The 56,376-nt window shown below is 60.8% G+C and carries 58 protein-coding genes and 2 pseudogenes (2 of these 60 cut by a window edge); 3 read left to right on the forward strand and 57 right to left on the reverse strand.

Going from position 1 to position 56,376, the window contains the following annotated elements; translation table 11 throughout:
• The 34 genes and pseudogenes from CGA22_RS08480 to CGA22_RS08640 all read right to left on the reverse strand — a co-directional run.
• Positions 1-160: the 5' end (the start) of a YmfQ family protein gene (locus CGA22_RS08480; protein WP_041023598.1), read on the reverse strand. The gene continues 440 nt to the left of window position 1, outside the view; only the first 160 of its 600 coding nucleotides appear in the window; it begins with the start codon at positions 158-160; the stop codon falls past the left edge of the window.
• The gene (locus CGA22_RS08485; protein ID WP_041023599.1) at positions 148-1,188 is read right to left on the reverse strand and encodes a baseplate J/gp47 family protein; all 1,041 of its coding nucleotides are present in this window, start codon (positions 1,186-1,188) and stop codon (positions 148-150) included. The genes CGA22_RS08480 and CGA22_RS08485 overlap by 13 nt, the downstream gene beginning before the upstream one ends.
• Entirely contained in the window at positions 1,178-1,576 is a 399-nt protein-coding gene (locus CGA22_RS08490; protein WP_041023600.1) for a phage GP46 family protein, read from the reverse strand. Before CGA22_RS08490 ends, CGA22_RS08485 begins: the two co-directional genes overlap by 11 nt.
• Positions 1,576-2,085, reverse strand: a complete 510-nt coding sequence (locus CGA22_RS08495) for a phage baseplate assembly protein V (protein WP_041023601.1) — start codon at positions 2,083-2,085, stop codon at positions 1,576-1,578. The genes CGA22_RS08490 and CGA22_RS08495 overlap by 1 nt, the downstream gene beginning before the upstream one ends.
• A gap of 247 nt (positions 2,086-2,332) precedes the next feature.
• Positions 2,333-3,373 carry a phage baseplate assembly protein gene (locus CGA22_RS08500; protein ID WP_041020043.1) on the reverse strand — a complete coding sequence of 347 codons (1,041 nt, stop codon included), beginning with the start codon at positions 3,371-3,373 and terminating at the stop codon, positions 2,333-2,335.
• A gap of 3 nt (positions 3,374-3,376) precedes the next feature.
• Entirely contained in the window at positions 3,377-4,615 is a 1,239-nt protein-coding gene (locus CGA22_RS08505; protein ID WP_041020044.1) for a DNA circularization protein, read from the reverse strand.
• Positions 4,602-6,137, reverse strand: a complete 1,536-nt coding sequence (locus CGA22_RS08510) for a tail protein (protein WP_041020045.1) — start codon at positions 6,135-6,137, stop codon at positions 4,602-4,604. The genes CGA22_RS08505 and CGA22_RS08510 overlap by 14 nt, the downstream gene beginning before the upstream one ends.
• 130 nt (positions 6,138-6,267) lie before the next feature.
• Positions 6,268-6,564 carry a phage tail assembly protein gene (locus tag CGA22_RS08515; RefSeq protein ID WP_041020046.1) on the reverse strand — a complete coding sequence of 99 codons (297 nt, stop codon included), beginning with the start codon at positions 6,562-6,564 and terminating at the stop codon, positions 6,268-6,270.
• Positions 6,561-6,908 carry a phage tail tube protein gene (locus CGA22_RS08520; RefSeq protein WP_024780162.1) on the reverse strand — a complete coding sequence of 116 codons (348 nt, stop codon included), beginning with the start codon at positions 6,906-6,908 and terminating at the stop codon, positions 6,561-6,563. Before CGA22_RS08520 ends, CGA22_RS08515 begins: the two co-directional genes overlap by 4 nt.
• A gap of 66 nt (positions 6,909-6,974) precedes the next feature.
• On the reverse strand, positions 6,975-8,471 hold the full coding sequence (locus CGA22_RS08525; RefSeq protein WP_188258544.1) for a phage tail sheath subtilisin-like domain-containing protein: 1,497 nt from the start codon (positions 8,469-8,471) through the stop codon (positions 6,975-6,977).
• Positions 8,471-8,653, reverse strand: a complete 183-nt coding sequence (locus tag CGA22_RS08530; RefSeq protein ID WP_007907211.1) for a DUF2635 domain-containing protein — start codon at positions 8,651-8,653, stop codon at positions 8,471-8,473. Before CGA22_RS08530 ends, CGA22_RS08525 begins: the two co-directional genes overlap by 1 nt.
• Complete coding sequence (locus CGA22_RS08535) at positions 8,650-9,234, reverse strand: hypothetical protein (protein ID WP_041023380.1); 585 nt, start codon at positions 9,232-9,234, stop codon at positions 8,650-8,652. The genes CGA22_RS08530 and CGA22_RS08535 overlap by 4 nt, the downstream gene beginning before the upstream one ends.
• Positions 9,235-9,559: 325 nt before the next feature.
• Complete coding sequence (locus CGA22_RS08540; protein ID WP_041022884.1) at positions 9,560-10,576, reverse strand: contractile injection system protein, VgrG/Pvc8 family; 1,017 nt, start codon at positions 10,574-10,576, stop codon at positions 9,560-9,562.
• 9 nt (positions 10,577-10,585) lie between these two features.
• Positions 10,586-10,798 carry a tail protein X gene (locus CGA22_RS08545; protein ID WP_041022885.1) on the reverse strand — a complete coding sequence of 71 codons (213 nt, stop codon included), beginning with the start codon at positions 10,796-10,798 and terminating at the stop codon, positions 10,586-10,588.
• Positions 10,791-11,174 carry a phage tail protein gene (locus CGA22_RS08550; protein ID WP_024779062.1) on the reverse strand — a complete coding sequence of 128 codons (384 nt, stop codon included), beginning with the start codon at positions 11,172-11,174 and terminating at the stop codon, positions 10,791-10,793. Before CGA22_RS08550 ends, CGA22_RS08545 begins: the two co-directional genes overlap by 8 nt.
• Positions 11,174-13,303 carry a phage tail tape measure protein gene (locus CGA22_RS08555; RefSeq protein WP_041022886.1) on the reverse strand — a complete coding sequence of 710 codons (2,130 nt, stop codon included), beginning with the start codon at positions 13,301-13,303 and terminating at the stop codon, positions 11,174-11,176. Before CGA22_RS08555 ends, CGA22_RS08550 begins: the two co-directional genes overlap by 1 nt.
• Positions 13,304-13,309: 6 nt before the next feature.
• Positions 13,310-13,435, reverse strand: a complete 126-nt coding sequence (locus CGA22_RS27235; protein WP_038436473.1) for a hypothetical protein — start codon at positions 13,433-13,435, stop codon at positions 13,310-13,312.
• Positions 13,432-14,016 (reverse strand): phage tail assembly protein, encoded by a 585-nt coding sequence (locus CGA22_RS08560; protein ID WP_041022887.1) that lies wholly within the window; start codon positions 14,014-14,016, stop codon positions 13,432-13,434. The genes CGA22_RS27235 and CGA22_RS08560 overlap by 4 nt, the downstream gene beginning before the upstream one ends.
• A 141-nt stretch (positions 14,017-14,157) precedes the next feature.
• Positions 14,158-14,664, reverse strand: coding sequence for a phage major tail tube protein (locus CGA22_RS08565; protein ID WP_024779059.1), 507 nt, complete (start codon positions 14,662-14,664; stop codon positions 14,158-14,160).
• The gene (locus CGA22_RS08570) at positions 14,664-15,830 is read right to left on the reverse strand and encodes a tail protein (protein WP_024779058.1); all 1,167 of its coding nucleotides are present in this window, start codon (positions 15,828-15,830) and stop codon (positions 14,664-14,666) included. Before CGA22_RS08570 ends, CGA22_RS08565 begins: the two co-directional genes overlap by 1 nt.
• Positions 15,831-15,832: 2 nt before the next feature.
• Complete coding sequence (locus tag CGA22_RS08575; protein ID WP_041022888.1) at positions 15,833-16,042, reverse strand: hypothetical protein; 210 nt, start codon at positions 16,040-16,042, stop codon at positions 15,833-15,835.
• A gap of 84 nt (positions 16,043-16,126) precedes the next feature.
• Complete coding sequence (locus CGA22_RS08580; protein WP_041022889.1) at positions 16,127-16,819, reverse strand: tail fiber assembly protein; 693 nt, start codon at positions 16,817-16,819, stop codon at positions 16,127-16,129.
• A 33-nt stretch (positions 16,820-16,852) separates the two neighbouring features.
• A pseudogene (locus tag CGA22_RS08585) lies at positions 16,853-18,310 on the reverse strand (phage tail protein); the annotation flags it as partial.
• Positions 18,311-18,946, reverse strand: coding sequence for a phage tail protein I (locus CGA22_RS08590; protein ID WP_041022891.1), 636 nt, complete (start codon positions 18,944-18,946; stop codon positions 18,311-18,313). It abuts the pseudogene before it with no gap.
• Positions 18,943-19,938: a baseplate J/gp47 family protein gene (locus CGA22_RS08595; RefSeq protein WP_041022892.1), complete on the reverse strand. Its 996-nt coding sequence runs from the start codon at positions 19,936-19,938 to the stop codon at positions 18,943-18,945. Before CGA22_RS08595 ends, CGA22_RS08590 begins: the two co-directional genes overlap by 4 nt.
• A complete protein-coding gene (locus CGA22_RS08600; protein WP_024779051.1) occupies positions 19,935-20,267 on the reverse strand; it encodes a phage baseplate protein in 333 nt (110 codons plus the stop codon). The genes CGA22_RS08595 and CGA22_RS08600 overlap by 4 nt, the downstream gene beginning before the upstream one ends.
• A gap of 10 nt (positions 20,268-20,277) precedes the next feature.
• The gene (locus tag CGA22_RS08605) at positions 20,278-20,889 is read right to left on the reverse strand and encodes a phage baseplate assembly protein V (protein WP_041022893.1); all 612 of its coding nucleotides are present in this window, start codon (positions 20,887-20,889) and stop codon (positions 20,278-20,280) included.
• Between the two features lie 3 nt (positions 20,890-20,892).
• On the reverse strand, positions 20,893-21,405 hold the full coding sequence (locus CGA22_RS08610; protein WP_188258545.1) for a hypothetical protein: 513 nt from the start codon (positions 21,403-21,405) through the stop codon (positions 20,893-20,895).
• A gap of 37 nt (positions 21,406-21,442) precedes the next feature.
• A complete protein-coding gene (locus CGA22_RS08615; protein ID WP_041022894.1) occupies positions 21,443-21,793 on the reverse strand; it encodes a phage holin family protein in 351 nt (116 codons plus the stop codon).
• Positions 21,794-21,982: 189 nt separating this feature from the next.
• A complete protein-coding gene (locus CGA22_RS08620) occupies positions 21,983-22,411 on the reverse strand; it encodes a hypothetical protein (protein WP_041022895.1) in 429 nt (142 codons plus the stop codon).
• 148 nt (positions 22,412-22,559) lie between these two features.
• Entirely contained in the window at positions 22,560-23,201 is a 642-nt protein-coding gene (locus tag CGA22_RS08625) for a hypothetical protein (RefSeq protein ID WP_084213772.1), read from the reverse strand.
• A gap of 9 nt (positions 23,202-23,210) precedes the next feature.
• Positions 23,211-23,402 carry a Com family DNA-binding transcriptional regulator gene (locus tag CGA22_RS27405; RefSeq protein ID WP_084213773.1) on the reverse strand — a complete coding sequence of 64 codons (192 nt, stop codon included), beginning with the start codon at positions 23,400-23,402 and terminating at the stop codon, positions 23,211-23,213.
• A gap of 468 nt (positions 23,403-23,870) precedes the next feature.
• The gene (locus tag CGA22_RS08635; protein ID WP_041022910.1) at positions 23,871-24,605 is read right to left on the reverse strand and encodes a helix-turn-helix transcriptional regulator; all 735 of its coding nucleotides are present in this window, start codon (positions 24,603-24,605) and stop codon (positions 23,871-23,873) included.
• Between the two features lie 284 nt (positions 24,606-24,889).
• Complete coding sequence (locus CGA22_RS08640) at positions 24,890-26,218, reverse strand: O-antigen ligase family protein (RefSeq protein WP_041022896.1); 1,329 nt, start codon at positions 26,216-26,218, stop codon at positions 24,890-24,892.
• 649 nt (positions 26,219-26,867) lie between these two features.
• On the opposite strand from CGA22_RS08640, the gene mutS reads away from it, so the two are divergent.
• Together mutS and fdxA are read left to right on the forward strand one after the other, a co-directional pair.
• Positions 26,868-29,408: a DNA mismatch repair protein MutS gene (gene mutS, locus CGA22_RS08645; protein WP_052435143.1), complete on the forward strand. Its 2,541-nt coding sequence runs from the start codon at positions 26,868-26,870 to the stop codon at positions 29,406-29,408.
• 133 nt (positions 29,409-29,541) lie between these two features.
• Positions 29,542-29,865, forward strand: coding sequence for a ferredoxin FdxA (fdxA, locus tag CGA22_RS08650; protein ID WP_024779043.1), 324 nt, complete (start codon positions 29,542-29,544; stop codon positions 29,863-29,865).
• Positions 29,866-30,404: 539 nt separating this feature from the next.
• Here fdxA and rpoS read toward each other — a convergent pair.
• From rpoS to CGA22_RS08690, 8 genes are all read right to left on the reverse strand, one after another.
• Positions 30,405-31,412: an RNA polymerase sigma factor RpoS gene (gene rpoS, locus CGA22_RS08655; RefSeq protein WP_041022899.1), complete on the reverse strand. Its 1,008-nt coding sequence runs from the start codon at positions 31,410-31,412 to the stop codon at positions 30,405-30,407.
• A gap of 106 nt (positions 31,413-31,518) precedes the next feature.
• Positions 31,519-32,364 carry a peptidoglycan DD-metalloendopeptidase family protein gene (locus CGA22_RS08660; RefSeq protein WP_041022900.1) on the reverse strand — a complete coding sequence of 282 codons (846 nt, stop codon included), beginning with the start codon at positions 32,362-32,364 and terminating at the stop codon, positions 31,519-31,521.
• Positions 32,365-32,575: 211 nt separating this feature from the next.
• A complete protein-coding gene (locus CGA22_RS08665) occupies positions 32,576-33,211 on the reverse strand; it encodes a protein-L-isoaspartate(D-aspartate) O-methyltransferase (RefSeq protein WP_175361775.1) in 636 nt (211 codons plus the stop codon).
• A 38-nt stretch (positions 33,212-33,249) separates the two neighbouring features.
• Entirely contained in the window at positions 33,250-33,999 is a 750-nt protein-coding gene (gene surE / locus CGA22_RS08670; RefSeq protein WP_041022902.1) for a 5'/3'-nucleotidase SurE, read from the reverse strand.
• Positions 33,987-35,045 (reverse strand): tRNA pseudouridine(13) synthase TruD, encoded by a 1,059-nt coding sequence (gene truD / locus CGA22_RS08675; RefSeq protein WP_041022903.1) that lies wholly within the window; start codon positions 35,043-35,045, stop codon positions 33,987-33,989. The genes surE and truD overlap by 13 nt, the downstream gene beginning before the upstream one ends.
• Positions 35,042-35,515, reverse strand: a complete 474-nt coding sequence (ispF, locus tag CGA22_RS08680; RefSeq protein WP_024779036.1) for a 2-C-methyl-D-erythritol 2,4-cyclodiphosphate synthase — start codon at positions 35,513-35,515, stop codon at positions 35,042-35,044. The genes truD and ispF overlap by 4 nt, the downstream gene beginning before the upstream one ends.
• A 43-nt stretch (positions 35,516-35,558) precedes the next feature.
• Positions 35,559-36,404, reverse strand: coding sequence for an S-formylglutathione hydrolase (gene fghA / locus CGA22_RS08685; protein ID WP_041022904.1), 846 nt, complete (start codon positions 36,402-36,404; stop codon positions 35,559-35,561).
• 74 nt (positions 36,405-36,478) lie between these two features.
• Positions 36,479-37,591 (reverse strand): S-(hydroxymethyl)glutathione dehydrogenase/class III alcohol dehydrogenase, encoded by a 1,113-nt coding sequence (locus CGA22_RS08690; protein ID WP_041022905.1) that lies wholly within the window; start codon positions 37,589-37,591, stop codon positions 36,479-36,481.
• A 107-nt stretch (positions 37,592-37,698) separates the two neighbouring features.
• Here CGA22_RS08690 and CGA22_RS08695 point away from each other — a divergent pair, with 107 nt between their 5' ends.
• The gene (locus CGA22_RS08695; RefSeq protein ID WP_041022906.1) at positions 37,699-38,595 is read left to right on the forward strand and encodes a LysR substrate-binding domain-containing protein; all 897 of its coding nucleotides are present in this window, start codon (positions 37,699-37,701) and stop codon (positions 38,593-38,595) included.
• 133 nt (positions 38,596-38,728) lie between these two features.
• On the opposite strand, the gene ispD is transcribed toward CGA22_RS08695, so the two are convergent.
• The 15 genes and pseudogenes from ispD to bamA form a co-directional block, all read right to left on the reverse strand.
• Positions 38,729-39,436 (reverse strand): 2-C-methyl-D-erythritol 4-phosphate cytidylyltransferase, encoded by a 708-nt coding sequence (gene ispD, locus CGA22_RS08700; protein ID WP_041022907.1) that lies wholly within the window; start codon positions 39,434-39,436, stop codon positions 38,729-38,731.
• The gene (ftsB, locus tag CGA22_RS08705) at positions 39,433-39,711 is read right to left on the reverse strand and encodes a cell division protein FtsB (RefSeq protein WP_024779031.1); all 279 of its coding nucleotides are present in this window, start codon (positions 39,709-39,711) and stop codon (positions 39,433-39,435) included. Before ftsB ends, ispD begins: the two co-directional genes overlap by 4 nt.
• Positions 39,712-39,882: 171 nt before the next feature.
• Complete coding sequence (eno, locus tag CGA22_RS08710) at positions 39,883-41,172, reverse strand: phosphopyruvate hydratase (RefSeq protein WP_024779030.1); 1,290 nt, start codon at positions 41,170-41,172, stop codon at positions 39,883-39,885.
• A 161-nt stretch (positions 41,173-41,333) separates the two neighbouring features.
• Positions 41,334-42,179, reverse strand: a complete 846-nt coding sequence (kdsA, locus tag CGA22_RS08715) for a 3-deoxy-8-phosphooctulonate synthase (protein WP_041022908.1) — start codon at positions 42,177-42,179, stop codon at positions 41,334-41,336.
• A 4-nt stretch (positions 42,180-42,183) separates the two neighbouring features.
• Entirely contained in the window at positions 42,184-43,815 is a 1,632-nt protein-coding gene (locus CGA22_RS08720) for a CTP synthase (protein WP_024779028.1), read from the reverse strand.
• Between the two features lie 274 nt (positions 43,816-44,089).
• The gene (gene tilS / locus CGA22_RS08725) at positions 44,090-45,415 is read right to left on the reverse strand and encodes a tRNA lysidine(34) synthetase TilS (protein ID WP_041022909.1); all 1,326 of its coding nucleotides are present in this window, start codon (positions 45,413-45,415) and stop codon (positions 44,090-44,092) included.
• A 131-nt stretch (positions 45,416-45,546) separates the two neighbouring features.
• A complete protein-coding gene (locus CGA22_RS08730) occupies positions 45,547-46,494 on the reverse strand; it encodes an acetyl-CoA carboxylase carboxyltransferase subunit alpha (protein WP_024779026.1) in 948 nt (315 codons plus the stop codon).
• Positions 46,495-46,645: 151 nt separating this feature from the next.
• Positions 46,646-50,167, reverse strand: a complete 3,522-nt coding sequence (gene dnaE / locus CGA22_RS08735) for a DNA polymerase III subunit alpha (RefSeq protein ID WP_041021806.1) — start codon at positions 50,165-50,167, stop codon at positions 46,646-46,648.
• A 248-nt stretch (positions 50,168-50,415) separates the two neighbouring features.
• Positions 50,416-51,018: pseudogene (gene rnhB, locus CGA22_RS08740) on the reverse strand (ribonuclease HII); the annotation flags it as partial.
• A complete protein-coding gene (lpxB, locus tag CGA22_RS08745; protein WP_041021807.1) occupies positions 51,015-52,145 on the reverse strand; it encodes a lipid-A-disaccharide synthase in 1,131 nt (376 codons plus the stop codon). The gene lpxB and the pseudogene rnhB, both read right to left, overlap by 4 nt.
• 2 nt (positions 52,146-52,147) lie before the next feature.
• The gene (gene lpxA / locus CGA22_RS08750) at positions 52,148-52,924 is read right to left on the reverse strand and encodes an acyl-ACP--UDP-N-acetylglucosamine O-acyltransferase (RefSeq protein WP_041021808.1); all 777 of its coding nucleotides are present in this window, start codon (positions 52,922-52,924) and stop codon (positions 52,148-52,150) included.
• Complete coding sequence (gene fabZ / locus CGA22_RS08755) at positions 52,921-53,361, reverse strand: 3-hydroxyacyl-ACP dehydratase FabZ (RefSeq protein WP_024779021.1); 441 nt, start codon at positions 53,359-53,361, stop codon at positions 52,921-52,923. Before fabZ ends, lpxA begins: the two co-directional genes overlap by 4 nt.
• Positions 53,362-53,467: 106 nt before the next feature.
• Positions 53,468-54,523: a UDP-3-O-(3-hydroxymyristoyl)glucosamine N-acyltransferase gene (gene lpxD / locus CGA22_RS08760; RefSeq protein ID WP_041021809.1), complete on the reverse strand. Its 1,056-nt coding sequence runs from the start codon at positions 54,521-54,523 to the stop codon at positions 53,468-53,470.
• 3 nt (positions 54,524-54,526) lie between these two features.
• Positions 54,527-55,030: an OmpH family outer membrane protein gene (locus CGA22_RS08765; protein WP_024779019.1), complete on the reverse strand. Its 504-nt coding sequence runs from the start codon at positions 55,028-55,030 to the stop codon at positions 54,527-54,529.
• 45 nt (positions 55,031-55,075) lie between these two features.
• Positions 55,076-56,376, reverse strand: the 3' portion of a protein-coding gene (bamA, locus tag CGA22_RS08770; protein ID WP_041021810.1) for an outer membrane protein assembly factor BamA. The gene runs 1,075 nt beyond the window's last position; 1,301 of the gene's 2,376 nt are visible here — the last part of the coding sequence; the start codon falls outside the window, past its right edge; its stop codon occupies positions 55,076-55,078.

The following is a 56,376-nucleotide window of genomic DNA, read 5'->3' on the forward strand; positions in this document are numbered from 1 at the left end:
GCAAATCAGCGGCACGCGCATCGAGGCGCGCCAGTTCCTGGGCGATGCCTTCCAGCACCTGTTCCAACTCCGGCACCCGCTCCGGGTCCCACGCCGGGCCGCTGGGCAGCAGGCTGCGCAGTTGGGCCTGGTATTCCCCGGCGGTTCTTATTCCAGCCATACGCAGCCTCCGAAGGTCAGCAACTGATTGCTCGCCGCAGTCACATCGGCGGCGGGTGCAGTAAGCGTGTGGTTGGTTTCCCCGGTGGCACTGCTGATGGCTTCGGCGATGTGGGTCAACAGCAGGGTTTCGCCAAGACCGGCTTCACGGTTGTGCAGGTCGCGCAACTGGGCCTCGACGGCCGCGCGCACGGTGCTGGTGTCAGGGGTGATGCGCAGCCGGTAGGTCACCGGTACCTGCACCGGCGCCAGTACATGCACCTCGGCGGTAACCGGGCGCAGGGGCTCGATGTAGGCCCGGACCTCCTCCAGTTGCTCGGCATTGGGAATCGGCTGCGGATCGTCGTCACGCATGACGAACAGGCCGACGGTGCCGGGTCCCAGGTAGTTGCCGCGGCACCAGGCGCGGGTGATGCCGGGGCATTCCAGGGCCCAGGTTTCATAATCCTGAGCCGAGCCGCCGTGGGGGATAATGCGGTAAGAGCGGATCACCCGCGCCCGCAGGGACTCGAGGCTTTCCCGGGCGACACCACCGGTCAGCCCCGGCGCCAGCACGGTGAAGCTGCTGGAGATGCCGAGGATCGGTTGCACCGGCGTCAGCACCAGGCCGGCATCGGCATTGCCCAGGCTGCCGCCCTCCAGCGCGGCGATGGTGGTGGTGTTGAGGCCGTTGCTGGTGGTGCGAGCGGTGGTCACTTTGTAGGCGCGACCATCGGTCGATTGCAGAAGCGTGTCGACATCCAGCACCGCACCGGCGGTCGCGGTGAAGCTGACGCTGCCGCTGGCCGCCTGAGCGGTTTTGCGCGCCTGGTTCAGCCGCAGGGCGGCGATGCGCTCCAGGGTGGATTCGTCGGCCTTGTCCGGCAGGATCTGTTCGGCGATCCAATCCAGGTAGCCGTACAGGCCATAGGCTGCGCCCCCCAGGGTGCGGGCCAACACTTGGGCATCGGACTGGCGCAGCGAATCGCTGGCCAGGTCGCTTTGGGTGCGCTTGATCAGCACCGGCAGCGAAGGGGTTTCAAACGGCATAGGTCACCTGCCAACTGTTATCGGGATTGATGTCCAGGCGCTGGCCGTCGGCCAGGGTCAGGACCGTGCGCAGGTTCAGGCGCTGAGCGTCGAGGCGTTCGCTGATGACGTCGATGGCCCTGCAATGGCCGTCGTCGATCAGCCATTGCAGGGCTTCGCGGGCATAGAACTCGGCGTCGAGCTGAGTCTGGCGGGTCAGCTTGACCCGGCGCAGCAGCCACAGCCGCGAGCCGATGCGGTCATCGGCGACCGTAGGAAAAGTGTCGCCCCACCAGCCGAAACGTTCCTCGTCATCGACGGCGTCGTCGTCAGCAGCGCGGCGCCAGGTGAACAGGCTGATCAGCACCGAGCGGGTCAACGCGGCGTGCAGGTTCTGGCTGATAAACATCATTGGCCTCCCGCCGGCGCGCCGGTCTGGCCGTTGCCGGCCTGTACGCCGACATGCACATGCTTGATCTGGCTGATGCCGCTGGCGATCTGATCGCCTTGGGAAATGATCTGGCCGGTGTGGTTGATGACAGGACTGTCGATGTTCACCGCGCTGCTGGCGCGGATGTTCAGGGTGGCGGTGTCGATGTCGATGACTCGGCCGCGCTTGAAGTGAATCCTGTCGCCCTCGTCGGTGTAGATCGCCACTTCGCCAGGGGCCAGGGCCTTGAGGCGAAAGCGGCGGTCCGCGACCACCAGCACCACGGCATGGGAACGGTCGCCGCCCAGGAAGGTGGCGATGCCCTCGGCGCCGGCCAGCGGGTTGCTGGTGAAGCCGTAGGGTTCGAAGTGCTCCATGTCGTCGTTCACTTCGCCGGCGGTGAGGCGCATCTGCAGCGACTGCAGTTTGGAAGCCGAATTGGCGAGCACGACAGTGCCGCGCGCCAGGAGGCGGGTCAGTAGGCTCATTGGGGTTCCTTCGGAAATCGGGTTGGGGCGGGCTGGGGGTCAGTCGAGGTTGGCGGTGGTTGGGCCGCCGTCATCGCGAGCAGGCTCGCTCCCACAGGGGACGTGTGGTGGATGGGGATTTTGTGGGCACCCGGGAAACAGTGTGGGAGCGAGCCTGCTCGCGATGGCGGTGGGTCAGTGGACGCTGGGGGTGACTGATACGCCGCCTTCGCGAGCAAGCCCGCTCCCACAGTGGGCGGCGCCGGGGTCAGGACTTGGGCTTGACCGGGTTTGCGTCGAAGGTATGGGGCGGGGCGACTTGCAGGGTGGTGACGGAGCCTTGGGCAGACAATGAATAGGTCACCTTGGAAATCAGCATGTCGCCGTCGAACCCCAGCACCGGGTCGAGCACCCGCACCAGGCTGTTGTGACGCCACAAGTCGCCATTGGCCTGGCGCCAGCCCTGCACGCGGTAGGTGGTGGTCAGGGCGCGACCGGTGCGGATGGCGCTCTCCCAGTCCGCTCGTTGCTGGGCCAGCTCGAAGGTCAGTTGAGCGCTTTCGCTGATCACCGTCACCCGCTTGCGTTTGAAACCCAAGTCGGTGGCGGTACCCGACACTTCGCTGACTGCCGCCCCACTCTGCTGGTCGTTACCCTTGTGCTGGCCGATGACCCGGTATTCGGAGAACACCTGGCTGTAGTCCATCGGCGCGTTGCCCGAAAGAATGTTCTTGCCCAGCTCCAACACATCACTGGCCCGCCCGGCGCTGCCGGGTTTGGCCAGCAGCACGCGGCCTTCGGCGTCGTCGGTGGAAAACACCCGGAACAACGTCAGCAAACGGTCGATGGATTGAAAGACGGTTTCTCCCGGCACGATGCTGTGTTCGCTCAAACGCGCCGTTTCCGGGATTTCACTGACCACCCCCACGCCATATGGCGAGGCCAGGGCTTGAACAATGCTCAGCACCGTCTGCCCCCGCCATTGGCTCGGAAGATTGATCGCCGCGCAATCCACCAGGTCCTGGGTCTTGGAACCCCCTTCGATGCTCAGCGTGATCTGGCGCCCGTCATAGCTGACCGGGGCCTTGAACACGTAGCCGCTGAGCACCAGGTCTGCACCGATGCGCACCTGGCATTCATCACCGGGACGGATCGGCACCGCCTGGGTCTGCCCCGGCCATTGCCAGGTGATGTCGAGTTTGAAGGTGCGGAACTGACGCTCCAGGTCCGCACTGATTTCCACGCTTTTCCAACCACCGTAGTCCAGCCCGCCGACGGTGAGCGTGACGGTATTGTCGAGTTCGCTCATGGCTTACTCCCCCGAGACTTTCAGGTCGTTGGGCGGCAGGAAACCCGGGTGGGCCACGCCATTGCGCTGGATCACTTCGGTCACCCGGGTGGCGTCGGCAAATTGCTGATAAGCCACCACCAGCGCCGGCAGGCTTTGCTTGAACGACAGGTTGATCAACCGGACACCCGATGACGCCACCGCCGTCAGGTGCGCGGCCATTTGCTGACGCAGGTGGTTCAACGCCTGGTAGTGATCCGGATCGGCCTTGAGGGAGGCCTGCCAGATAGCTTCGTTGAGGGCATCACGCAGGGCCAGGACATCGTCGGCCAACGGTACATCCCGGCGTTGGATCGGCTGCACGGCCTGCTGCGCCACTGAAGGCGTGGCGCCAAGCTTGACCACCGGCGCCGCCACGGGCATCGCTGCAATCCATTGCGCGGCCTGGACCAGCAGCGTGTCCTGGACCAGATTGGCCACGGCCTGGGCCGCCGCCGTGGTGTCCTTGCCGGTGGTGAGTTTGGGCGCGTCCGCCTGGCGGATGGCTTCAACCTGTTGCGACACGCTGGCAATCACGCCGCGATAGCCATCACGGGCAAAGTCCTTCAGCTCTCGGATGTCCCCCAACAATCCCTTGAACTCGGCCGCCACTTCCTTGGGCAACTCCTTTACCGCCTTGACCAGATCGCTGAGCTGCCCATAGACCTCGATCAACGGCTTCAGCTCCTGCTCGATAACCCCGTAGACCTCCTTGAGGCTGTTGCGCAGGTCGGCGATGCCGATCCGCGCGGCCTTGATCAAGGTCATCGCGTCTTCGAAACGCCGCACCGCCGAACCCAGAAAGCTGTCAGCCGATACCAGCAGCAGTTTCTGGCTGTTGATCGCCGCCGAAGGAAATTGCAGCGGCTGGTCGGGGTAGAACTTCAGGGCAAAGGTGACCAGCCCGCCGTCCTGGCGGGTCTGGGTCATGTCACACTCGCCAACCTTGACCTGCATCCGTCCCAGCCAAGGGTGCACCAGCTCGCCACTGCCCTGCTCCAACGCCTTGAGCAATTTGTCGCGCTGCTCCAGGCAATCGGGGCCGACGATAAACGCGGTCAGTTCATGGATCTTCGCCTGCTGGCCCAGCCCTTCGAAAAACGGCTGGTCGCGCTGCGGATATTCATGCAACTGCCCCTTGTGTCCCACCGGGGTTTTCGCCTGGTCGACCCAGAACCCGACGCCACGGAACGACGCCGGCAACAAACGATCACGCCAGCTCATTGGAACCTCCTGCGGACAGAGAGCGATAACCGATGCGCGAACTCACTGCCAGGCCCGGTTGATTGGTCTGCGGTGGCTCGACGCGCAAACCGGCCGGCGCGTTTTCGAAACGTACAGTCAGGCCGCCTTCAAGCTGGGTACGACTGTTCGCGGCGCTTTGTTGCACCAGCGCACTGGAGGTCTGCGGCAACGCACCGGGCCCGACACCGGAAGAGAGGCCCGAGGCCTGTTCGCCGATGCCCGCAAAAGACGCCGGCGCCAGCTCACCTTTGCCCTCGGCATTGGTCTTCTGTTGCGCGTCGGTCAGCCCTTGGACCTTGCCGGTGAACGTGGTGATGACCTCGCCAAAACCACCGTTGAAGAACGCCTTGATCGGCGCGATCACCCCCTGCAGCTCGTCCCACCACTGGCTGAACCACTCACCCACCGGCCCCCACTGCTGCGTGAGGCCTTCGATGGGTGACCAGTCGAACAACCCGCCGAACACCGCCAACATGATCGACACCTGGTTGCGCAGGCCTTCCCAGATCCCGGCGAAGACGTCCACAAGGGTGCCCCAGTTGGCCATGATCAGGCCCAACGGCGTCCAGTTGAAAAGCCCTTGGAGCGCGTCCATCAACGGCACCGTCAAGGCCTTGAGCAGATCCCAGATGGCCGCGAACAACCCGGTCAGGGGGCCCCAGTTGCTGACGATCAAACCCAGGGGCGACCAGGCGAACAGCGTCTGCATGAAACCGATGAGAGACGTCGCCGCTGCGACGAGCACATTCCACAACGCGCCAAAGAAACCGCTGATCGGCCCCCAGTTGCTGATCACCTGCCCCATCGGGGTAAAGGCGAACAGCGTCTTGAAGAACTCAGCCATCGGCACAACGATGGGGGCAAGCCTTTGCCAGAGTCCGGCGAAGAACGTCGAGATCGGTTGCCAGTAGGCGATGATCATCCCCGCCGCCAAGGCGATGCCCATGGCGGCCAGGCCAATGGGGTTCATCTTCAAGGCCAGGCTGACCACTTCGAGGGCCTGGCTCGCACCGCTGACGGCGGTCTGAATCACGCTGAACGCCACGGCCCCCGTCGCCAGGCCCTGCACCAGTTGCGGGTTGTCTTGCAGCACCTGAGCCACACCGCCGATCATCGGCTGTAGACCGACCGCCAGCGCATTGACTGCGGGCACCAGCGCCGAGCCGAACTGCAACGACACATTGCTGATGGACGTCTTCAATCCATCCAGCCCTTGCGCCGCCACCAATGGCGCCGCCGGTGCCTGGACGGTGCTGGCCACCGCGTTCACCTGCGCGACTTCACCCTTGAACGCCAGCGCCGACTTGAGTCCCTCCATGAACGGTTTGGCGATACCCCCGTCCGGCAGCAGCCCGGAAATATCCAGGCTGCCGAGGCCGGTCGCATCGAGGTTCTGCTTGAAGCCCTGGACCTTCGCCCGAAGGCCGGCGAGCTTGGGTGACAGCTCGTCGATGCCGGTCAGCAGCACCGCTTTTTTCTCTACCTCTTGTGTGTCTGCCATCACTGCACCTGCTGCATCGCATTGATCCGTTGCGCGTGCTCCAGGGATTCACGGAGCACATCCAGTGGCCTGGCCATCATCTGTTCGGGGTCAACCTTCCAGAACCAGGCCAGGTCATAGGCGGCTGCGATCAGGTCGCCGATGGCTGCGACGCCGCACTCATGAAAAAACTCGCAACGGCCCAGCTCAGCGCGTTGAGGTCGGCCAGGTCCAGTTGGTTGACCGACGACGGTGGAATGCCGGCGCAGACCGCGATGTATTTGGCCGCAACGTCCATGTCCAGGCTCACCTCCTCGCTCTTGTCGATCTTGTACGGCAACGCCTTGATCGCCCGGACTTCCTGCACCGTCGGACGGCGCAGGGTCAGTTCGTTCAGCGGCTCGCCGTGGGCCTCGATGGCCACGCGCAAGGTCACTACATCGCTCATTGCCAGGTCCCCTTGATGCCTTCGAATTTCAGCTCGATGGTGGCGTCGTCGCCCTTGGAGACCGGCTCCTCCACCAGGTAGGCGCCGGCCAGCACGTAGACCTTGCCGTTGCTGAACTCACAGGTGACGGTCATGTCGGTGCCGGCCACCAGTTGCTTGAGCGGAAAGTCCGCGGTGTGCAACGCCGTCACCTTGAAGGACGGGGCGATATCGGTTTCCTTGTAGAAACCCGGTACGACGGTTTCACGTTTGGTGAACATCAGCGGCGCCTCGCAGCCACCGTTGATGGTCAGTTGAGCGCCGTCCACTTTGACGTAGCAGGTGCCCGCAATCAGTTGACCCATGGTGTTTCTCCTTCAAATAAAAAGCCCACGCGGGGTGGGCTGAATTCATGCGTTCAAACACAACACTCAGGCAGCAGCGTCGTACTGCAGGCGGAATTGGTTGAGCAGTGCGAACACCCGCAGGCCATTGATGTAATCCGGTGGGAACAGCACATTGACCCGGCTCGGATCCTGGCTGTCGCGCTCGACGATCAGGTGTTCAGCGAACAGCTCGGCGTTTTCCACATGGCCTTCCAGCTCGAGCTTGGCGTACTGGGCGATCAGCTCGCCGCGAATCGTGCTCGGGGTCACGATGGGCTGGCCGGCGCCGAAGCGGGTGCCGTCGGAGGCCAGTTTGTGGCGACCGTACTTGCTGGTGATCACGCTTTGCAGACGACGCACGATGAACGCCGACTGGTGCATGGTTTCGCTGTCCAGGTAAGAGTTGTCAGCCTGGCCGAAGGCATTTTTCTGATACGTGGTGATGGAACGCTGAATACGCACGTAGCCGCCTTCGTAGTAGGCGGTTGCGATGCCGTAGTTGAGCAGCGACTGGCGCTCGGTCAAGGTGAAGCGTTCGCTGGCCGGTGCCGGATCCAGGCCCGGCAGGCTGCCGCTCTGGGTCGGACGGCTGGCGTCGGCCGAGATGAACACGGCGGTGCGCGCGGCCAATGCGGCGGCCTGGACCCACGACGGTTGCGGCACGCCCGGTTCCAGGGCCTGAATGGTCATGTGCTGGTCGTTGCGCGCCTGGCCGGCCGCCACCAGAGTGCCGATGGTGCCGCGCTTGGCACTGTAGACATGGCCGAACAACTGCTTGGCCCAGGACCAGCGACCGGTGCTGTCGTCCATGACCGCTTGCCAGGTGTTCAGGCTCGACAGGTCGGACCACGGCATGGCGATGAACTCGAACGGCTCGTCACCCAGGGCCGCGACGGCGGCGGTCTGGTCCGGCACGCCAGCGCCACCGGTCATGGGGTTGATGGCAGTGGTCAGGCCCGCGGGGGTGTCTTCACCGTTGCTCTTGCCCAGGCGATTGAACTGCAGGCTGATGTCGTTGCCACTGTCGCCGGTCCATTTGGCACTGAGGGTCACCACGCCGTCGACGGCCGCGGCGGTCACTGGCAGGTCGGCTGTCGCGTTGACTTTCAAGGCCAGCGCCGTGGCGGCCTGGGCTGCGGTGGCACCGTTGACGATAGCCGTCTGGACGCGTACGCCGCCGACGTATAGGTTGAGCACGCCACTTTCGGTGGCGGTGCCGGTAAAGGTCAGCACGCCCTTGGCGATGGCGCCTTCGACGTTGTGCAGCGGCAGGCACCAGATTTCGCCGAGCGGGTCGGTCTTGCGCCAGGTCTCGTACATCGAGGCGAGCATCGAGCCCTGCCCACCGACACTTTTAGCCAGGGCGACGCTGGAGACCAGCACCAGCTTGCCGACTTCTGCCGGGGCGATGTTGTCGTTGACCTGGGCGACGATCAACCGGCGCATGGCCGACGACGCGCTATTGGCGGCCGAGTTGTCCATTTCGGCGTAGAACAGCGGAACACGAATGTCCGCGGGGATGTTGCTGAATCCGATCGCCATTATTTGGCTCCCTGTGGTTTGGCCGCTTTCACGGCTTTGGTAGTGATATCGCCGTCGGCCAGACGTCGACGCCACCAGGCGTTGTCCGGCACTTCACGGCCTTCTAGGGGCAACAGATCGCCCGCTTCCGGGTCCGGTACGACACGGCCCGGGGCCGGCAGCACGGTGATGCGTTTGCTCATGGGGTTACGTCTCCAGAGAAAGTCAGTTCCAGGCGCCCGTCGGGGCCGGGACGTTTCAGGTTGGGGTCCGCCGGGTCGATGGCATCGACACGCACGGTGGCCCCGGTAAAGGACGACAAGCCGTCCAGTTCACGTTCGTGCCAGCTTTCGGCAGGCTGGCTCGCCAGATTGCGGCCCAGCTGGAACTCAGCGAAAAAGCGCAACCGGAACAACACTCGGTCGCTGTTGACCGAGATCGGTTCGCTGCCGTCGTATTCGATGCCGGTGTAAGTGACGCCGGGCTTGAACCCCACCAACCCGCGCCACAATTCGGCTCGCAGGTCGTGCAGCAGATCCAGCGCGGTTGTCGCGTCACTGGCATCGAGCACCAGCACCACGTCGAAACGGTCACGCACCGTTTGCAGCGTGACGTTCTGTGCCGTGTTCCGGCTCGCCACATCGGCGGTCGGCAGGACGTAGGCACACGGGGTTTGCAGTGGTGTGCCGGCTTGTAGCGTGGCGAGGTCCAGCCCCGCGACCACTCGGCTGGCGAGCGTCGGGCATTGCTCACGCAACTGCGTGAGGATCGGCGTGATCTTCATGAAGAGTGCTCCGGTGATAGGCGAGTGGCTGTCAAAAAACCTGTGGGAGCGAGCCTGCTCGCGATAGCAGTGGGTCAGTCGAAAAAGATGTCGAATGTGCTTCCGTCATCGCGAGCAGGCTCGCTCCCACAGTGGTCTTGCGTCATTCACGAATGCTGTGATCGCCAACGATTCAGGGTGGGAGCGAGCCTGCTCGCGATGGCGGTGGGTCAGTTGAATAGATGTTGGATATGCCGGCCTCATCGCGAGCAGGCTCGCTCCCACAGAGGTGCTGCGTCATTCACGAATGCTGTGATCGCCAACGATCCAGGGTGGGAGCGAGCAGTCAGGCCTTGGCGTCGAGGCAGGTTGCGTCGATCTTGCAGCGATAGCTTTTTTCCCGGTCACCCGTGGCGGTGACCTTGTCGATCGACCAGCGGCCGCGCATGAAATCCGGCCAGGTCGGGTCCAGCAGGACGATGCCTTCGGCGGACAACCCCGGGTTGCCTGGGCATTCGATGGCGACCTTGAGGGCTTCGCGCATCAGCCTGCGCACTTCACCTTCACCGGCGGCGCGGGCGTCTTCTGCGCTCTGGAAATGCTGTCGAAGGATCTTGAACGGCGCGATGCCACTTTCCTCCACCTGCACCTTGCCGGCCGCCGCATCCCACCAACGGGTCTTGCAGCCCTGGTATTTCGCCCGGGCGGTTTCATCGAGGACGGCGGAAATAAAAGCCTGATCGCCAGGACGATTGTTCGTCGTCACCGACAGCTTGATCTCCGGCAAAACCTTGCCCGACAGCGACTTCGCCTGACCACGCCGAGCCAGCACATACACTTCGTTGATCGGTTTGGCGACGGCGTCATACCGGTGGGCCAACCGCGTCAGGAAGCCCATGTCGGTTTCGTTGGACTGGTCGACGTGCTCGATTTTTATCAGCGACAACTCCGGCGCCACGCGCGGCGAAAAACCATGCCTGGTGGTCAGTTCACGAAACAACGCGCCCAAAGTCGTCGGACCGTGGCTGACGGACCGGCGCTGCTTGAACCCGGTCTGGTCCGCCGCACTGAACGGTGCCGCCATGGCCACCAGCGTCAAGCGCAGGGGAAACAGCGTTGGCGTGCGCCGGGTAATGACGAACTCCCCCTTGTCCACCAGCCCGGACTCCAGGTAACCCACCCGCAGACCAATTTTTCCTCCCAGACTGGGTAACCCTTCAAGCCCTTCCAGGCTGATGACGAGGGTCAACTGATCGGACTCGATCCCCGCCGCGTCGACGTGGGTCCAACTGAGCAATCGCTCATTGAGCAGTGCCGCATTCGCACCATAGATTTCCACTGCGGGCGTGAAACCCAGTGACATGTTGCCTCCTTAATCCCAAGCCGATACCGGTGCGGGTGCAGCGGGTTTCAGGTCCACTTCCGGCAGGGCAACCCACACCCCCGCCGGCAGCACCGGCCCCCATTCGGCCAGCCCGGGATTGAGCAGCCAGAGCGCTTGCTCGGTGGCATCGTCACAACACTCGAGCTCGCGGTACAGCAACAGATTCACCGAATCACCGGCGATACTTCGAACCCTACGCATTGGCGAACTCCGTCAATTCAATCACCCAGCCGACCACCATCGCCGTGCCGTCATCGATGACCTCGGTCTGGGTTTCCGACACCTTGTTGATCTGCCACAACCCCCAGTTGCGCCCAATGCCATCCACCAACGGCACAGGCACGCGCAAGGCCTGCAATGCACGCAGCTCATCGAGCCGATCCATGGCGGTCGCATACATCGATTTGCCAGTGATGGTCAGCCCTTGCAGGCCTTGGCCGACCTGGCTGGACTTGGGTTTGCTGGTGAGGATGTCGATGCTCTTCCAACCGCCATCCGAGGTGCGTACCAGCGAGTGGTACGCGAAGTTTCTCGACAGCCCGAAAATGAAACTGCCGAGTGCCATTTGCTGACGCATCACGTACCTCCGTCGGTCAGGGCCGCGTCACTGCGCATGGCCAGTGAGTTGGGCATGGTTGTCAGGCCGAACTGGCCGGTGATCTGCTGCACCACCAGATTGGCCAACTGACTGGCGCTGGCCTGGTCCTGACCGTTGATGTAGATGTTGGCGGTCATGGTGTTTTGTTGAGTGCTGGTCTGGCTGCTGGTGAGGTCTTTGCTGACCTGTTCCGGGGCGTCGAGCTTGTCGGCGGGGGTGGCCAGTTTTTCACCCAGCCACTCACCGCCCCAACTGCCCGCCATGCTTCCCAGCAAACCACCGATTACACCTCCCACCGCGGTTCCCAGGATGGGCACCACGCTGCCGATCATCGCGCCAGCGGCGGCACCGGCGTAGGTTCCTGCAAGCCCGCCACCGGCAGAACCCAATGCCCTGCCGACCGCTTTGTCATCACCGTCTTGCAGGCCTTTGGCGACATCGTAGCCAGCGCTGAGCAACATCAGCGGCGCGGCGCGGCGGGTGACCGCCGAGCCCATCCTGGCGGCGCCCAGCAAACGACTCTCGCTCGCCACGGACGGTACCGGGATGGAAGCCGACTTAGCGACATTGCCTTGCCTGGCGCGTCGGGTCGTCTTCTTGCCCTTGCGGCGCTGTTCCGGCGCATCGACCGTCAGGTCCTGCGCCTCGGAAATCTGCCTGGCACCGGCCAGCGCCAGGAGTTTAGTCGCGGCCGCCGTGACGGCCGAAACCATCGCGACTTTGATCTCGGCACCGCGTGCCAATGCCAGGGCCCCTGCGAGTACCAGCAATCCGGCGGTCGCTTTCGGTTGGGCCTGGGCCACTTCACTCAGGCCATCGGCCAGGGCGCCAAGCGATACCATGACGCCGTCGGTCAACGGCGCCAGGGCATTGCCGCCCTCAGCAAACATCCGGTTCTTGCTGGCATCCAGCGCATTGAAGCGCCCCTGGGAGGTATTCCCCAGCGCCTCGGCAGTGGCCGCCAGCGAACCGTTGAATTTTGGTAGTGCTCCATCGGGGGTGCGTTCGGACACCAACGTGAACGCTTTCTGAACGCCTTCCGGCTTCTTCAGCAGTTCCAGAATCGCCGCGTTGTCACCAAACAGTGTCTTGGTCAGCGCTTGCTGTTCTTGCGCAGGTTTCTGCTTGAGGGCTTCCAGCACCTGGCTGATCATGCCGGCTGCGTCGTTGCGCAAGCCGTTGGCGATCACAGCAGGATCAAACTTGGGGTTCAGTTCCGCCCAGGCCTTGCGTTGCTCAGGCGTTGCCGCGTTGCCCTGGGCCAATGCCGTGGTGAACCCTTTTGCCGCATCACCGGCATCCGCCTTGCTCACGCCGCTGTTGAGGAACGCCGCCGCGAGGGCCGCCACCTGTTCCGGGGTCATCCCCGCGGCGAGGCCCGCCTCGCCACTGCGCTGCACTACTGCGCCGATATCGGCCGCCTTGACATTCAGGCCGCTGTTGCCGAGGTGGTTGGTGGCATCTGCCAGCGTCTGGCGTTGCCCCCGATCCAGGTTCATCGAGCTGCGCCAACCCAGCAGCATCTCGCTGGCGGTCTTGACGTCGAGGTTGAGCGCCGACGCCATCACTGCGCTGTCGCGGGTGAAACTCAGCAGTTCATCCTGCCGTTTGGCCGGATCGGAGCCTTCTCCGATGCCCGCCTTCGCCGCCGCCAGTTCGACCTGGACCAACTGGACCGCCGTGGCCCCGCTGGGCGCGACCTGTTTGTCGGCAGCCATTTTCAGGTTGGCCTGCGACAGCTGCTGCAACGCGGCCCTATCCAGCTTCAGTACTTGGTTGAGTTCGACCATCGCCAACTCGGTCGCCATCGCAGATTTCAGCAGACCCGGCGGCGCCTGCTGGTCGACGTCGGCCTTGAGCTTCGACTTCGGCTCACTGTTTGGCGCCGGCACCGAAGCACCGGCCTTGAGCAACGACTGCTGCACCGACAGGGCGACGTTCAACGAAGCCAGCGTTTCCCGCAACTTGACCTGCTCCGACACCAGCAGGCGAATGTCGAGACTGGCCGTGCTCAGGGCCAGGTTCAGCCCCGACGTTTCAGACACACTGCCCAGTGACGGCAACTCGATGCTGGCCGCACCGGACAGCGAATACTTACTCTCTGCCATCCCGCTCTACTCCTGTTTCACGCCAAGGCGAGTGATCGCGATGTCGTAACGGCGCAATGCCTTGCCGGCGTCCCATTCCAGAATTTCCGCTTCACTTACCGGGTAAATGAGCGGCACCACATCGAGGATCACTTCGATGTCGCGCTCCGAAAGAAGTCCGCCGGTTTGTTTAAAAAATCGTCGATGCGCACCTGCAGTTGTGTCCAGTCAGGCACGGTCAGCAGGTCCAGGTCGGGCAGCATCAGGCCGGTGCAATGGGCGGTGATGAACTCGGCGCGTTCTTTCGCCGTCTTCAGTTTTTTCATCGCCTTGGTGGCCCGGAGTACCGGCATTTCCAGGGCCAGCGAGGTCACGCTGCGGCCCGCCACGTTGAGTGGTTGCAGCAGTTGCACCTGGTCGGGATCGGCCGGTGCGTGGTCCCCTTCGGCGACCTGTTCGAGGAAATACGCCGCAGGACGGGTCGACATGTCGTGCACGTACTGGGCGATGCTCACGTAGTCCGGGCGCTTGAGCTGATCCAGTTCCTTGGCCGACAGGCCGGTGGCCAACTTGGCCAGCTCGAAGAACTGGTCGTCCTCATCGTCGCCGGCACGGGCCAGGGCGTCTTTCTGCGCGGCGTAGAACAGGGGTTTGAGTTGCAACTGGTCGATCTGCGATCCGTTGTCACCGGTGATAGGTGACAGCAGAAGGTGTTGGGGAGGCGTCCAGGACATGAATCAATTCCTTGGGTGAATGTGGGCCCCTTGTGGGAGCGAGCCTGCTCGCGAATGCGCCAGTACCTTCAGCATCAAGGTGTCTGGCACACCGCTATCGCGAGCAGGCTCGCTCCCACAGGGACGGTGTTCAACTGAGGTTCAAGGCAACAGCACCGCACGGCGCGCATCGCCGAGAATGTCGACGCCGTTGAGCACGAACTTCTGGGTGCGTACGTCGATGTCGATCACCGGAACGCCGTTTTCCAGGCGGTTGTAGGTGCGGCACGACAGCTCAAGATTGGTCTTGGGCTTCTCACCCATCTTCAGCGCGGTCTCTTCCAGGGATTTCAGCTTGCCGCCGACGGTGTGGTAGGTGAACCAGGTGTTGCCATCCTGATCCTGGCCGGCTTCACGCACGTTCAGCAGGATGTCGTCACCGACGCTGACGCCCAGCGCCAGCATGATTTCCGGGCCGACACCTTGCAGGCTGAGCTTGGCGTTGAGGGCCTTGCCGCCCTTGGCCATTTCCTCGGTGATAAAGCGCCCACCGCGCATCTCTTCCATATCGAACTCGATCTTCGGCGGGGTGAATTCTTCCACGGTCGCCGACAACGGCAGGCCTTGCAGGGTGGCCGCGATGGCCTGTCTTACGCGGTTGGTAAACATTAGAGAACGTCCTCCAGGAACTGCTCGATGATTTCATCGCGGGCGTTGAGTTGATAAATCATGTGTTCGTTCGGCGCGTAGCGGCCGTAGTCGATCACCACGTACCAGGTGCCGTTCTTGTACTTCTCGACACTGTTGAGTTCCGGATGCAGGTACACGCTGCCGCCCGGGATGGTTTCGTCGGCCACCAGGGTTTGCAGCCAGTCGTTGATGCGCTTGACCTCCTGGTCCATGAAGGACTTGGTCAGGTTCTTCGCCATGGCTTTCTGGCCGGCCTTGACCAGCTTGCGGCTGATAGCATCTTCCAGGCCGACGTAGCTGATGAACTTGCCGGTGATGGAGCGGTTGCCCAGCAGCGAGAAGCCGCCAAGGATGGTCCGGGCGTAGTAGCTGATGCCGTAGCGGTTGAGCAGGTCGCCTTCGGTGGAGGTGTCGAGGATGTTGTATTCCACGGTGCGCGAGACGTCCTCGGCGTAGGTCACCTGGTTGCCCGGGCTCTCCCATTGCTTGACCTTGGCGAGCGCGGCGATGGCCAGGCTCGATGGGGCCAGGAAGACGTTTTTCTTCGCGGCCTTGGAGTACACCGCCGGCATGTTGTGCACCACCAGGCAACGGTCGAAACCGAGGTCGGCGCCGCCCAGCTCCTGGCTGTAGGTCACCTGATCGGCGACCGCGGCATCCTTGCCGTCGAGTACCACGCGAGCCTTGATGCGCTTGCCGAACGAGGCGAACTCGCTGGCCACCGCTTTGGTGCCGGTGAAGCCCGGCGCGCCAATGATGGTCAAGTCCTCGGCCACGCCACTCAAGGCTGCCAGGCCCAGCTTGCGGCCGGTCTGCGCTTCGATGCCGCCGATGACGTTGTTCTGCGTATCGGCGGGGGTGGCGCCCTCTTCGACGATCACCACGTAGACCGGCACCTTGACCACTTTGAGGATCTGGAACACCGCGTGATACAGCGTACCGGCTTCGGTGCCGGTCGGATCGAGCAACGCCTGGGTGGTGAAGCTGTTGATGCGGAACGGTGCGTTGCGCGGAATCAGCGGATCGGCCTTCGGCGCGGTGCCGACCAGCCCGATGACGTTGTCCCCAAGGCCACCCATGGCCTCGGGAGATTCGGTGGCATTGACGGTAATGCCGTTGTGCTCGAAGTTCAAAACCTCAGCCATGGTTATTCAGCCTTCTTGGCAGCGGCCTTTTTGGCCGGTTGGGATGTAGAGGCCGCATCGGCAACCTCGGTGTTTTTCAGCGCCAGACGACCGGCGCTACGCAGGGCGCTGGCCTCCACGTCGAGCAGGTCTAGTTCCTGGCCGATGGTCGACCAGTGACCACCGCCGGTGGGGAATGGGACAAGTACGGTGTAGGTTTGGCGTAGTGCCATTGGGTTTCTCCAGATACGAAAAAGCCCCTTGGGGAGGGGCTCGGGTGTTGGGTGGGTAAGAAAACGCCCCGTCGGTGCGGGGCGTTACGCAGGGATTTGCGGAGCAGTTTCGTCAAAGCCTTGGGCCACCAGCCATGCAGCCGTCAAGGCATCGTTCGGGCTGGTTGGCCATTCATTGTCGAGGGGTGGCTCCTCCACAATGTCGACACGATTAAGCTCAACACCATAGATTTTCCAAGACCGGAGAGCAGCGATCTCGGCTTCAGTGGCAATCTGTAAATCAACGGCGTTTTGCAACGTGGCGATCATGTTTGCGCTGAACTGAGTCAACAACAGCTTCTTCCTGGCCGAGCGATTCCGTAAAGCGCCTCTACTTGCGGCTTCATCAAACGTCCATTTATCGTCCTGCCATCTATCAAACTCCGTCATTGGCGCCTCGCCTGTATAGCCGTCAGGCAAATCGCCCAACATGTCCCAAACTTGCCCCTCCCCCGTTTCGGTGCGGTAGACAGTCATACCCCGATAGTCCGCAACGAGTTCCCACCCCTCGCCTGCGACCTTGATTGCAGCGTGTCCTGGCTCCAAGATTGGCGGCTCACATTGGTAGGCGTGCGCCGGAATCAGCCAAGAAAAAGGTTCCAAGGGACTGGGGTCTGCCACACTCACCCCAAGGAACTCACGAGTAACCGGGTGCACGTTGCAGATTGCCGGAGGTACAACCTCGTCAGCGAGCCACCAAGACAGTCCGTCTTGCGCGGCCATGCGTTCGTCTGACATCTTCAAAACTCCAATATATGGCGCTGATCAATATTTGATACAGGCGAGGAAAGCCGTGTTGAGAGGCCTGGCCTCGGAACCGCCGGAGCTGGCGATAGTGATTGCATGGGTGTGATCGCCGGCGGCACTGGTTGGTGCTCCCGCAGATCCGTAGTAGGGCTCGTCGCCCCAAATCGCATTGCCATCTGTTCCCGGCCCGCGGTCCAGGTTTATCCAGATCGAGTGAGTATGACTGCCTGCTACCGCCGCGCTGCCAGCATGGACGTGAGCGGCGTTCTGACTCGCCTGGCCGCTGCCGAACGCACGACCCGGATCAAGATTGCGCCCGTCATCGAATGCGCGATCAAAATGAGCACGAGAGTCAGGCAAATTGAACGTCGTCGTGCCGTCCCCTGCTCCGTAGAGTGTGCCTATCCTGGCGAATAGCGCAGCATAGGTCGTGCGCGATATTGCGGCGCCGTTTCGTTTCAAGAATCCTGGAGGAGGTGTTGCCATGGCGAAGTGCGTGACTTCCCCTACGCGATCACCCGAAACACCCAATGCATATGCTTCGACCTGTGCTTTGGTATAGACATCGGTTAGCCCGTATCCTGCCACCGTGGTCGGATTGCTACCCGCTACAGCTCGGCCATACTTATCGACGGTCAATCCACGATAACTGCCTGGTTGAATACCCGTCCTGCCCGCGAGCATTTCAAAGGTCAGCGCGGTAGAACCCAGTATGATCGATCCGTTGGTTGTGAGATGCCACAGTGAGTCACCGTTCGCCGCCCCTTCTTCAACCATCACTGCCAGGCTCGGGGTTACTTTGACACTGCTATTGGCATCGAGCGCCCGCGACCAACTGCTGTTGGACACAACCCAAATACCGTTGTCCTTGGCGAGCGTCTGATAAGGCAACAACACGCGATCGCCAGCAACCACTGCGACGCCGTCAATTTGCTGAGCCCCACTCAACACAACGTTCGCCGTAGCCGCCACGCGTACCGATTGCTTGCCATCGAGCTTGGCTAACTCATCAGCCAGATAACTCATCACCCAAGCCCGCGTCGCCTTGACCACCGTATCGTCAATCAACAACGTTACCAGCTCGGCATTACTGGTCTCGAAAATCGAGCGGATGTAAAACTCCTTCCCCGAACCCGATGTTGCCAATACCGGCTTGAACGACTCCGGATATTTGACAATCGCATACAGAACCCCGGTATCGGTCCAGATCCCAGCCTCACGCACATACCAGCCGCCCACTTCAGGCGGAATGGTCACTTCAGCCAGCAACCAGCTCGGATTTTTCTCATCCTGGAACAGCGCGTTGAGTGGCCCGCGCCAGACTTCGCGCTTGAGCGCCGTGGCAGTCGCGGCCGGGTTGTAGACCTCGCCGCCGCCATCGCCGACGGAAATCTGCGACAACTTGATCGGTGTGCCCGCTGCCTTGCAGGCGGTTTCGTAGGCGATCCCTGCATCGGTGAGCAGGGTGTAGTAGTCAGCCATTCAGGCCCCCTGAGGATAGATAGTGGAGGTTTCGACGGTGTAGATCCCGGCGGCCATGAAGGCCTGGCCCGAGGCTTCGAGACCTTCGATGACGATCGGGTAAACCGTGGTCAGCTCGCCGCACAATGTGGCGGCGCCGATGACGTGCTTGCCGAATGCGCTCAAGCCGACTGAAACCGTCAAGGTGTCACGTTCGCTTTTGGCATCGGCCAGACGCCGGTCGAGACGGGCGTCGATTTCTTCGCTGTAAGGCTGTTCGGTAAAAGCCCTGACGGAAAAGCTGTAGGGCGAACCAATGGGCATTTGCTCATACCAGGCGCGCACCTCGGGCGTCAGTTGCAACCCCTTGGCCGCGTTTTCCAATGCCTTACGCGTCCCGGCCTGTCGTGCGGTGGGCCAGGCGAGTTCAACCGTCAGGCGTTTTTCAGCCTCGGGCGCTGCGGTGCTCCACTCGTTGACCCCGCGATCCGCCGCGAGATACGGCAGGAACGCCACAGGCGTGGCAGTCGGGTTCATCAACTCGGGAAACGGCGGATCGATACGTTCAAGCAGCCGGGCAAAACCGATATCCAGGGCCCTTTCCAGCGCCGAACTGTTGACCGGCAGCAGGCTTGGGGTCGGGGCGTCGTCACTCATAACGTGTCCACCTCGACCTCGACACCCGTGCAATACGGCGCCTGGAACGCCGTTGTCACGATAGGCGCCAACGGTTCGAGAATCTCGAGCCGAACCGCACCGGCGCTGTGCAATGTGTAGTCGATCCAGCTTGGGTCCACCCGGCCCTCCAGGCGATGGCACGCCTCGGCGTATTCCTGCAATTGCCGTTGCGCAGCCGCCTGGGTCAGGCCCGAGTCAGGGCCTGGATTGATCTTCGCCACGACGCGAATCTTGTAGGGTTTGACTTGCGCGCCCTGGACAATGACCAGATCCGTTTCCGGTCGTACATCCGGCCGTGCGAAATGCTGGCGGACCCCATCGAGCACTGCCTGGGAGGGCGTGCCGTCGCCTTCACGGGACAGCACCGTCACCGTGACTTCGCCCGGCGCCGTTCGGCGTCCGTTGCCGTCCTTGACCTGGGCGGCAAGCCCGTCCGGGTCGAAGGTGTATGTCACCGTCACGACCCCCGCCGCACTGCTGTCCACCTTTACTGCGGGGCGTTCGCCGAGGGTGAAAATTTCCCGTCGATACTGCATGCGCGAACCGGCCGCCGGGGCATGGGGCGCCAGGTAGTAACGCAACCTGGCGTCATCGTCGCTCTCGTAGACCGGGACGATGGGCGGGAACGCTGCCGGATCACCCGGATCGAGCAATTGGCGTACAAGCCCCATGTCCGCAAGACGGGCATCGAGGTTGCTGCCGGTGGCCCACCACGCCAGCATCTGCTTGATCCGCGCGTTGTATTTACGTTCGTGGGTTTGCAGCCGCACGCAGAAGGCCTCGAGGGCCAGGGTCAGCAACTCGCTTTCGTTTTCCAGGCTGATCGCAAGCCTGGCCGCGCTGTCGGGCGAGCGTGCACCGACGTACTCGACCACGAAGGTCTTGAACTCGGCGAGCAGATCCTCGAACGCGTCAACGGTGACGATGGCCGGTTCGGCCAGTTGGTTCTGGCCGGGTATCAACATGCTCATGTCACCACCTCAAAAGTCTGTTTGCGGTTTTTCCAGGTGCCGGCGAAGCGCAGCAGTAATCCGGCGCCCTGGCGGCTGGCGACGATGACCTGCGGCTCGAAATCGCCGATGCCGTTGTGTGGGTTGTAGAAGGCTTGGGCTGCGTGACTCTGGGCAAGAATCAGCAGGTCATCGCCGAGGTTCTGCCCCAGCAATTGCGTGAGCGCGCAGCCATACAAAGGGCGTTTCTGGCGGGTGCCCAAGGGGGTGGTCAGCGCCCGGGTGGCGCGCTGGACGAACTGCGGCCAGTCATCCACCGTGGCGCCGGTGTTTCTATCGATTCCGATCATGGGAAGCTCTTTATGCGGTACTGATGACACGCCCCTGGTGATCCACCAACGGGCCGCTCAGGTGCACACCGGAAGCGTCGAGCCGGATACCGACGGCACCCAGTTGCAAGTCGATGGCCTCAGGTGTCATCGCCAGCCGCGACGGGCCGATGGTCAATTCGAGGGATTCACGGGAACCGGTGAATGCCGCCGGGCCGTTTTCCCAGTGCAGGACATGACTGGCATGGTCGTAGCCGTTTTCCGAACCGTCCGGGTAAAGGCGACGGGTCAGCGTTGCCTGTGTCGAGACGGGGGGAAACTGACCGCCGTTGAGGCCGAACAACGCCACCGACTGCCCGCCGCCGTCACCGCCGCCATGGTTCAGCAGCAGGCATTGCTCTCCCACGGAGGGAATCCGCGACTCGCTCTGGGCGCCGGCACTCGGGTTGAAAAAGCGGATCGCCGGGGTCAACAGCTCTCCATGGGCGACCTTGCAGGTATTGGTGGCTGCATCGACTTCCTGGCAGATGCCGATGCGACAGAGATTGTCTGCGCGCCGGTACAAGTCTTCGAGCTCGGTTTCCATCCCGGCCAGGCGCTCGATGATCGGCCCCAGGTACAGGCGTAGAAGCGCATCGAACATGGTTCAGCCCTCCAGTGCGGTGTATTGGTCCGGGTCGTCGATGTTCGACACTTCCCAGGTCCGGGCGAATTTCGGAATGCCCAATGGGTCCTCCAGCAGCGTCGGACCGAGGTACAGGGTTTGGGTGAATGAAACGGTCCAGGCGCTGTACGGCCGGGTCCCGCCGTTGAATACCGATGCAACGCCCTCGACATCCGTGGGTCGGCTGCATTGCTCAGCCGACAGATACCAGCGGTTGTCGACGATCACGCGTTTCAACTCACAGGCCAGATCGCAGGCCATCAACCCCGTGCCAGGGGAAACGACTTGCATGGAAAGCGTGAGGACATGGGCGATACGCCCGTCGTTGGCACGGTTGCCTGACGTATCGCGTTCGATGGCGATCAATACCCAAGGCTGATCGCCGGTGTCGTCAAAGTCCTGGAGACTCCCGACCTTCAAGCCGGGAAAGGTGGTACGCAGCGTCTCGACAATGGCGGTAAACAGCTGCGAGGGTTTTTCGATGAGAGTGGGCATTGGATGGCCTCTTTCCTGTGGGTCGGCAGCATCGGGCTCACGGTTGGTCGGGACGGGAATCCGGCGGTGGCACTTCGCCAACGCCAATCCGCTTGGCGACCCAGCGTTCGTAAAGACCGATGGCCACATCGGCACCGGCCATGGCGGTCAGGCAACCCAAGGCGCAGGCACTCCAGATCGACATGCCGAAGGCATACAGCAGCATGATTGCCGAGACACCGCAGATCACGCAGGCGCCGGAGCGCAAGGCCAGACGCCGCAACAGCGACCAGCCTCGGGCACCTTCCTTGTCGGCACGCCACATCTCGCCGGACACCCCGCCCACCAGGGCGAGCAGGATGACCAGCCAGATCGGCATGTCCAGCAACGCTTGTTGCTCGTTTGTCATTCACGCCTCCTGGGGTGATTGAGATTGGGCAGGGAGTTTTTACTGAAACTGAACGAGGCCTGGTCAGTGCAACCCATCAAGTCGCTACCGACAGCCTGGAACAACAAGCCCCAACGAACGCATAGGTCTGAACAAGGGCGCAGACACTCGAAGGGGCTTGAAGGATTTAAAGTTTGAACAGGGCTGGCATCACTTGGGAGGCGCGCAAGTCGCGCCCTGGTAAGCCATGGTGTAGGTGTAGTGCCGGTCCCAGGACAGCGGTAGCGTACTGGGTGCTGCCCACTCCGCGTAGTTACCCGCCATCGAGCCAGTAGCGACGACTTTACCCATGGCAATGGTGGCGAGGTTGTTGGCGCTTCCTGCTCCACTCATCGGCACGCTTCCATTCCATTGGAGGTCGTCCCCATTCTGAAACCATGCGCCCTTCCAGCCTGCCTGGGAACTTGAGTACCAGGTATTGTCAGCTTTGAAGCAGATCGTTTGGTTTGCGTAAAAGCCACCGCCCGGAACGTGGTAGGAAGCGAACTTCCAGGAACCGACAGGGGAGGTTTCGGCAAATGCATGAAGAGTCTGGGTCGCCAGAAGTGCTGCGACCAGAACACTGAAGATTTTTTTCATTATGATTTCCTTTATAAAGAAGCCTTGGGAGAGGTTGATATAGTCTTTCTATGCATTGAATAACTTCAGCGGGGTGATACGCATCAATCTCGTTCAAGCAGAGTCACAGGCGGAAAAAACATATAGTTGGCCTGAGCATTACCGCCGTTTAATTCGTGATCAGCATGTCGATCGTGCTCGAGTCGCACGAATAATTAGTTTTCTTATCCAGAACAAAATAAAGGGTCGAGGCCACGCTGACAGGTACATTACTCAAGGAAAAGACAGCCCCCGTACCTTTGGCCAGACTACCGGACTGTAGAACCGTGCCGCCTTGATTTAGGGACCACGCGATACCATCACCACAAGCAGCATGGATACTATTGATACGCCCCAGAATATTGACCGTTCCGGCGATAGGGCTGGTCCAGCGGATGATAGTTTGGCTGTTCATGCCCGGATGGAAAATCACGTTACCCGCAGGAACAGTGAAACTGCCGTTCCCACTGTAGTTATACGTTTCTTTATGCACGGTCACATGTGCGCCAGACGGTACATCTTGCCAACAGGTCGCTGGCTTTCCACCGCAGACATCGGCCGTAAACGAAGGCAGGAGAATATAGTTCTCCGGGTTATTCACTCCTGAGGTATTTTCCATAAATGCCCAGGGTGAGCTAGACGAGACACGCTCTTTTGTAAAAATCACATCTTTTGCCAAGTTCCAGGACATGGCAGTTTCTGCCCAGGCGTTAATGGACACACCGGAGAACAGCAACAACCCCAATACTGAAGCGATAGTGAATTTTTTCATGGTAATGACCTATTGAGTCGAGAGCTTGGATGGCACTGCGTTAGTCGCAGACGTTGTCGCTCCATGGCGACTTACTCGAGGCTCAACGGCCTTCACATGATTCAACGTCCCGCATCGGGAACACTTGATCTGGAGTTCGGTGTTCTCGCCCATACGGGCCAGAAGTCGTTTGCAGCGACCGCATCTGAAATCCTTCAGCATTTGAAAGCCCTCCATTGGCGGCGGTGATGATTTGAAGCGCCTCACGGCACAGGCATTCCAAAAAGCCCGGTCGCCCAGGCTTTTCAGTAATGCGCTTGATCTTTCGGCGCGACTGGCGCGGTACGGATCCATTCAAATTGTTCCTCCGGCCGCGGTCCCTGCCCGCCGGATAACTGCTTCTGGTGCTTTACGCTGCACACCCGGGCCAGTTGCCAACCCTCTGAACCGTTGAGGCCGGTTCATCGCTGCCTGTTGATGGAACTAAAGAGCTGTGTTGCCAGCCGGCTTTGTCGAGCGGCTTGGACACAGAATATGCATGTATGCATATACAGTCAATGCGTTAATGCATTTATTTGTGCGCAGAAAATGCACCAACGCATTAGCGCCCAGCAGGGACGAGGGTTGGCGCCCTTTTCGAGCGCGAAAAAAAACCCGCACATCGGCGGGTTTTATCTGACAGCGGAAGGGTTAGCGGGCGTACATGCCCCACCAGAAGACATGACCGAGGATGACGATCTGCTCATCCTGCATTTCCTGGAAGCTGTAGTCTTCGTCCGGATGCTCATCGCGATTGAAGCTGCGCAGGCGGATGCCGGTAGGCAGACGATACAGCTGTTTCACCCGCAACTGGCCGTTGTGATTGATGGCGTAGAGGTCACCGTCGACGATGTCGCCGATCCCGCATTTTCCCGCGTTCACCCCCACCGTGGCCCCGTCGCGCAGCACCGGCAACATGCTGTTGCCACGCACCGTCACGCATTTGGCCTGGTCGAACTGCACGCCGTTATGACGCAGGCTGCGCTTGCCAAAGCGCAGGCTGGAGCGCTCGCTCTCCTCGATGACGAATCTTCCTGATCCAGCAGCCAATTCAACCTCACGCAGAAAAGGAACCGACACTTCGTCTTCTTCGACAGGGGTATCGTCGTCCCACAGGCTTATGTCCTTGAGTTCGGAATGCGGCTCGTCGCGGCGGCTGTTGCCGGCAAGCGCAACCTCGGCGCGCCCACGCAACTGGTCGGTGCTCACGGCAAAGTATTCGGCAATCTTCGAGATGTGTTTATCCGAAGGATCGACGATCTTGCCGCTGAGGATCCGCGAGAGGGTGGATTGAGGCACGCCGGTACGCCGGTGAAGCTCCGTGGGGGAGATCCCGTGCTGATCGAGCAATGCTCTTAATACGGTAGAAACGTTGCGTTTTTGCATAACGCGCATGATGCTTGTTCTTTTTGCGGAACACAAATGCTGATTTGCATAAAAATGCATAAAACGCGTTCTGCAAGCTCCATTGTGGCGAGGGAGCTTGGGACAGCATAACGGCTCCAAACTCACACATCTGAGCCATTGACCGGTTGAATTCAATCCTCGCAATGTGCTGAGCGAAGAAAACCAAGGAAGGTCAGGCATCACAAAGCGGAGAGCCTCGTGGGCAAGATGCTGGGCCTAGCCCGACACCGAAAATCGATGCCGGGCCGAAAAAATACAGCCGGTTAAATTGCCTTCGCTCGATTCTTCAGACCACCGAGCAAGCCGAACAGGAAGAAAGCCAGAGCGCCAGCACTTGGCACGATCAAGATATCCCAGGCCATGGCCATTGGTCCGAACGCCATCAACACGGCGGCCCATGCAAAGAATTGTTCAGTTGAGCGCTCGGCAGATTTGCTACCCGTTATGGCGGATTTCAGGTTTAGAAAGATCATTGCTCCAAATGGAATGAAGAAGATCAGCCCCCCCTTCCATAACAGAGTCAGGTAATAAACGTGGGTCGAGCTGTTTGCTTCTAAGCCAGGTGTCATCCCCTCGGAGGAGTACCGACCATATCCCCCAAAACCGTTGCCGATGATCGGACTTGTCAAAACTTCCTTAACGCCAGCAATAGCGAGCTCAACGCGACCAGTTGCGAATTGGTCGGCCTGTTTCACCAGGTTCTGGGAATCTGCTTTTTCACTCGTTCCACCGGAAACCCCAGTTTCTTCGGACAGCACTTGGATAGAAGTGACCAGACGGCTTTCACTCGCTCCCCTCACGTACGTCATAACCAAAGCCAGCAACATGGCAAGGATGACCGCGCCGCAAATACGCCGGGCGGCCGAGTGCCGGATTGCATAGATGACAACCGATCCAAGAATCCACACCTGCAGGATTTGGGCGCTTCGAGAATCGCTGCCAGTGATCAGAAAAAACGCACAGAACAGCGCGCCCCATAGCAGCGCCATAACAGGCTTGGAGGATTTGCCACCGATAATCGTTCCGCACAAGATCATCGCCTGCAAGCACAACAGGTGCGCAAGGCTCAAGACTCCAAACGTTGCGAATACAGGAAGCCCGAGGAACTCGACATTCATCGCCGCAAACCCACTCGGACCGATATATATCCGAACGTTCTGTTCAAGGTAGAGTATTCGGACAGTAACGACGATGAGGAAAATGGCAGAGAACAGCGACAACCAAAAGAACACCTTAGAAATGTCATTACTTTTCGACACATACTTCCCAAGAAACAGGAACGACGGCGCAAACATAATCAGCACTAATGAAAATATATGCTTAACTACTTCTCCGTCAGGCGAAAATTTATTCGCGATAAAGATCGAAACCAGCCCAAGCGTCATTGCAGACAGGTAAGCGATGCTTGTACGACCAAAGCTCATCAGAAATGCAATTCCGATGAGCGGCGCGAGCAGAAAGGCCGGATTAATGTCGTATCCCATCAGCGAAAACATAACTATTGGCAGAGACATAGCAGCGCCAATGACGGGCACGAACATACTGCCATCGAACTTCATATTTATAGAATTTACCTTTTGGGAAACAGACATTCTCACCCTTCCTGGATAGATGAAAGAGTTGAAGCACTGCCGCAAGGTGGGCCCTCACCCATGCATCAACTCGAAACTCCGCCGACAGAGCACTGCACAAGGCATGAAACCCTTGGTTGAGCACTTGACGACTGTGCGCCGAGGATACATCAGCCCAAAATGTTTCACTAGGTTTCAGTTCCCAGGAGTGCCCTCCGCTCGGTTATCTGGTCACCTTCCCGTAGGTTGACTGCGGGGGAAGCGCTGCAAAAAAACCTCCTCCGGGCGCCAGCAAGGCGGCGAGATTTCCACGAGAAATTTCCGTGAAATTGCCAGCAACGTATACTCCCACAGAGAGTTGCGAGCAGGTTGTGCAAACATCGGTGCGTTCAAGCGCAACGGCACTGCCGCTGGGGTCGTCGGTGTAGCGCTGCAAGACCTCCGCGCAGTCACTCACCAATACCGACAAACAGGGCAATAAAATACGTAGCAACTTGGCAACCACACCGGAGCTAAGATGACAGCGCGCTACCTGCGCCTTCGCGAAACGCGACATAGCCAAGCCTCCGGCAGTCCCGAAAAAATCCCTGTAGTATTAGATAATTGCCCCGTGTCAAATAGACAGATAGAGCTAAAGCCTTTGAATACCGACGTTTCCAGCCACACCCCAATGATGCAACAGTACTGGCGCCTGAAGAATCAACACCCCGATCAGTTGATGTTCTATCGCATGGGCGACTTCTACGAGATCTTCTACGAGGACGCGAAGAAGGCCGCGAAGCTGTTGGACATCACCCTGACGGCGCGTGGGCAATCGGCGGGCATGGCGATTCCGATGTGTGGGATTCCTTACCATGCGGCGGAAGGGTACCTGGCGAAACTGGTCAAGCTCGGTGAGTCGGTAGTGATCTGCGAGCAGGTCGGTGACCCGGCCACCAGCAAGGGGCCGGTGGAACGGCAAGTGGTGCGGATCATCACGCCGGGCACGGTCAGCGATGAGGCGTTGCTGGATGAACGCCGGGACAACCTGATTGCCGCCGTGCTGGGGGACGAGCGTCTGTTCGGCCTGGCGGTGCTGGACATCACCAGTGGCAATTTCTCGGTGCTGGAGATCAAGGGTTGGGAAAACCTGCTGGCGGAGCTGGAGCGGGTCAATCCGGTGGAGCTGTTGATTCCGGACGACTGGCCCAAGGACCTGCCGGCAGAAAAACGCCGTGGCGTTCGGCGTCGGGCGCCGTGGGATTTCGAGCGCGACTCGGCGCTGAAAAGTCTTTGCCAACAATTTTCCACCCAGGACCTCAAAGGTTTCGGTTGCGAGAACCTGACCCTGGCCATCGGCGCCGCCGGTTGCCTTTTGGCCTACGCCAAGGAAACCCAACGCACCGCCCTGCCCCATTTGCGCAGCCTGCGCCACGAGCGCCTGGACGACACGGTAGTGCTGGACGGCGCGAGCCGGCGCAATCTGGAATTGGACACCAACCTGGCCGGCGGACGGGACAACACCTTGCAGTCGGTGGTCGATCGTTGCCAGACCGCCATGGGCAGCCGGCTGCTGACACGTTGGCTGAACCGTCCCCTGCGGGATCTGACGGTGTTGCTGGCGCGACAGACCTCCATTACCTGCCTGCTGGATCGTTATCGCTTCGAGCAACTGCAACCGCAGCTCAAGGAAATCGGTGACATCGAGCGGATCCTGGCGCGTATCGGCCTGCGTAACGCCCGGCCACGGGATCTGGCGCGCCTGCGCGATGCCCTCGGCGCGCTACCGGAACTTCAGGTGGCGATGACCGACCTCGAAGCGCCGCACCTGCAACAACTGGCGCGTATCACCAGCACGTACCCGGACCTGGCCGCGTTGCTGGAAAAAGCCATCATCGATAACCCGCCCGCCGTGATCCGTGACGGTGGCGTACTGAAAACCGGCTATGACGCCGAGCTCGACGAGCTGCAAGCACTGAGCGAAAACGCCGGTCAGTTCCTGATCGACCTCGAAGCCCGGGAAAAAGCCCGTACCGGCCTGAGCAACCTCAAGGTCGGCTACAACCGCATCCACGGCTACTTCATCGAATTGCCGAGCAAACAGGCCGAGCAAGCACCGGCCGACTACGTTCGTCGCCAGACCCTCAAGGGCGCCGAACGCTTCATCACCCCGGAACTCAAGGCCTTCGAAGACAAGGCATTGTCTGCCAAGAGCCGTGCCCTGGCCCGGGAGAAGATGCTCTACGAAGCGCTGCTCGAAGACCTGATCAGCCAACTGCCGCCCCTGCAGGACACCGCGGCCGCCCTGGCGGAGCTGGACGTGCTGAGCAACCTGGCCGAGCGCGCGCTGAACCTGGACCTCAACTGCCCGCGCTTCGTCAGCGAGCCGTGCATGCGCATCAGCCAGGGCCGACACCCGGTGGTCGAGCAGGTACTGACCACCCCGTTCGTGGCCAATGACCTGAGCCTGGACGACAACACCCGCATGCTGGTGATCACCGGTCCGAACATGGGCGGTAAATCCACCTACATGCGCCAGACCGCACTGATCGTGCTGCTGGCCCACATTGGCAGCTTCGTACCCGCGGCCAGCTGCGAATTGTCCCTGGTGGACCGGATATTCACCCGGATCGGCTCCAGCGATGACCTGGCCGGCGGGCGTTCCACGTTCATGGTGGAAATGAGCGAAACCGCCAACATCCTGCACAACGCCACCGAGCGCAGCCTGGTGCTGATGGACGAGGTCGGGCGCGGCACCAGTACCTTCGACGGCCTGTCGCTGGCCTGGGCGGCGGCCGAACGCCTGGCGCACCTGCGGGCCTACACGCTGTTCGCCACCCATTATTTCGAGCTGACGGTGCTGCCGGAAAGCCAGCCGCTGGTGGCCAACGTTCACCTCAACGCCACCGAGCACAACGAACGCATCGTGTTCCTGCACCATGTACTGCCCGGCCCGGCCAGCCAGAGCTACGGCCTGGCAGTGGCACAACTGGCGGGTGTGCCAGCCGAGGTGATCAGCCGCGCCCGCGAGCACTTGAGCCGCCTGGAAACCTCCAGCCTGCCCCATGAAACACCGCGTCCTAGCAAAGGCAAACCGGCCATACCGCAGCAAAGCGACCTGTTCGCCAGCCTGCCCCACCCCGTACTCGACGAACTGGCCAAGCTCGACCTGGACGACCTGACACCACGCCGGGCATTGGATTTACTCTATGCATTGAAGACACGGATCTAACGCAAGGGCGTTCAAGCTGTTAGAATCGCGCGCGGTTTGGGATGCTGCGGACTATTAGCCTGGTCCGCTCCCAAGCCTGGCGACCCCACCGTGAAGAGGGATCCGCTGCCGCCGCCTGAGGAGAGAATTAGAAATGACCTTCGTCGTCACCGACAACTGCATCAAGTGCAAGTACACCGACTGCGTAGAAGTCTGTCCGGTGGACTGCTTCTACGAAGGGCCGAATTTCCTGGTCATTCACCCGGATGAGTGCATCGACTGCGCCCTGTGTGAACCGGAATGCCCGGCGAACGCCATTTTCTCGGAAGACGAAGTGCCGTCCGGCATGGAGAACTTCATCGAGCTGAACGCCGAGCTGGCGGACATCTGGCCGAACATCACCGAGAAGAAAGATGCGCTGCCGGACGCTGAAGAGTGGGATGGCAAGCCAGGCAAGATCGCAGACCTCGAACGCTGATCATCCGCGTTCTTCGAAAAGGCCCCTTGCGGGCCTTTTTGCTTTCCGGTGGCCGAATCGAACGCAGAGCGTCCGTAGAGGCATACCCACGCAGAGCGTGGGCACGATTCGCAGGCAAAAAAAAGGGGCGGTTTGACCCGCCCACATTTTTTCCCTAATCCCTTTGATCCTTTTCATCATCCTGATGAATCGCATCCTGCGATGTCCTTCCTTCCCCATCGTCCGTGACGGGTGTGTCTGTCCGTCGACACAGGACTGATATTAGTGTTTTCCCCAGCGAGTGCAATTCATCCGAAGCGGCCGACAGCACCTGTCATGCTTCGTTCATCTATCTAAATACCCTTTAAAATCAATTAGATACAAAAAACAAACGGCCTTGATTGTCGTCTGTCCCCGGCCACGAGAAACCGAACGCTTACACAACACTAGGCAAAAGCTTACAAGCCGAGCCGGAAACGCGGCAGGAGCGGAAACAGTCCTCCCAGAAACGGCAAAGCCCCGAACCAGTCGGGGCTTTTCCTGCTGCACTTGCCGGGTTGCTATTGGAACAGCGATTCGCTCGACAAACCATTCTTCTCCAGGATCTCGCGCAGACGCTTGAGACCCTCCACCTGAATCTGCCTCACCCGTTCGCGGGTCAAACCAATTTCCAGGCCTACGTCTTCCAGGGTGCTGCTTTCATGGCCGCGCAGGCCAAAGCGGCGGATCACCACTTCCCGCTGCTTGTCCGTCAGCTCCGAAAGCCATTGGTCGATGCTCTGGGACAAGTCGTCATCCTGAAGCAGTTCACAAGGGTCCGTGGGACGTTCGTCAGTCAGGGTGTCCAGCAGGGTCTTGTCCGAGTCCGGCCCCAGCGAGACGTCCACCGAGGAAACCCGCTCATTGAGCCCAAGCATGCGCTTGACCTCGCCTACCGGTTTTTCCAGCAGGTTGGCGATCTCTTCGGGTGAAGGTTCATGATCGAGCTTCTGGGTCAGCTCCCGGGCAGCCCGCAGGTAGACGTTAAGCTCCTTGACCACATGAATCGGCAACCGGATGGTGCGCGTCTGATTCATGATCGCCCGTTCGATGGTCTGGCGGATCCACCAGGTGGCGTAGGTCGAGAAGCGGAAGCCTCGCTCGGGGTCGAATTTCTCGACGGCGCGAATCAGACCCAGGTTGCCCTCTTCGATCAGGTCCAGCAGCGATAGCCCACGATTGACATAGCGTCGGGCGATTTTCACCACCAGGCGCAGGTTGCTTTCAATCATTCGTTTGCGACCGGCCGGGTCACCGCTTTGCGACAGGCGCGCAAAATGAACTTCTTCCTCGGGGGAGAGCAGTGGTGAGAAACCGATTTCGTTGAGGTACAGCTGAGTGGCGTCCAGCGCCCGGGTGTAATCGATGTACTTATGTTGTTTAAGTGAAGCGGAGTGTCTGGATTTGGCACGAACGGAAGGAGGAGACGCTCCCTCATCATTCGACATCGAATCCATAGCGATGCCGGTCTCCATCAGGAGAACCTCATCGTCGATGTCAAACTCCGGCACTTCTTTACTGAGAGCCATTGTTATAGTCCTTTGGTGAGTTCGACCTCAAGCTCAAGCGACGCCTTTATCCTTGGCAACGCTGGAGCCTGTTCCCTCTACGTGACGGAACAGGCTGACAAGCAAATCAACGACGTGGCAGGAATTGCAGTGGATCTACCGGTTTACCTTGTCGGCGAATCTCAAAGTGCAGTTTCACCCGGTCTGTACCCGTTGACCCCATTTCGGCAATTGTCTGTCCGACCTTGACCTGCTGCCCCTCCCGAACCAACAGCCTGCGGTTGTGACCGTAGGCACTGACGTAGGTATCGCTGTGTTTGATGATCACGAGTTCGCCGTAGCCCCTCAAACCACTCCCGGCGTACACAACCGTGCCATCAGACGCGGCTAAAACAGGCTGTCCCAAATCCCCGGCGATATCAATTCCTTTATTCAAACTACCGTTTGAAGAGAATTTTCCAATGAGAACGCCATTAGAAGGCCATCCCCAGCCAGTCGGGGCGGGGCCTGCCGGAGGCAGGGGAGCAGGTACCGGTTTGCTCGCGACGGACGGTACTGTCGTCGTCGCAGCCCCGATCGGCCGGCGAATGACCGTGGTTTTGCTCGACGACGAAGGCGTCGAATCCGACTGCGTGACGACCGCGGTAGGCGTTGAACCGCTGCGACCATCGAAGCGAATCGTCTGACCTGGGTGGATCGTATAAGGCGCAGGAATGTTGTTCCGCGCCGCGAGGGACTTGTAGTCCCAGCCGTAGCGAAAAGCGATGGAAAACAAGGTATCGCCACGACGGACTACATACTGACCGGTCGTTACTGTAGGACGTTGCGGCGCAGCATTGTTGCGATCGACAACCCGGACATTACCCGACGGCGTACTGGAACAACCGACCAGCAAGGTACTCAAGACAAGGCCAGTCACCAGGCGCTGAAAGCTCGTGATACCCATACGCTGCGCAATGACTGTGAGACTCACCCGCCGCTCCCTTTGTGGTGGCTGAAAAATTGGAAACTGCCTGCCCAGGCAGACACGATGCAAGTATAACGGCGCGCGACCGCGCCTCTATTAATGAAGCGCCAAGCACTGTTGCACACGTTTGCTCGACGCCATTGAGTCCTGTTCGGCACTGGGGTGCCGCTGTAAGACACAACCCGCGCTTCGGAATTCAGCGTGCGTTTATAAATGCTCAGGCCAATGGCCCGTTAAGCAGCGGTACGAACCGCACCGCTCCCAGGACATGTCGTGAAAAACCGTGTTCTTCACGCACGATCAACATCAACTGCTGAACCTCACCAGAGCCCACCGGAATGACCAACCGCCCACCGGGGGCTAGTTGATCCAGCAGAGCCTGGGGCACATCGGTGGCCACTGCGGTGACGATGATGCCGTTATAAGGCGCCAGCGCTGGCCAGCCTTCCCAGCCATCGCCCCAGCGAAACACCACGTTGCGCAGGTTCAGTTCAACCAGACGCTCCTTGGCGCGATCCTGCAGCACCTTGATCCGTTCCACGGAAAACACCCGCTCCACCAGCTGCGACAACACAGCCGTCTGGTAGCCCGAACCGGTGCCGATTTCCAACACCTTGTCCAACGGGCCCGCCTCCAGCAGCAACTCGCTCATGCGAGCCACCATATAAGGCTGGGAAATGGTCTGGTTGTGGCCGATCGGCAACGCCGTGTCTTCATAGGCGCGATGGGCCAGTGCTTCATCGACGAACAAATGCCGAGGCGTGCGACGAATCACTTCCAGCACCTGGGCGTTGGACAGGCCTTCTTCGTAGAGCCGCTGAATCAGTCGCTCCCGGGTGCGCTGGGAGGTCATGCCGATCCCCCGGCGCAGCATATCGTCTTGCTCACGCATCAACGCAGCCCCTCCAGCCAGCCATCGAGGCTTCGAAAAGCATCGTTGAAGGTCCGGTCGAGCTGCAACGGGGTGATCGAGACATACCCTTGCATCACCGCATGGAAATCGGTGCCCGGCCCGCCATCCTCCGCATCACCGGCGGCGGCGATCCAGTAGCCGGCCTTGCCTCGCGGGTCGACCACGTGCATGGGCTTGGCAGCGCGGGCGCGATGGCCCAGGCGCGTGAGTTGGATGCCACGGATATGATCGAGGGGCAGGTTCGGGATGTTCACGTTCAGCACCGTGCGCGGCGGCAAGTCCAGTTCGCCATGGGCTTCTACCAGCTTGCGGGCAAAGTAGGCGGCGGTAGGCAAGTTATCGACCTGCCGGGAAACAAACGAAAAGGCAAACGACGGCTGCTCCAGGAAGCGACCTTCCAGGGCGGCGGCGACCGTACCGGAATAGAGCACGTCATCCCCCAGGTTCGCACCCAGGTTGATGCCCGAGACCACCATGTCCGGCTCGCGCTCCAGCAGGCCGTTGAGGCCCAGGTGCACGCAATCGGTTGGGGTACCGTTGAGGCTGATGAAACCGTTATCCAGATAGCAGGGGTGCAACGGACGGTCGAGCGTCAGCGAGCTGCTGGCGCCGCTTTTGTCCTGGTCCGGGGCGATCACCACGCACTCGGCAAAATCCGCCAGCGCAGCATAAAGCGCGGCAAGACCGGGTGCTGTCACCCCGTCATCGTTAGAAATCAGAATACGCATGGGCTGTCCGTCTGCCCCACCGGCACCAGATCGACGAGTTCGCGCACCAAGACAGTGGCGAAACATCCGGCCGGCAGGACGAATTCCAGTTGCAGAATGTCTAGCGAGGGATAATGCCACGACAGCCCGCCAATGGGCAGTCGCAGGATGCGACGTTCGTGACTCATTCCCGCGTTTACCAACCAATCGCGCAAATCCGCTTCGTGCTCGGCGACGGCCTGTTCCAGATCGTGGATCACACCCGAGGTCGGTGAAGGACCTTCACCCCACTGTGGCCCGGTTGGGTGCAGATCGAGGATCGCCAGGCGCGGATCGTTGCATTCGGCTTCACCGGCCGGGAAAAAGCTGCGGCTGTCGGTGAAGGCCAGCAAGTCGCCCACTTGGGCTTGTTGCCAGGTACCGTCGGCCACCCGGGCCGCCAATACACGGTTGAACAGGAAACTACGGGCTGCCGACAACAGCCGCGAACGCACGTTGCGTTGCTCCGGCAGGGCCTTGCGCGCCGCCCAGGCACGAGCATCGACGACGTTGCCGCCATCATGACCAAAGCGCTGGGCACCGTAATAGTTGGGGATGCCCTGGCGGACGATCTGTTGCAGGCGCGCATCGATGGCGGCCGGGTCGCCCTTGAACTGGGTCAGGCGCAAGGTGAAACCATTGGCCGAGTGGGCGCCGCGTTGCAGCTTGCGTCTATGGCGCCCGGTCTTGAGGATTTTCAGCGTGTCGTTCTCTGCCGCCGACAGGTCCGGATCGGCCTTGCCCGGCAATTGGATGCTGAACCATTGCCGGGTCAGGGCCTGACGGTCCTTGAGCCCGGCGTAGCTGACGGTGCGCAGCGGCACGCCAGCCGCCTTGGCAATTCGCCGGGCCGCTTCTTCGGTGTTCAAGCCGCGCTTTTCGACCCAGATCCACAAATGCTCGCCATCGCCGGTCAACGGGATGTCGAGCACTTCATCGACCTGGAAATCTTCAGCGGTGGCCTTGAGCACCGCGCTGCCCAGCGATTCGCCATAGGCACGCGGCCCCAACAATTCCAGTTCGGTCATGGGCGCAGCAACAAGGCAACGGAATGGACGGCAATGCCTTCTTCGCGACCGACGAAACCCAGCTTCTCGGTGGTGGTGGCTTTCACGTTCACCTGGTCCAGCTCAACTTGAAGATCCTCGGCAATCAACTGGCGCATGGCCTCGATGTGCGGCGCCATTTTCGGCGCCTGGGCAACAATGGTGTTATCGACATTGCCGACCTTCCAGCCCTTGGCGTGGATCAGCGAGACCACATGGCGCAGCAGCACGCGGCTGTCGACACCTTTGAATCGAGGGTCGGTGTCGGGAAAATGTTTACCGATATCGCCCAGGGCCGCCGCACCGAGCAATGCATCGCTCAGGGCATGCAGCAGGACATCACCGTCAGAATGCGCGAGCAACCCGAAGCCGTGTGCGATACGCACGCCGCCCAGCGTAATGAAATCGCCTTCAGTGAAACGGTGAACATCGTAGCCGTGGCCAATACGCATAAAAAAACGCCCTGATTTCTGTCAGGGCGTGATTCTACCTGCATTAGGCGTTTAGAGCGCGTGCATGATGTTGCAGATGATCATCAATGAAACTGGCGATGAAGAAGTAGCTATGGTCGTAGCCCGGTTGCAGGCGCAACTCCAGGGGATGACCTGCCGCCTTCGCCGCCTGTTGCAAGGCTTCGGGTTTGAGCTGGTTGGCCAGGAAATCATCGCGATCGCCTTGGTCCACCAGCAGCGGCAACTTCTCGTCAGCCTCGGCAATCAGCGCACAGGCATCCCATTCACGCCATTTCGAGCGGTCTTCCCCCAGATAACGGGAGAAGGCTTTCTGACCCCATGGGCAATCCATCGGATTGTTGATCGGCGAAAAAGCCGACACCGAACGGTAACGTCCCGGGTTGCGCAAGGCGCAGACCAGCGCGCCGTGGCCGCCCATGGAGTGACCGCTGATGCTGCGCTTGTCCGACGCCGGAAAATGCGCTTCGACCAACGCCGGCAATTCCTGCACCACGTAGTCATACATCCGATAGTGCCGCGCCCAGGGCTCCTGGGTGGCGTTCAGGTAGAACCCGGCGCCCAGGCCGAAGTCCCAGGCGTTGTCCGGATCGCCCGGCACGTCGGCGCCACGCGGGCTGGTGTCCGGCGCGACGATGATCAATCCCAACTCGGCGGCCATGCGCTGGGCACCGGCCTTCTGCATGAAGTTCTCGTCGGTGCAGGTCAGCCCGGACAACCAATACAGCACGGGCAGCTTGCCGCCCTGCTCGGCTTGCGGTGGCAGGTACACGGCAAACACCATGTCACAGCCGAGCACTTCTGAACGGTGCCGGTAACGCTTGTGCCAGCCGCCGAAGCTTTTCTGGCAGGAAATATTCTCAAGACTCATCGCATTTCAGCCCCAAGCCCAAGCTGCAAGAGAAGCGTCGTGCCCACTTGCAACCTGCCGCTTGGTGCTGCTCCTTAGAAATGAATGACGGTACGGATGCTCTTGCCTTCATGCATCAGGTCGAATGCCTTGTTGATATCTTCCAGGCCCATGGTGTGGGTGATGAAGGTATCCAGCGGAATCTCGCCCTTCTCGGCCATTTCCACGTAGCTGGGCAACTCGCTGCGACCGCGCACGCCACCAAAGGCCGAACCGCGCCAGACGCGCCCCGTCACCAGTTGGAACGGACGGGTGGCGATTTCCTGACCCGCACCGGCCACGCCGATGATCACCGACTCCCCCCAACCCTTGTGGCAGCACTCCAGTGCCGCACGCATCAGCTGGACATTGCCGATGCACTCGAAGGAAAAGTCCACACCGCCATCGGTCATGTCGACGATGACTTCCTGGATCGGACGGTCGAAATCTTTCGGATTGACGCAATCGGTGGCGCCCAACTGCTTGGCAATCTCGAACTTGGCCGGGTTGATGTCGATGGCGATGATGCGCGACGCCTTGGCCTTCACGGCACCGATCACCGCCGACAGGCCGATACCGCCCAGGCCGAAGATGGCCACGGTGTCACCCGGCTTGACCTTGGCGGTGTTGATCACCGCGCCGATACCGGTGGTGACGCCGCAACCCAGCAAGCAGACCTTTTCCAAGGGGGCTTCCTTGGGGATTTTTGCAACGGAGATTTCCGGCAACACGGTGTACTCGGAGAACGTCGAGGTACCCATGTAGTGGAAAATGGTTTCGCCCTTGTAGGAAAAGCGCGAAGTGCCGTCTGGCATCAAGCCTTTGCCCTGCGTGGCGCGAATGGCCTGGCAGAGGTTGGTCTTGCCCGACTTGCAGAATTTGCACTGACCGCATTCCGGCGTGTACAGCGGAATCACATGGTCGCCTACCGCGACCGACGTCACGCCTTCGCCGACGGCTTCGACGATCGCGCCGCCTTCGTGGCCGAGGATCGACGGGAAGATGCCTTCCGGGTCGGCGCCCGACAGGGTGTACGCGTCGGTATGGCAAACACCGGAAGCCACCACACGCAACAGCACTTCACCCGCCTTGGGCATGGCGACGTCGACTTCAACGATTTCCAGGGGTTTCTTGGCCTCGAAGGCAACGGCAGCGCGCGACTTGATCATCCGGTTTCTCCATCAAATAAAAACAAGACCGGGAGTGTAATCCGCCTCAAGACGATGAATAATCCGGTCAAAAGCAAAACATTATTGCCATACAGGGATAATCCTTCATGTCCGATAACCGCTGGGAGGGGATCGACGAGTTCGTCGCCGTGGCCGAATGCAGCCAGTTCACCGCCGCTGCCGAACGCCTCGGGGTTTCGTCCTCGCATATCAGTCGACAAATCGCCCGGCTGGAAGAACGGCTACAGACACGATTACTGTATCGCAGCACCCGTCGGGTCACCCTGACCGAGGCCGGACAGACCTTTCTGCAGCATTGCCAACGGCTGCAGGATGGCCGCGAAGAAGCACTCCGGGCGGTGGGCGATCTCACCAGCGAACCCAAGGGCATGTTGCGAATGACTTGTGCGGTGGCCTATGGCGAGCGGTTCATCGTGCCGCTGGTGACACGGTTCATGGGGCTTTACCCACAATTACGGGTAGACATCGAACTGAGCAATCGGCCCCTCGACCTGGTCCACGAAGGGCTGGATCTGGCGATTCGCCTGGGTCGCCTGCAGGACTCACGCCTGATTGCCACGCGCCTCGCACCGCGTCGCATGTACCTGTGCGCCTCACCGTCTTATCTGGAACGGTATGGCCGGCCCCATAGTTTGTCGGAATTGAGCCGCCATAACTGCCTGATCGGCAGTTCCGACTTGTGGCAACTGGAACAGAACGGTCGGGAATTTTCCCAGCGTGTACAGGGAAACTGGCGCTGCAACAGCGGCCAGGCGGTGCTGGAGGCGACCTTGCAAGGAATCGGCTTGTGTCAGTTGCCGGATTACTACGTGCTGGAGCATCTGCACAGCGGCGCATTGATCTCGCTGTTGGAAGCGCATCAGCCACCGAATACGGCGGTGTGGGCGTTGTATCCGCAGCAACGGCATCTGTCGCCGAAGGTGCGCAAGCTGGTGGATTACTTGAAGGAAGGGCTGGCTGAGCGGCCGGAATACCGGGGATGAAGCCAGTGTTTCAGGGCCTGGGCAATAGCTATCGCGAGCAGGCTCGCTCCCACAGTGGATCTTAAATCGACACATATTCTGTGTACGACAGAAACCCTTGTGGGAGCGAGCCTGCTCGCGATGGCGATTTCATTTAATGACGATAAGCCCAACGCTGGCGCAACCACTCCAGGTCTTCGGGACGGGTGACCTTGATGTTGTCCGACCGCCCTTCAATCAACCGCGGCGCCTGCCCCGCCCACTCCATGGCAGAAGCTTCATCGGTAATCACCGCATCCGCCACCAGGCTGTCGGCCAAGGCCCGATGCAAGGCACCGAGGCGAAACATCTGCGGTGTATAGGCTTGCCAGATCACGCTGCGATCAACGGTTTCCACCACACGGCCATGCTTGTCGACGCGTTTTAGGGTATCGCGTGCCGGGACGGCCAACAGGCCACCGACCGGGTCGTTCGCCAGCTCGCCGAGCAGCGTGTCAAGATCGTCCCTGGACAGGTTGGGCCGGGCAGCATCATGCACCAGTACCCAATCGTGATCGTCGGCGCCCTGGGCATGCAGGTGCAGCAAGGCATTGAGCACCGAATCCGAACGCTGCGCGCCACCGTCTACCCGCTGAACGCGGGAGTCGCCGGCACAGGCCAGGGTCGGCCAGTAAGGATCATCGTGGGCAACGCAGACCACCACGCCCTTGACGGTCGGATGATCGAGGAAACAGCCGAGGCTGTGTTCAAGAATAGTGCGCCCGCCCAGTTGCAGGTATTGCTTGGGACGGTCCGCGGCCATACGGGCTCCGACGCCCGCGGCAGGAATCACGGCCCAGAAGGCCGGCAATCGGATACTCATTGGGCCAACTGGTAGAGGGTTTCGCCCTCCTTGACCATGCCCAACTCATGACGAGCCCGCTCTTCAACGGTCTCCATGCCTTTTTTCAGTTCCATCACTTCGGCGTCCATCACCCGATTACGCTCCAGCAATGCCTCGTTCTCGGCGTGCTGGTCGGCAATCTGCTGAGTCAGGTCGGCCACTTGCGCCAGGCTGCCATTACCCACCCACAGGCGGTACTGCAGGCCGGCCAGCAACAGGAGCAAGACAAGAAACAACCAATTGGGACTGCGCATCGAATATCAGGTATCCAGTGAAAAAAGACCGCCATGCCAAACTTTGAAACGTCTGATAGCACGAAGCCTGGAAGAACCAGGCTTGTGCTTCATAAGGCATCAGATTAGAGGCAAAACCGCCGCTATAGCGACTTTTGCGACCTAATCCGCTGTCTTTTTACCATTTACCGCTTAACCGCGAAACTCGGCACGACCGTTGTACTTGGCCTTGCCGTTCAACTGCTCTTCGATACGCAGCAGTTGGTTGTACTTGGAAACGCGATCGGAACGGCACAGCGAACCGGTCTTGATCTGCCCTGCGGCGGTGCCCACGGCCAGGTCGGCGATGGTCGAATCCTCGGTTTCACCGGAACGGTGGGAGATCACGGCAGTGTAACCGGCGGCCTTGGCCATCTGGATGGCTTCCAGGGTTTCGGTCAGGGTGCCGATCTGGTTGAACTTGATCAGGATCGAGTTGGCGATCTTCTTGTCGATGCCTTCTTTCAGGATCTTGGTGTTGGTCACGAACAGGTCGTCGCCCACCAGCTGGGTTTTTTCGCCGATCTTGTCGGTGAGGATTTTCCAGCCGGCCCAGTCGGACTCGTCCAGGCCGTCTTCGATGGAGATGATCGGGTAGCGCTCGGTCAGGCCCTTGAGGTAATCGGCAAAACCTTCGGCAGTGAACACCTGGCCTTCGCCGGACAGGTTGTACTTGCCGTCTTCGAAGAACTCGCTGGCAGCGCAGTCCAGGGCCAGGGTCACGTCGGTACCCAGCTTGTAGCCAGCATTGGCCACGGCTTCGGAGATCACTTTCAGCGCGTCTTCGTTGGACGCCAGGTTCGGTGCGAAACCGCCTTCGTCGCCAACCGCGGTGCTCAGGCCACGGGCCTTCAGCACTGCCTTGAGGTGATGGAAAATCTCGGTGCCCATGCGCAGGCCTTCGGAGAAGGACTTGGCGCCAACCGGCTGGACCATGAACTCCTGGATGTCGACGTTGTTGTCGGCATGCTCGCCACCGTTGATGATGTTCATCATCGGTACCGGCATCGAGTAGACACCCGGGGTACCGTTGAGGTTGGCGATGTGGGCATACAGCGGCAGGTCCTGGTCCTGGGCGGCAGCCTTGGCGGCGGCCAGCGAAACGGCGAGGATCGCGTTGGCGCCCAGGGTGGCTTTGTTCTCGGTGCCGTCGAGCTTGATCATGGCCAGGTCGAGGGCTTTCTGGTCGGCAGGATCCTTGCCCAGCAACAGATCACGGATAGGACCGTTGATGTTGGCAACGGCCTTCAGTACGCCCTTGCCCAGGTAACGGCTCTTGTCGCCATCACGCAGCTCCAGCGCTTCGCGCGAGCCAGTGGAAGCACCGGACGGCGCGCAGGCGCTGCCGATGATGCCGTTGTCGAGAAGCACGTCCGCTTCAACAGTGGGGTTGCCACGGGAGTCGAGAACTTCACGACCTTTGATGTCGACGATTTTTGCCATTGTTGTAAACACTCCAAAGTTGACGAAACGCTGCGGGAGCACGGCTTGCCGGCGATGGGGGCCTCAAGGGCGCCATCACTGGCAAGCCATGCTCCCACAAGAGCAGTGCGGCCAGCGGGCCAGAGCGATAATCGAGCGGTACTTTACCGGAGAAAACCGCGTTACGCGGTTTCTATCGTCGGAAAACCCTTGACCAGTTCGTCCAACGCCTTGAGCTGAGACAGGAAAGGCTCCAGCTTGTTCAGGCGCAAGGCGCAAGGGCCGTCGCACTTGGCGTTATCCGGGTCCGGGTGGGCCTCGAGGAACAGGCCCGCCAGGGATTGGCTCATGCCGGCCTTGGCCAGGTCGGTCACCTGGGCGCGACGGCCACCGGCGGAGTCGGAACGGCCGCCAGGCATCTGCAGTGCGTGGGTCACGTCGAAGAACACCGGGTACTCGAACTGCTTCATGATGCCGAAGCCGAGCATGTCCACCACCAGGTTGTTGTAGCCGAAGCTCGAACCGCGCTCGCAGAGGATCAACTGGTCGTTCCCGGCCTCTTCGCACTTGCTCAGGATGTGTTTCATTTCCTGGGGCGCGAGGAACTGGGCTTTCTTGATGTTGATCACCGCGCCGGTCTTCGCCATCGCGACCACCAGGTCGGTCTGGCGCGACAGGAAGGCCGGCAACTGGATGATGTCGCAGACCTCGGCGACGACCGCGGCCTGATCAGGCTCGTGGACGTCGGTAATGATCGGCACGCCGAAGGCTTGCTTGATGTCCTGGAAGATCCGCATGCCTTCTTCCAGGCCCGGGCCACGGTACGAGGTCACGGACGATCGGTTGGCCTTGTCGAAGCTAGCCTTGAAGACATAAGGGATACCCAGTTTCTGGGTAACCTTGACGTACTCCTCGCAGACCTGCATCGCCATGTCGCGGCTTTCCAGCACGTTCATGCCGCCGAACAGCACCATGGGCTTGTCGTTGGCAATTTCGATGTCGCCAACGCGGATGATCTTCTGGGCCATCGTCTTATGCCTTTTTCTGGTGTTGAGCCAATGCGGCCTTCACGAAACCGCTGAACAGCGGATGACCGTCCCGTGGCGTCGAGGTGAACTCGGGGTGGAACTGGCAGGCGACGAACCATGGGTGGTCCGGGGACTCGACCACTTCGACCAGCGCGCCATCGCCGGAGCGACCGGAGATCTTCAGGCCGGCTTCGATCAGTTGCGGCAGCAGCTTGTTGTTCACTTCGTAGCGATGGCGGTGACGTTCGACGATCACATCCTTGGCGTAGCAATCGTGCACCAGGGAGCCGGCTTCAAGCAGGCATTCCTGGGCGCCGAGGCGCATGGTGCCGCCCAGGTCGGAGGTTTCGGTCCGCACTTCCACGGCACCGGTGGCGTCTTCCCACTCGGTGATCAGGCCCACGACCGGGTGACCGCTGGCGCGATCGAACTCGGTGGAGTTGGCGTCCTTCCAGCCCATCACGTTACGGGCGAACTCGATGACCGCCACTTGCATGCCCAGGCAGATACCCAGGTATGGCACCTTGTTTTCGCGAGCGTACTGGACAGCAGTGATCTTGCCTTCCACGCCCCGCAGGCCGAAGCCGCCTGGGACGAGGATCGCATCGGCGCCTTCGAGCAGGCCGGTGCCCTGGTTCTCGATGTCTTCGGAGTCGATGTAGCGCAGGTTGACCTTGGTGCGGTTGCTGATGCCGGCGTGACTCATCGCTTCGATCAGCGACTTGTAGGCGTCCAGCAGCTCCATGTACTTGCCGACCATGGCGATGGTGACTTCGTGCTCAGGGTTGAGCTTGGCATCGACCACGGCGTCCCATTCGGACAGGTCGGCGCCGGCGCATTGCAGGCCGAAACGCTCGACGACGAAATCGTCCAGGCCCTGGGAGTGCAGGATGCCCGGGATCTTGTAGATGGTGTCGGCGTCTTCGAGACCGATGACCGCGCGCTCTTCAACGTTGGTGAACTGGGCGATCTTGCGGCGCGAGGAGATATCGATCGGGTGATCGGAGCGGCAGATCAGCACGTCCGGTTGCAGGCCGATGGAGCGCAGTTCCTTGACCGAGTGCTGGGTTGGCTTGGTCTTGGTTTCGCCGGCAGTGGCGATGTACGGCACCAGCGTCAGGTGCATCAGCATCGCGCGCTTGGCGCCGATTTCGAAACGCAACTGGCGGATGGCTTCGAGGAACGGCTGGGACTCGATGTCGCCCACGGTACCGCCGATCTCGACCATCGCCACGTCGGCGTCGCCGGCACCCTTGATGATGCGGCGCTTGATCTCATCGGTGATGTGGGGAATGACCTGGATGGTCGCGCCCAGGTAATCACCACGACGTTCCTTGCGCAGCACGTGCTCGTAGACGCGGCCGGTGGTGAAGTTGTTGTTCTGGGTCATGGTCGTGCGGATGAACCGCTCGTAGTGGCCCAGGTCCAGGTCGGTCTCGGCGCCGTCATGAGTGACGAACACTTCGCCGTGCTGGAACGGGCTCATGGTGCCCGGGTCGACGTTGATGTACGGGTCCAGCTTGAGCATGGTGACCTTAAGTCCCCGCGCCTCCAGGATGGCCGCCAATGAAGCCGAGGCAATGCCTTTCCCCAATGAAGAAACAACACCGCCCGTGACGAATATGTAGCGCGTCATGAAAAACCCTAGAAGTCTGCGTTAAAGCGGTCCGAGCCGCCGGGGAAAGCGAAGGAAGGCCGAAGCCCCCGATCACCTGCATTAATCACAGTGCACCTTTCAAAAAAACCGCCGCGTTGGGACAGACCGGAAGAAAAATCACCGGTACGTTGCTCGCTACACATTTTTTGGAATCGCCCAGCAAAGACTGCTTGGTAATCGGCAACTCCTGCAATTCAGGCGAATCCACAGAAGTTGTATCAAGAAGGGAGCGTAGTCTACCGGAAAGCCCCTTTCAGCTCAAACCCAGATCTTGCTCCGATGGCTGCCAACGCAATTGCCAAGCGCCATCAACGTCCCCGTCGAGCCCCGGCAGGTTGGCCACCGCCAGTAATTGCCCGTCCCGATACAACAGCGGCAATCGGCCACGAACGAACGCCGGCAGGCCACTTTCGTTGAGCAAACGCTTGAGATCCCGATGACCACGACCGGGCAGCGTCATCACCTCGCCGCCCTGACGATAGCGCACGCAGAGCCGACCGTCGGGGATTTTCCCGTTGAGGGTCACCCGGCCATTGCCCGGCAGATCCAAAGCCTCAGTTGCCCGGGGCCATCTGACGCAGCCCGAGACCGTGTGCAGCCAAGAGCCGGACAACCACCAGGCCCGCCCGCCGGCCCGGTGCAGCTCACCGCCGGCCAGGCGCCAGATCGGCCGGGCATCATCCCCCGCGTCGCGCAGTGAATCCCAGCCGGCCCAGTGGTCGCTGTCGGGCAGCGTCGTCAGGGCCGCCAGCCAGTGGCCCATTGCATTGCGCTGGCGAGCGGCTGACAAGGCCTGCAAAGGCGCCAGCGCCAGCGATTGCAGCCCAAGCCAGTCGAACGCATCTGGCGTCACGGCCTGGGCCAAGTCGATCCGCGCCAAGTCGTCCAGCAAGCCTTGGGCTTCGCCCATGTGCGCAGCACTTCGGGCCAGGGTTGCCGAGGCTTGCGGCCAGTGCCCGGCCAGCAGTGGAAAAACCCGCTGACGCAGGTAGTTGCGCGCGTACCGGTGATCATCGTTGGACGGGTCGTCGATCCAGCTCAAGCTCTGTTGCGTCGCATAGGTTTCCAACTCGGCACGGGATACCTCGAGCAAGGGCCGCAGCAGATGCCCCAGCCCCAAAGGCCGCTGCCGCGGCATCGCCGCCAAGCCCCTCACCCCTGCCCCCCGCAGCAGGCGAAACAACAAGGTTTCGGCCTGGTCATCACGGTGCTGGGCGGTGAGCAGCACTTCATCGCCATGGGTGGCCGCCACGAACGCGCCATAACGCGCCTCCCGGGCGGCACGCTCGATACTGGCGCCAGGGCGCACTTGCACATTCACCACGTCCAGCGGTACGCCAAGGGCCGCACAGACCGAACGGCAATGATCCGGCCACGCCTCGGCCGCTGCCTGAAGGCCGTGATGCACATGGATCGCACTCAGCGCGGGTAGGGCATGGTGTTGCGAAAGGGTCGCGAGCAGGTGCAACAGGACGGTGGAATCGAGACCACCGGAAAAGGCAATGCGCCAGGTAGTAGCGTTGCGCCAGGGGGAGAGCTGGGTGAGGAGCCGGGTGGATAGATCCGCGCGGGAGTTCATAGGAGTCAGCCTTGGCACAAACAACTGTGGGAGCGAGCCTGCTCGCGATGGCGGTGAATCAATCAACTCATTTGTTGAATGTCAAACCGCTTTCGCGAGCAGGCTCGCTCCCACAGGGTATAGCGTTCGGATCAGAGACCGTAGCTCATCAACCGCTCGTAGCGACGGGCCAGCAGCGCGTCGTTGTCGAACTTCTTCAGCATCGACAATTGCGAACTCAGCTCTGCGCGAATCAGCGCGGCAGCCGCTGCCGGGTCACGATGAGCACCGCCCACCGGCTCGTTGATCACTTTATCCACGATGCCCAGGCCTTTGAGACGCTCGGCGGTGATGCCCATGGCTTCCGCGGCGTCCGGCGCTTTCTCGGCGGTTTTCCACAGGATCGAGGCGCAGCCTTCCGGCGAGATCACTGCGTAAGTCGAATACTGCAGCATGTTCAATTGGTCGCAGACGCCGATGGCCAACGCACCGCCGGAACCGCCTTCACCGATCACAGTGGCGATGATCGGGGTCTTCAGGCGTGCCATGACCCGCAGGTTCCAGGCAATCGCTTCGCTCTGGTTGCGCTCTTCGGCGTCGATACCCGGATAGGCGCCCGGCGTGTCGATGAAGGTCAGGATCGGCATCTTGAAGCGTTCGGCCATTTCCATCAGGCGGCAGGCCTTGCGATAGCCTTCCGGACGCGGCATGCCGAAGTTGCGACGGACTTTTTCGCGTACTTCGCGGCCCTTCTGGTGACCGATGACCATCACCGGCTGGTCGTCCAGGCGGGCGACACCGCCGACGATCGCGGCGTCGTCGGAGAAGTGACGATCGCCGTGCAATTCGTCGAACTCGGTGAAGATGTGATCGATGTAGTCCAGGGTGTATGGACGACGCGGATGACGCGCCAGGCGCGCGATCTGCCAGCTGGTCAGCTTGCCGAAGATGTCTTCGGTCAGCGTGCGGCTCTTGTCCTGCAGACGAGAGATCTCATCGCCGATATTCAGCGAATTGTCATTACCGACCAAGCGCAACTCTTCGATCTTGGCTTGCAGGTCGGCGATCGGCTGTTCGAAATCTAGAAAATTCGGGTTCATAGGCGTCCGTCTTGGGTCGACGTCCAAGAGAGCTTGGGCCGGCCGGTTGTCTATTCGCGCCCTACCTTAAGGGAGAGGCGCGTTCAGGTCGAGATTAAAAATTCGGGTCGCGGTCAGGGACCACTCCAAGTCCAGGAGTGGCCCCTGGCCGTCAACGGTATTGGAGGAAGACGTTGTCTTTGCCGAACTGGTCACGCAAGGCTTGAATCAACGCATCCGCCGGATCGATCCGCCAGCCCTCGCCGAACTGCAGCACGGCCTTGGCGTCGGGGCGCACGTACTCCATGGTGATCGGGCAGGCACCGCGATGGCGCTTGAACAACTCGCCCAGCCAGCGCAGCTGGTCGCCCTTGAGGTCCTGGGTCTGCAATTTCAGGCGCAGGCTCTCGGCCAGGTTGGTCCGGGCATCCTCCATGCTCATCACCCGCTTGACCCGTAGCCGCAGGCCACCGGAGAAATCATCGTTGCTGACCTCGCCTTCCACCACCACCATCGCGTCGGTCTGCAACAGCGACTGCGCCGAGTGGAACGCATCGGCAAACAACGATGCCTCGATACGCCCGGAACGGTCGTCGAGGGTGATGAACCCCATCTTGTCGCCCTTCTTGTTCTTCATCACCCGCAGGGCGATGATCATCCCAGCGACGGTTTGCGTATCGCGAGCCGGCTTCAGGTCGATGATGCGTTGACGGGCGAAGCGGCGGATTTCGCCTTCGTACTCATCGATCGGGTGACCGGTGAGGTACAGCCCCAGGGTGTCTTTCTCGCCTTTGAGGCGTTCCTTGAGGGTCAGTTCCTTGGCCTTGCGATGGTTGCCGTAGACGTCGGCATCTTCCTCGACGAACAGGCCACCAAACAGGTCGGCGTGGCCGCTGTCATGGGTGCGGGCAGTTTGTTCGGCAGCCTTGATCGCTTCTTCCATGGCCGCCAGCAACACCGCGCGGTTGCGGTCGATGTTGGCCTGGTAGGCCTTGGGTTCGTCCTGGAAGTAGGGCCCCAGCCGGTCCAGCGCGCCGCTGCGGATCAAGCCGTCGAGGGTGCGCTTGTTGATACGTTTGAGGTCGACCCGGGCACAGAAATCGAACAGATCCTTGAACGGCCCATCCTGGCGGGCCTCGGTGATGGCCTCCACCGGCCCCTCGCCTACGCCCTTGATCGCGCCCAGCCCATAGATGATGCGGCCCTCGTCGTTCACCGTGAACTTGAACTCCGAAGCGTTCACGTCCGGCGCGTCGAGGCGCAGCTTCATGGTCCGCACTTCTTCGATCAGGGTCACGACCTTGTCGGTGTTGTGCATATCCGCCGACAGCACGGCGGCCATGAATGGCGCTGGGTAATGCGCCTTCAGCCATGCGGTCTGGTACGACACCAGGCCGTAGGCGGCAGAGTGGGATTTGTTGAAGCCGTAGCCAGCGAATTTTTCCACCAGGTCGAAGATGTTACCGGCCAGGTCCGCATCGATGCCGTTGTTCGCACAGCCCTCGATGAAGCCGCCGCGCTGCTTGGCCATCTCCTCGGGCTTCTTCTTACCCATCGCCCGACGCAACATGTCCGCGCCGCCAAGGGTGTAGCCGGCCATGACCTGGGCAATCTGCATCACCTGTTCCTGATACAGGATGATGCCGTAGGTCGGCGCCAGCACCGGCTTGAGGCCGTCGTACTGGTAATCCGGGTGCGGATACGCCAACTCGGCGCGACCGTGCTTACGGTTGATGAAGTCGTCCACCATGCCCGATTGCAGCGGGCCCGGACGGAACAGCGCCACCAGTGCGATCAGGTCTTCCAGGCAGTCGGGCTTGAGCTTCTTGATCAGCTCCTTCATGCCGCGGGATTCGAGCTGGAACACCGCCGTGGTTTCGGCTTTCTGCAGCAGGCTGTAGGTCGGTTTGTCGTCCAGTGGAATGAAAGCAATGTCCAGCGGCTCTTCACCGACCTTGGCCCGGTCGCGGTTGATGGTTTTCAGCGCCCAGTCGATGATGGTCAGGGTCCGCAGCCCCAGGAAGTCGAACTTCACCAGGCCCGCCGCCTCGACGTCGTCCTTGTCGAACTGGGTTACCAGACCGTCGCCCTCTTCGTCGCAATAGATCGGCGAGAAGTCAGTCAGTTTGGTCGGCGCGATCACCACGCCACCGGCGTGCTTGCCGACGTTACGCACCACGCCTTCGAGCTTGCGGGCCATCTCCCAGATTTCCGCCGCCTCTTCATCGACCTTGATGAAGTCCCGCAGGATCTCTTCCTGCTCGTAGGCCTTTTCCAGGGTCATGCCGACTTCGAACGGAATCATCTTCGACAGACGATCCGCCAGGCCATAGGACTTGCCCTGCACCCGGGCTACGTCACGCACCACCGCCTTGGCGGCCATGGAACCGAAGGTGATGATCTGGCTCACCGCGTTGCGGCCGTATTTCTCGGCCACGTAATCGATCACCCGGTCACGCCCGTCCATGCAGAAGTCGACGTCGAAGTCGGGCATGGAAACCCGCTCCGGGTTGAGGAAGCGTTCGAACAGCAGGTCATATTCCAGCGGATCGAGGTCGGTGATCTTCTGCACGTAGGCCACCAGCGACCCGGCACCCGATCCACGACCCGGCCCTACCGGCACGCCGTTGCTCTTGGCCCACTGGATAAAGTCCATCACGATCAGGAAGTAACCGGGGAAGCCCATCTGGATGATGATATCCAGCTCGAAATTCAACCGGTCGACATAGACCTGGCGCTTGGCTTCATAATCTTCGGTGGTGTCCTTGGGCAGCAGGACGCTCAGGCGCTCTTCGAGGCCGTCGAACGATACCTTGCGGAAATACTCGTCGATGGTCATGCCATCGGGAATCGGGAAGTTGGGCAGGAAGTGCTTGCCCAGCTTCACTTCGATGTTGCAGCGCTTGGCGATCTCGACGGTGTTTTCCAGCGCCTCGGGTAGATCGCTGAACAACTCGGCCATTTCCTCGGCGCTTTTGAGGTATTGCTGGTCGCTGTAGTTCTTGGGCCGACGCGGATCATCGAGGGCCCGGCCCTCACCGATGCAGACGCGGGTTTCGTGGGCTTCGAAGTCTTCCTGCTTGATGAAGCGAACGTCGTTGGTCGCTACCAGCGGTGCGCCGATCTTGTCAGCCAGCGCCACGGCGGCATGCAGGTGCTCTTCGTCATTGGGGCGGTTGGTGCGCTGCACTTCGATGTAGAAGCGGTCCGGGAATATCGACATCCACTCACGGGCCAGGGTCTCGGCTTCCTCGACGTTACCACTGAGCAGGGCCAGGCCGATTTCACCTTCCTTGGCCGCCGACAGCATGATCAGGCCTTCGCTGGCCTCGGCCACCCATTCGCGCTCGATGATGATCGAACCGTTGCGCTGGCCATCGATAAAGCCACGGGAGATCAACTCGGTCAGGTTGCGGTAACCCACGGCGTTCATGACCAGCAGGCTGATACGACTCAACGGTGCATCCGGATCCTTGCTGGACAACCACAGGTCGGCACCGCAGATCGGCTTGATTCCGCCGCCCATGGCGGTCTTGTAGAACTTGACCAGCGAACACATGTTGTTCTGGTCGGTGACCGCCACGGCAGGCATGTTCATGCCCACCAGGGTCTTGACCAGTGGCTTGATCCGCACCAGACCGTCGACCAGGGAATATTCAGTGTGCAGGCGTAGATGAACGAATGAAGCCGGCATAGTGATCCTGCGTAAAGTCATGAAAACAACAAGGCCCGGATTGTACCGGGCCTTGGGTCTGAGTGGCGAATGCTCGTCAGTCGAAATACCGACCTTGTGGGAGCGAGCCTGCTCGGGAAGGCGCTATATCAGGCAACATCAATGTCTACCGTGCCGCCCTCTTCGCGAGCAAGCTCGCTCCCACAGGGGATTGCATTTGGCTGAACGGGACCAGCCGTTACCAAACCCTCACGAGCCTCATACGCCATCCGCACCGGTGCGAACGAACGCCGATGAATGGGGGTTGGCCCCAGTCGCGCCAAGGCTTCCAGATGCACCGGCGTCGGGTAACCCTTGTGGCCACCAATGCCGTAGCCCGGGTAAATCAGTTCGAAGGCGCTCATCTCCCGGTCACGGCTGACCTTGGCCAGGATCGATGCCGCCGCGATAGCCGGCACTTTCGCATCGCCCTGGATCACCGCCTCGGCGCGCATCGACAGTTTCGGGCAACGATTGCCATCGATCATCGCCAGTTTCGGCGTGATGTGCAGGCCCTGCACCGCTCGCTGCATGGCGAGCATGGTGGCGTGCAGGATATTCAGCTCGTCGATTTCTTCGACCTCGGCGCGGGCGATGCACCAGCTCAGGGCTTTTTCGCAGATTTCGTCGTAGAGCTTCTCGCGACGGGCCTCGGTGAGCTTCTTGGAATCGTTGAGGCCCAGGATCGGCCGATTCGGGTCGAGAATCACCGCGGCCGTCACCACCGCGCCGCACAATGGGCCGCGCCCCACTTCATCGACGCCCGCCACCAGCTCTTCGACTTCGGCGACCAGGTTGAAATCCAGGCCCATCTGCTGCTTCGAATGCTTCATGGTTTGGCACCGATCAAGGCCAGTACCGCGTCTGCGGCCTGGTTGGAGGCATCGCGGCGCAATGTGCGGTGGATCTCGTCAAAGCCCCGGGTCTGCTCCTGGCCGCCGTCGATCAACGGCGCCAGTGTATTGGCCAATGCGTCGGCTGTTGCATCGTCCTGCAGCAACTCGGGCACCAGCAAACGCTGGGCCAGCAGGTTCGGCAGGGAGATGTAAGGACTCTTGACCATGCGCTTGAGGATCCAGAACGTCAGCGGCGCCAGACGATAAGCAACCACCATCGGACGCTTGTACAGCAATGCTTCAAGGGTAGCAGTGCCGGACGCAATCAACACCGCGTCGCACGCAGCCAGCGCCTGATGGGAGCGACCATCGAGCAGCATGACCGGCAAATCGCGGCCGGCCAACAGCGCTTCAAGCTGCTCGCGACGTTGCGGACTGGCACAGGGCAGGACAAAACGCACGTCGGGACGCATCGCCCGAAGACGCTCGGCGGCATCGAAAAACAAGCCACCCAGGCGACTTACTTCACCGCCCCGGCTACCAGGCATCAACGCCACCAGCGGCCCATCGGGCAAGCCCAATGCCTGGCGGGCGCCCTCGCGATCGGCTTCCAGGGGAATGGTGTCGGCCAGGGTATGCCCGACAAAGCGTACCGGCACGCCCTTCTCCTCATAGAACCTGGCTTCGAACGGCAGCAGCGTCAGCATCAGGTCGCAGCCTTCGCGAATCTTCAGGACGCGCTTCTGCCGCCAGGCCCAGACCGACGGACTGACGTAGTGCACGGTCTTGATCCCGGCCTGACGCAACCTGAGTTCAATGTTGAGGGTGAAATCCGGCGCATCGATGCCGATGAACACATCCGGCTTTTCATCAATCAGAGTCGCAATCAGCTTCTTGCGCCGGGCCAGTAGCTCGCGCAGCCGACCGAGCACTTCCACCAGCCCCATCACCGACAGGCGTTCCATCGGGAAATAGGACGTCAACCCCTCGGCTTGCATCAATGGCCCACCGACACCAATGAACTCCACCGCCGGATGCTGCGCCTTGAGCGCACGCATCAGGCCCGCACCCAGGATATCGCCGGAAGCTTCGCCCGCCACCAGCGCAATACGCAAATGGCCCATGGTCAGCGAGTGATGCCGCGGGTCGAAGATTGGATGGAATCGCGGAACACCGCGACTTCCGGGAACTGGGTCGATGCCTCGGCCAACTCGACCAGTGCCTGCTCGATGGTCAACCCCTGGCGATACACGACCTTGTAGGCCCGACGTAATGCACCAATCGCATCTTCGCTGAAGCCACGACGACGCATGCCTTCGAAGTTCATGCTGCGGGCTTCGGCCGGATTGCCGAACACCGTGACATAGGCCGGGACGTCCTTGCCGATGGCGGTACCCATGCCGGAGAAGCTGTGGGCGCCGATATGGCAGTACTGGTGAACCAGGGTGAAGCCGGACAGGATCGCCCAGTCGTCCACGTGGACATGGCCGGCCAGCGCGGTATTGTTCACCAGAATGCAATGGTTGCCGATGACACTGTCGTGGCCGATGTGGGCATAGGCCATGATCAGGTTGTGGTCGCCCAGGGTCGTTTCGGAGCGGTCCTGAACGGTGCCACGGTGAATCGTCACGCCCTCGCGGATCACGTTGTGATCGCCGATGACCAGGCGGGTTTCTTCACCTTTGTATTTGAGATCGGGCGTGTCCTCGCCTACCGTAGAAAACTGGTAGATACGATTGTGCCGACCAATCCGGGTCGGTCCCTTGAGCACTACGTGCGGGCCGATCACCGTACCCTCGCCGATTTCCACACCTGCGCCGATGATCGACCAAGGGCCGACCTCGACATCGGCGGCCAGGACGGCCGTCGGATCGATGATTGCGCGAGGGTCAATCAAACTCATAGCTTGCGTTCCGCGCAAATGATTTCAGCGGAGCAGACAGGCTTGCCGTCGACCGAAGCCTGGCACTCGAACTTCCAGATCTGGCGCTTGCAGCTGATGAACGTGGCTTCGAGGATCAACTGATCGCCCGGGGTCACCGGCTGGCGGAAACGCAACTTGTCGGACCCGACGAAGTAGTAGAGCGTGCCGTCCGCAGGCTTCACGTCCATGATCTTGAAACCAAGGATCCCGGCAGCCTGAGCCATGGCCTCGATGATCAGCACGCCCGGCATGATGGGGTGCGCAGGGAAGTGACCATTGAAGAACGGCTCGTTGATGCTGACATTCTTGTAGGCGCGAATGCGCTTGCCCTCAATATCCAGCTCCACTACCCGATCCACAAGCAGGAACGGATAACGGTGAGGCAGGTATTCGCGAATCTCGTTGATGTCCATCATTTCGGGGGGAAGCCTATGTAAAGATTGGGAGGTGCGCGATAGACGCGCGCTCCGCTAGCAAATCAAGGAAGCCTGGCGGCCGTGCACACTTGATATGGAAATGGTATCAGCCATCTGATGAAGCATTACCGTCAGGGGTCACGTCCCCTACACGCTTTTCCAGCTGTCGCAGGCGTCGCGCGATGTCATCGAGCTGACGGATACGGGCCGCGCTCTTGCGCCATTCGGCCGCCGGCTGCATCGCCGTACCGGAAGAATAGGCACCCGGCTCGGTAATCGAGTGGGTCACCATGGTCATCCCGGTCAGGAAAACGTTGTCACAGATATCGATATGCCCCACCAGCCCCACGCCACCGGCGAGCATGCAGTGCTTGCCGATCCTGGTACTGCCGGAGATACCCACGCAGGCCGCCATGGCGGTGTGATCACCGACCTGGACGTTGTGGGCGATCTGGATCTGGTTGTCCAGCTTCACACCATTGCCGATGACTGTGTCTGCCAGCGCACCGCGGTCGATGGCGGTATTGACGCCGATCTCCACGTCATCGCCGACGGTGACGCCACCGATCTGGGCAATCTTCTGCCAGATGCCTTTCTCGTTGGCGAAACCGAACCCTTCACCGCCCAGCACCGCGCCGGACTGGATAACCACCCGTTTGCCGATGCGCACATCGTGATACAGGGTAACCCGGGGAGCCAGCCAACCACCCTCGCCGATCTCGCTACGAGCACCGACAAAACAATGGGCACCCAGCGTGACACCGGCACCGATCCGCGCCGCACTCTCGATGACCACGAAAGGACCGATGCTGGCCGTCGGGTCGACCACCGCATCCGCCGCAATCACCGCGCTGGGATGAATGCCGGCAGCCGATTTGGGCTTGGGATCGAACAGATGGGAAATCCGCGCGTACGCCAGATACGGATCGGGCACGATCAGGGCGTCACCGGCAAAACCTTCGGCATCGGCAGCCTTGAGCAACAGCGCTGCGGCCCGGCTATCGGCCAGGTATTTGCGATATTGAGGATTTGCCAGGAAGCTCAACTGAGCTGGGCCAGCCTCTTGTAAAGTGGCTAGCCCAGTGATTGCCTTCTCCGGGTCGCCACGCAGGGTGGCTCCGAGGAACTCGGCCAACTGGCCGAGTTTGATAGTCGCTGTCATGGATTACTTCAGCTGGTTCATGCGCTCGATGACCTGGCGCGTGATGTCGTATTGAGGCTTGACATCAATCACTGCGCCACGCTCGAACACCAGGTCAAAACCACCTTTCTTGATGACTTCTTCCACGGCGCTATCGAGCTTCGGCTTGAGCTGCTTGAGCATTTCACGGTCGGCAACGGCTTTCGCTTCGTTCAGCTCCTTGGACTGGAACTGGAAGTCACGGGCCTTTTGCTTGAATTCAAGCTCCAGCCGCTCACGCTCGCCCTGGGCCATCTTGTCGCCACCGGCGACCAGGCGATCCTGAATCCCTTTGGCACTGCTTTCCAGGCTCTTGAGCTTGGTCAGTTGCGGGCCGAACTTTTTCTCCGCATCCACGGCGTATTTCTTCGCCGCGTCGGATTCCAGCAAGGCCATCTGATAGTTCAGTACGGCGATCTTCATGTCGGCAAAAGCCGGACCTGCGACCAGTACGGTCGCCAGGAGAACCAATTGAGTCAACTTACGCACGATGTACTCCTACAAAATCCATTGTCGTTATCTTGGGTCAGACGCTTAGAACGTCTGGCCGAGGGAGAATTGAAACACTTGGGTATCAGCGTCATCCGGTTTCTTGATCGGCATCGCCAACGCGAAGCTCAAAGGACCGAGCGCGGTAACCCAGGTCACGCCTACACCAACGGAACTGGCCATGTTGCTGAGGCTGATGTCGTTGCACTGAGTGTTGGACTTGGTGCCATTGGAATTGGTGGTGTCGCTGCACTTGGAGTCGAAGACGTTACCCACGTCCCAGAATACCGAGGTCCGCAGCGAGCGCTGATCCTTGACGAACGGCATCGGGAACAGGACTTCAAGACCACCCTGGATGAGTACGTTGCCACCGAATGGCAGCGGATCCTGATCCGGGTCGAGGATGGTACCCGGGTTGGTGCCCTTGCTCGGAGTACTGCGCGGCCCCAGCGTACTGTCCTTGAAGCCACGTACCGAGTTGAAACCACCTGCGTAATAGTTCTCGTAGAACGGCAGGCCATCGGTCGACCCGTAGCCATCACCATAACCCAGTTCGGTATGCAGGCGCATGGTGTAGGTGTCGGTCAACGGCTGGAACAGCTGGCCGCGATAATCGAGCTTGAAGAACGACAGGTCACTGCCAGGCGTGGTGGTTTCCAGAACCAGGCTCTGGGAATGACCGCGCGTCGCCAGCACGCCCTTGTTCAGGGTCGACTCGGACCAGCCGGCAGACGCCTTGAAGTTGAGGTAGCTGTCGCCTTCCTTGTTAACGAAATCGAAGATCTCGTCGACGGTGTATCTACCGGTGTTGATCTTGTCCTGCTGGGCAGTCAGACCGAACGTCAGGCGCGAGGTCTCGCTGATCGGATAACCGATGTTGGCGCCGACACCATAGCTGTCCACCGCATAGCTGGAGATATCAGAGTCGAGCTCGTCATAGTCGGTAGTGCGATAGAAGGCGTTGTAGCCCAGGCTCACACCGTCGGCAGTCCAGTAGGGGTCCACGAAACCAAAATTGTAACGAGTCTGGTATTGGCTGCGGGTCAGGCCGATGCTGACCTTGTTACCGGTACCCAGGAAGTTGTTCTGGGTGATCGAGCCACCGAGGATCAGGCCCGCGCTCTGGGCAAAACCGACACTGGCGGTGATCGAGCCGGAGGCCTGCTCTTCGACGCTATAGTTCACATCGACCTGGTCATCGACGCCCGGTACCGCCGGGGTCTCGACGTTGACTTCCTTGAAGAAGCCCAGGCGCTCCAGGCGGGTTTTGGACTGGTCGATCAGATAGGTCGAAGCCCAGCCACCTTCCATCTGGCGCATTTCACGACGCAGCACCTCGTCCTCGG

The organism is Pseudomonas sp. PSB18 (assembly GCF_014596565.1).
Classification (GTDB): Bacteria; Pseudomonadota; Gammaproteobacteria; order Pseudomonadales; family Pseudomonadaceae; genus Aquipseudomonas.

Bases quoted from the DNA above. Each gene is read 5' to 3' on its own strand.
- CGA22_RS08485 (WP_041023599.1), bottom strand. From the start codon at position 1,188: ATGCCGTTTGAAACCCCTTCGCTGCCGGTGCTGATCAAGCGCACCCAA.
- CGA22_RS08490 (WP_041023600.1), bottom strand. From the start codon at position 1,576: ATGTTTATCAGCCAGAACCTGCACGCCGCGTTGACCCGCTCGGTGCTG.
- CGA22_RS08495 (WP_041023601.1), bottom strand. From the start codon at position 2,085: ATGAGCCTACTGACCCGCCTCCTGGCGCGCGGCACTGTCGTGCTCGCC.
- CGA22_RS08500 (WP_041020043.1), bottom strand. From the start codon at position 3,373: ATGAGCGAACTCGACAATACCGTCACGCTCACCGTCGGCGGGCTGGAC.
- CGA22_RS08505 (WP_041020044.1), bottom strand. From the start codon at position 4,615: ATGAGCTGGCGTGATCGTTTGTTGCCGGCGTCGTTCCGTGGCGTCGGG.
- CGA22_RS08510 (WP_041020045.1), bottom strand. From the start codon at position 6,137: ATGGCAGACACACAAGAGGTAGAGAAAAAAGCGGTGCTGCTGACCGGC.
- CGA22_RS08515 (WP_041020046.1), bottom strand. From the start codon at position 6,564: ATGAGCGATGTAGTGACCTTGCGCGTGGCCATCGAGGCCCACGGCGAG.
- CGA22_RS08520 (WP_024780162.1), bottom strand. From the start codon at position 6,908: ATGGGTCAACTGATTGCGGGCACCTGCTACGTCAAAGTGGACGGCGCT.
- CGA22_RS08525 (WP_188258544.1), bottom strand. From the start codon at position 8,471: ATGGCGATCGGATTCAGCAACATCCCCGCGGACATTCGTGTTCCGCTG.
- CGA22_RS08530 (WP_007907211.1), bottom strand. From the start codon at position 8,653: ATGAGCAAACGCATCACCGTGCTGCCGGCCCCGGGCCGTGTCGTACCG.
- CGA22_RS08535 (WP_041023380.1), bottom strand. From the start codon at position 9,234: ATGAAGATCACGCCGATCCTCACGCAGTTGCGTGAGCAATGCCCGACG.
- CGA22_RS08540 (WP_041022884.1), bottom strand. From the start codon at position 10,576: ATGTCACTGGGTTTCACGCCCGCAGTGGAAATCTATGGTGCGAATGCG.
- CGA22_RS08545 (WP_041022885.1), bottom strand. From the start codon at position 10,798: ATGCGTAGGGTTCGAAGTATCGCCGGTGATTCGGTGAATCTGTTGCTG.
- CGA22_RS08550 (WP_024779062.1), bottom strand. From the start codon at position 11,174: ATGCGTCAGCAAATGGCACTCGGCAGTTTCATTTTCGGGCTGTCGAGA.
- CGA22_RS08555 (WP_041022886.1), bottom strand. From the start codon at position 13,303: ATGGCAGAGAGTAAGTATTCGCTGTCCGGTGCGGCCAGCATCGAGTTG.
- CGA22_RS08560 (WP_041022887.1), bottom strand. From the start codon at position 14,016: ATGTCCTGGACGCCTCCCCAACACCTTCTGCTGTCACCTATCACCGGT.
- CGA22_RS08565 (WP_024779059.1), bottom strand. From the start codon at position 14,664: ATGTTTACCAACCGCGTAAGACAGGCCATCGCGGCCACCCTGCAAGGC.
- CGA22_RS08570 (WP_024779058.1), bottom strand. From the start codon at position 15,830: ATGGCTGAGGTTTTGAACTTCGAGCACAACGGCATTACCGTCAATGCC.
- CGA22_RS08575 (WP_041022888.1), bottom strand. From the start codon at position 16,042: ATGGCACTACGCCAAACCTACACCGTACTTGTCCCATTCCCCACCGGC.
- CGA22_RS08580 (WP_041022889.1), bottom strand. From the start codon at position 16,819: ATGTCAGACGAACGCATGGCCGCGCAAGACGGACTGTCTTGGTGGCTC.
- CGA22_RS08590 (WP_041022891.1), bottom strand. From the start codon at position 18,946: ATGAGTGACGACGCCCCGACCCCAAGCCTGCTGCCGGTCAACAGTTCG.
- CGA22_RS08595 (WP_041022892.1), bottom strand. From the start codon at position 19,938: ATGAGCATGTTGATACCCGGCCAGAACCAACTGGCCGAACCGGCCATC.
- CGA22_RS08600 (WP_024779051.1), bottom strand. From the start codon at position 20,267: ATGATCGGAATCGATAGAAACACCGGCGCCACGGTGGATGACTGGCCG.
- CGA22_RS08605 (WP_041022893.1), bottom strand. From the start codon at position 20,889: ATGTTCGATGCGCTTCTACGCCTGTACCTGGGGCCGATCATCGAGCGC.
- CGA22_RS08610 (WP_188258545.1), bottom strand. From the start codon at position 21,405: ATGCCCACTCTCATCGAAAAACCCTCGCAGCTGTTTACCGCCATTGTC.
- CGA22_RS08615 (WP_041022894.1), bottom strand. From the start codon at position 21,793: ATGACAAACGAGCAACAAGCGTTGCTGGACATGCCGATCTGGCTGGTC.
- CGA22_RS08620 (WP_041022895.1), bottom strand. From the start codon at position 22,411: ATGAAAAAAATCTTCAGTGTTCTGGTCGCAGCACTTCTGGCGACCCAG.
- CGA22_RS08625 (WP_084213772.1), bottom strand. From the start codon at position 23,201: ATGAAAAAATTCACTATCGCTTCAGTATTGGGGTTGTTGCTGTTCTCC.
- CGA22_RS27405 (WP_084213773.1), bottom strand. From the start codon at position 23,402: ATGCTGAAGGATTTCAGATGCGGTCGCTGCAAACGACTTCTGGCCCGT.
- CGA22_RS08635 (WP_041022910.1), bottom strand. From the start codon at position 24,605: ATGCAAAAACGCAACGTTTCTACCGTATTAAGAGCATTGCTCGATCAG.
- CGA22_RS08640 (WP_041022896.1), bottom strand. From the start codon at position 26,218: ATGTCTGTTTCCCAAAAGGTAAATTCTATAAATATGAAGTTCGATGGC.
- mutS (WP_052435143.1), top strand. From the start codon at position 26,868: ATGATGCAACAGTACTGGCGCCTGAAGAATCAACACCCCGATCAGTTG.
- fdxA (WP_024779043.1), top strand. From the start codon at position 29,542: ATGACCTTCGTCGTCACCGACAACTGCATCAAGTGCAAGTACACCGAC.
- rpoS (WP_041022899.1), bottom strand. From the start codon at position 31,412: ATGGCTCTCAGTAAAGAAGTGCCGGAGTTTGACATCGACGATGAGGTT.
- CGA22_RS08665 (WP_175361775.1), bottom strand. From the start codon at position 33,211: ATGACCTCCCAGCGCACCCGGGAGCGACTGATTCAGCGGCTCTACGAA.
- surE (WP_041022902.1), bottom strand. From the start codon at position 33,999: ATGCGTATTCTGATTTCTAACGATGACGGGGTGACAGCACCCGGTCTT.
- truD (WP_041022903.1), bottom strand. From the start codon at position 35,045: ATGACCGAACTGGAATTGTTGGGGCCGCGTGCCTATGGCGAATCGCTG.
- ispF (WP_024779036.1), bottom strand. From the start codon at position 35,515: ATGCGTATTGGCCACGGCTACGATGTTCACCGTTTCACTGAAGGCGAT.
- fghA (WP_041022904.1), bottom strand. From the start codon at position 36,404: ATGAGTCTTGAGAATATTTCCTGCCAGAAAAGCTTCGGCGGCTGGCAC.
- CGA22_RS08690 (WP_041022905.1), bottom strand. From the start codon at position 37,591: ATGATCAAGTCGCGCGCTGCCGTTGCCTTCGAGGCCAAGAAACCCCTG.
- CGA22_RS08695 (WP_041022906.1), top strand. From the start codon at position 37,699: ATGTCCGATAACCGCTGGGAGGGGATCGACGAGTTCGTCGCCGTGGCC.
- ispD (WP_041022907.1), bottom strand. From the start codon at position 39,436: ATGAGTATCCGATTGCCGGCCTTCTGGGCCGTGATTCCTGCCGCGGGC.
- ftsB (WP_024779031.1), bottom strand. From the start codon at position 39,711: ATGCGCAGTCCCAATTGGTTGTTTCTTGTCTTGCTCCTGTTGCTGGCC.
- eno (WP_024779030.1), bottom strand. From the start codon at position 41,172: ATGGCAAAAATCGTCGACATCAAAGGTCGTGAAGTTCTCGACTCCCGT.
- kdsA (WP_041022908.1), bottom strand. From the start codon at position 42,179: ATGGCCCAGAAGATCATCCGCGTTGGCGACATCGAAATTGCCAACGAC.
- CGA22_RS08720 (WP_024779028.1), bottom strand. From the start codon at position 43,815: ATGACGCGCTACATATTCGTCACGGGCGGTGTTGTTTCTTCATTGGGG.
- tilS (WP_041022909.1), bottom strand. From the start codon at position 45,415: ATGAACTCCCGCGCGGATCTATCCACCCGGCTCCTCACCCAGCTCTCC.
- CGA22_RS08730 (WP_024779026.1), bottom strand. From the start codon at position 46,494: ATGAACCCGAATTTTCTAGATTTCGAACAGCCGATCGCCGACCTGCAA.
- dnaE (WP_041021806.1), bottom strand. From the start codon at position 50,167: ATGCCGGCTTCATTCGTTCATCTACGCCTGCACACTGAATATTCCCTG.
- lpxB (WP_041021807.1), bottom strand. From the start codon at position 52,145: ATGGGCCATTTGCGTATTGCGCTGGTGGCGGGCGAAGCTTCCGGCGAT.
- lpxA (WP_041021808.1), bottom strand. From the start codon at position 52,924: ATGAGTTTGATTGACCCTCGCGCAATCATCGATCCGACGGCCGTCCTG.
- fabZ (WP_024779021.1), bottom strand. From the start codon at position 53,361: ATGATGGACATCAACGAGATTCGCGAATACCTGCCTCACCGTTATCCG.
- lpxD (WP_041021809.1), bottom strand. From the start codon at position 54,523: ATGACAGCGACTATCAAACTCGGCCAGTTGGCCGAGTTCCTCGGAGCC.